Raw genomic sequence first — 53247 nt, 5'->3', positions numbered from 1 at the left:
AGTTCCTGTCATGGAATCGTTGTTGCCCTTTCTGCTGTTTTCCTTCGTTGCCTCGATCACCCCGGGGCCGACCAATATTCTGGTGATGAGCCACAGTTCGCGGCGCGGGATGGTGGCTACGCTGCCGATCATCCTTGGTGCCTGTCTGTCGGCGGCGCTGGTGGTGCTGGTGGTCGGGCTCGGTGTGGGTGAAACGCTGCTGCGCTATCCCCGCGTGCAGCAGGCAATGGCCTGGGCCGGGGTGCTGTGGTTGAGCTGGTTGGCGTGGCAGATTTTTCGCAGTACGCCGCCATCGCTGGACTCCTCAACATCGGGTGACGACAGTTTCAGCGCTTTCGGTGCCGCCGGCCTGCAATTGATCAACCCCAAGGTCTGGATGATGGCCGTGGCGGTGGTGAGCGTGTTTGGCGGGAACGGCGACGAACAGGCGCGGATGGTGTTGTTGGCCTTTGTGTTTCTGCTGGTCTGCTTGCCGTGCATGACGGCGTGGGCGTTGCTGGGGGTGGGCAGTGCGCGGTTCTTTGGTTCACCTCGGGCATTCCGGCGCATGAATGCCGGGCTGGCGTTTTTGCTGTTGTTGTCGGCTTGGTTGACGGTGTTGGTGTAGCCCCCCAGAATCGCGCCCCGATCCGGCCACAAGTGCCGGACGCTCAAGGTGAAAAGGGGTAGCGGTTGAACGAACAGACATTGTCCATGCGCCTGGAGCGTGTAGCCGCGCACGTACCCGCCGGGGCGCGCCTGGCCGATATCGGCTCGGATCATGGCTACCTGCCGGTGGCGTTGATGCGTCGCGGCGCCATCGAGGCGGCGGTGGCGGGGGAGATGGCGTTGACGCCGTTTCGCTCGGCCGAACGCACCGTGCGTGAAAATGATCTGGGCCAACAGATTACCGTGCGCCTGGCCAATGGCTTGATGGCGATCGAGCCGAAAGACGGGATCACGGCGATTACCGTGTGCGGCATGGGCGGCGAGACCATTCGCGACATTCTCGAGGCAGGCAAGGCACGTTTGAGCGGCCGCGAGCGCCTGATCCTGCAACCCAACGGCGGCGAGCAGCCTCTGCGCCAATGGCTGATGGACAACGACTACCGGATTCTTTGCGAGGAACTCTTGCGGGAAAACCGCTTCGACTACGAAATCATCGTCGCCGAACGCGATGGGCCAGTGGCCTACACCCCTGAGGAACTGTACTTCGGACCGTTGCAGATGCAGGCGCGCAGCCCGGCGTTTGTCAGCAAGTGGCAGCACCGGTTGCGACACAAGCAACAGACCCTGAGCCACTTCGGGCGTGCGCGGCATGCCGTGTGCGAAGAGAAGGTGCAGGATCTGGCCCGGCAGGTACGGTGGATCACTGAAGTGCTCGCTTGAGCCCGACTCAGGGCTGATATCATTCAACAACTTTCAAGCAGGGCAGAAAACGATGAACCGTCAGAAGAAACTGCAACAGCTCTTCAAGGAAAAATCCAGAAAGGCCAACGCCAAACTGGCGCCGAAAAGCAACAAGCCGAAGTACATCAGCAAGGCTGATCGGTTGAAACTGGCGGCTGAAGCGACTCCCGAGGAAAGCGTTTCCGTAGAGGAGTGATCGCAAGTTGCTTTGGCACAAGACCTTGCGAAAAGGGGACAGATTTATTTTCAGAAAATAAATCTGTCCCCTTTTGTCCCTTTTGTCCTTGTTCAGGGCTTGATCATGGGGCGCCATGGGTTGAAGGGGGCGGCCTATCGGCCTTTCTGCCGACAAAGCCCATTTCAATCGGCGTCCTTATGTAAAACACAGAGAAATCTTCCGTCTCCAGGCGCTTGAACAGTCTGTCGGACTCTTCTTCGGTGATCGCCATTCGGATTTCCGTCGGCTGATCCGCCAGTTCAAAAAAGTGCGAGGAATGCAGTCGCCCGGTATGGCCGAAACCTTCGATGGCAGTGGAGAGGGTCGCACCGCGCAGGCCCAGCTCCTTTGCCAGATCGACAATCCAGTCGCCGAGCATCTTTCCTTGATGACGACGGTTTTGTTGAGTGAAGAAAATCACCAGAAAACCTTTCATTTCGGTCTCCTTAACGCGTGCCAATCAATTGATAGGACAACAGTCCCGCCGCAGTCATTGCCAACGAACCGACGACGTGCAATGAAATCGAGCCGAGCGCCCAGAGCAGTCTGCCTTCCTGAATCAGGGCAACGGTTTCGGCTGAAAATGTGGAAAAGGTCGTCAGCCCGCCACAGAAGCCGGTGATGATCAGCAGCCGCCATTCGGGGCTCAGCGAAGGGGAGGCTGCAAGGAATGCGATAGCCAGGCCGATGATGTAGCCGCCGACCATATTGGCAACCACGGTGCCCGGTGGAATCGCGGGGAACAAGGCGTTTAGTTTCATGCCAAGGATCCAGCGCAACCAGGCGCCCAGTGACGCACCCACGGCAATGACCAGAAGTGATTTCAGCATACCGGGCTTACCTCTTCAGACCGTTGCGGCCAAACAGGTAGCGGAGGGGAAAAGCAAAAAACAGCGGGTTGAATAAAGGGAATCATGATCCTGTCCTGTAGTGGGGGACAGGGAAGCAGGCACGCCTACGCACCCTGTCCAGGGTTCACGTAGGCATCATCAGCACGAGGCGGTTTGAGGAGGAATGCCATCTCCTGCAAAGATCCTAAAGCAATCAGACACGGCACTTCAACGACCAAAAGGGGACAGATTGATTTTCCAGAAAATAAATCCTGAAAATAAATCTGTCCCCTTTAAAGAAGAGATTTTTCTGCAAAGTATCGACTGGGCACTTCTCCCAGCAAGTGCTTGAACGCCGTTGTGAATGCACTCGAGCTGCTATAGCCCAACATCATCGCGACCTGTGTGACCGACTGGCCTTTTCCCAACTGCACAACCGCAGAGAGCAGGCAGGCCTGCTGTCGCCATTCGATGTAACTGATGCCCGTGTGCACTCGAAACTGTCGGGTAAAGGTTCGGCGGCTCATGCCTGCACGTTGGGCCATTTCGTCGATACCCACCTCCAACGAGGGCTGGGCCAGAAATTCGCGGCATACCCGCGCAAGACGCGGTTCTGTCGGCAACGGGGCGTTGAGTGACAGCGCGGGCATCCCGGCAATTTCATGTAGCAGTAATCCCATCAGATGACCGTCGCGCCCCTGAGTGGAATAGCGCGCAGGCACATCGATTGCCTTCAGCAACAACTGGCGCAACAACGGCGATACGTCCAACACCTGACACTGATCCGCCAGCCCGAGACGCTGCGCCGCATGTTTGCGGATATAGGTGTTGTGGAGCGTGACAGGGCCGCGCATCTGCATGGAATGAGGCAGTTGCGCCGGGACCCAGATGCCGCGCTGAGGCGGGACGACCCAGTTGCCGTGATCGGTAAAGACGGTGATGACGCCACTGGCAGCATACGCAAACTGTCCACGCGGGTGGTCATGCAACGGGAACAGCGTTCCATCCGCGTAGTCACGTGCGGTCACGACGGCATCGCGGGGTGTGTTCTGGTAGGTCGGTACGGTTTTTTCACGCATGGCCCGATATTAATGAAAGTTGGCCTGTGACTGAAAGCGGGCCAGGTCGATTGCTTGCATATTTCTCCTGGCACGAGCATTTCCGCTATGCGCTGGGGAAACACTGAATATGCAAAAGAAGCACTTTTTACTCGCCGTCCTGGTAACGGCTGTCTGGGGATTGAACTTCCCCGTCACCAAGCTCGGGCTGGCCGGTATCGACCCTCTGCTGTTGACGGCGTTGCGTTTCGCACTGGCAGCGTTGCCCTGGGTGTTTTTCGTCAAGCGTCCGCAGGTTGCCTTCGGATGGATCGCGGCCTATGGGTTGATCTTCGGTGTCGCGATGTGGGCGTTGATCAATCAGGGGATCGCATGGGGCGTACCGCCGGGTAGCGCGTCGTTGCTGATCCAGTTCAGCGCGTTCTTCACGCTGGGCTGGGGCGTGCTCTTCTTTGGAGAACGCTTGGGACGGCTTCAGTTGATTGGCAGTGTGTTGGCGGCTGCAGGATTGGTGGGGATCGTCTTGTGCAGTCCCGGCGATGTACCGAGGGCTGGTTTTGCCCTGGTGATTGGCAGCGCAGTGGCCTGGAGCATGGGCAACGTGATCATCAAGGTTTCCAGAGTGCGTGAAATCTTTGCCTTCGTCGTCTGGGCGAGTTTGTTTCCACCCATCCCGCTCTTGCTGTTGACGTGGCTGCTACACGGTTCCGCTCCTTTCAATGCGCTGCCTTCGCAACTGAATGGCATGACGCTGTTTTCACTCGCGTTCCAGGTGTACGCCGCGACGCACTTCAGTTACTGGGGATGGAACCTGCTGTTGTGTGAATACCCGGTTTCGCGCGTGGCACCGTTGTCGCTGCTGATTCCGGTATTTGGCATCGTCAGTTCGATGGTCATTCTCGGCCAACACCCTGGCCCCTTTGATTGGGCGTTTATCTTGCTGGTTCTACTGGCGCTGGCCTTGGGTTCAGTGAAGTTGCCCTTCACTCAACAGCGTTCGGCTGCGCAAGTGTCCACATCCCGCTGAGGATCTGCGCTTTCAGCCGGTTTAACCGCATCAGGCACTCGGCTGCACCGGTTTGGCCAACTCAATCCCCGCCGCCCCCAGCCGCTTGAGAATCTCGAACAACAAGTCACTCTTGGTCTTGCCGACAATCCGCGGGCTGTCGACGTAACCGGTCACGGTCAGGGTAATGCCATCGGGCGAGAGCTTGCTGAAGCGCACGAACGGCGCCGGTTTGCCGAGGATGGTTTCGTGCTCTTTGTAGGTGTCGAGCAGCAGGTTTTTGACCTGCTCGGGGTCGATGTCCAGCGGGAACATCAGCTCCAGCGTCGCCACGCCCTGGGCGCTGCCGCCGAGGGTGACGTTGCGCAGGTTCTGCGAGATCAGTTGCGAGTTGGGCACGATCACGATGGAGCGGTCGCTGAGCTGGATCTCGGTGGCACGCACGTTGATCCGGCGGATGTCACCCTCGACGCCGCTGATGCTGATCAGGTCGCCGACCTTGACCGGGCGTTCGGTGAGCAGGATCAGACCGGAGACGAAGTTCTTCACGATCTCCTGCAAACCGAAACCGATCCCCACCGACAGCGCACTGACGATCCACGCCAGATTGGTCCACTTCACGCCCAGCGAAGACAGCGTCAGCAACACCACCAGCGCATAACCGATATTGGAAAACAGCGTGCTGAGGGAGGCGCACATGCCCGGGTCCATGTCGGTCTTGGGCAGGAATTCGTTGTCCAGCCAGCGGCGCAGGGCACGAATCAGGTAAATACCGATCAGCAGCGCGAGCACCGCGTTGAGCAAATGCCCGGGAACAATGTTCAGTTTGCGCAGGCCGGCGCCACCGAGAATCGCGCCGATGTTGGTGGCCAACTGGCCGAGGGTGGTGCCGATGCCGCCGACGAACAGGGTGATCACCGCCAGCAGCAACAACGCGGCGCGGCCCACGCCGGCCAGCAGGGTCGAGGCTTGTTCGAGGCGCCGGTCGCCGACCCCCAGCAGTTGCTTCAGTGCCTTGCCGCTGGAGTGGCGGGGCGAGAAGAAGTATTCGCAGCTGTCCTTGAGCAACTGCATCAGCAGGTAGAAACCGGAAAACACGATAAACGCCCACACCAGTTCGTAGGTGATGAACCGGGCCAGCGACACATATCCCGTCAGCAATGCGCCCAGGGAAATGACCATCGCCAGTGTTGCAATGGTGTAGACCACGCCGGCGAACGTGTTGCCCGTCACCTGTGCATCGCCGGCCGCCGCCAGCGCCTTGCGCACCTTGCCAACGCGCATCAGCAGCACCGTGACGATGCCCAGCACCACCAGCGCAATCACGCCCCGGCCGGCGATCACGATCTGGCTGCTCATGCCGGACGCGTTGCTGACCTGCACCGCCGTCACCAGCACCAGCAGCGTGGCGGACAGGATCCGGGCGAACGGCTTGAGTGTCTGCGCCACCGGCTCGGCAATCACCGGCAGCCGCCACGACGGGTGCTCGGTGGACAGCAACGCGCGGCTCAGGCCGGTGATCATCACGCAGGCATACACCACTTTCTGGAACTCGTCGGAGAACGTCGCCAGCATCGGTGGCAACGGCACATGCCGCGTGCAGGCGTAATACAGCAACTCCAGGGCAATCGCGGTGGTCGCCAGTGTCGCCAGCGCCGAGGCAAACGCCAGGGAACTGCGGCGCAGCCGACCTTCCGGCATGCGATGAATGCACACCCACGCTAGCCAGCGGTCGGCGAGCCGGCGGCCCAGTGTCCAGATGATGAAGGCCAGCACCACCAGCACACTGGTGTAGAACCGTTGCCCCGGCTGCCAGGCCTCGGTGCCGGTTTCCTGGATCTGATCGACGAATGAGCGCAGGCGCTGGCGATCGTCAGGGTCGGGATCGACCAATGGTGCCCAGAAACCGGGGCTCAGGATGCTGTCGGTGCCGAGGGTCAGCTCGCTTTCGAGCAACGTACGGCGAATGCTGGCAATTTGTGTGATCAGGTCGGTGGCGTTCTGCTTGAGTGTCGCCAGGTTCTTCAGGGCGGTGTCGACTTTGGTCTTCTGCTCGATCAGCGTCGCCCGTTGTGCGGCGATATCGGCCTGTTCAGCGGCTACCGTTTCCGCCGGTGTCGCCCCCAAAACGCCCAGTTGCACGGTCAGTTGTGCCTGCTGCGGCAGCAGCGACGCCGACAACCGATCGATGTCCAGAATGAACATCTGCACCCGATCCTGCGGGCCTTCGAGCTGGTTGTAGTTGTTGGCGGACGAGATCTGCTGCTTGAGGCCATCGAGGCGTTGTTGCAGCGCTTGCAGATCGTTTTGGCCGACCCCGGGAAGCGGGGCGCCGATGTCGATTGTGCTCGACAAGTCAGCGGCCGACACGGTTGTCAGGCCCGGGCCGAGCAGGGTCAGAGCGACGAATACCAATGACATCAATGCATTGCGCATGGGACTGGCTGATTCCGGTTGATCACACAATCAATGAGGTTAGGTGATCAGGCGCCTGCTGCATCATTTTCTGTTGCTAATCCTGGCTTAATGCGTGTCCGGTGATATCGCCGGGCATCGAATTGAAAGCACTCTTTTTCGCGACTAAACTCCCGGCCATGAAACGCTATCTGCGGTTTTGTCTCATCTTCCTGATCAGCCTGGCGCTTCCCCTCAGCGGGATGGCGGGCGTGCAGGCGCCGACAGAACCCTGCCCGATGCAAGCCATGGGCATGGCGATGATGGACGGCATGAACATGGATTGCTGCAAGGACATGAAAAGTCCTGCCGACCATGGCACTCCCTGCAAGCCAGGCCAGGAGTGCAAGACCGGCGGTGTGCTGCAGGTCTCGATCCTCAAGCCGCCCGTCACTGTGTTCAGCCCCGTGACGCTTTCATTCTTCAGTGATTCCCTGCCTGTAGCGACCCCGTCCGGGGTCTGGCGACCGCCCCGCGTCTGATTCCTGTCTCCCTTCGAAGCTCATTCCGCCCAGGCGGAGTGGATTGGCTGTGCGTGTGTTTTTCACCGCGCGCAGCGGACGATCACAGGAATCGTAAACATGAAATTCAAGTGCAATTGCACGGGGTGGCCGTTGGTGGCCAGTTTCGCGGCAAGCGTGCTGGCGTGGCCGGGTTTTGCGGCCGCGTTGACACTCGATGAGGCGCTGCGGCTGGCGGAAACCAACGCGCCGTCGCTGAATGCGCAAGACGCAAAAATCCAGGCCGCCAGCAGCGCCGCCATTCCGGCGGGGGAGTTGCCCGATCCGAAACTGGTGCTGGGCGTGCAGAACTATCCCGTCGGCGGCCCGGATCGCTACAGCCTCGACCAGGACTTCATGACCATGCAAATGGTCGGCTGGCGCCAGGACATGCCCAACGGCGACAAGCGCAAGGCGCGCATCGAAGTCGCCGACGCGGCCATCGAGCGTGCGGCGGCGGAACGTCGCGTCGAGCGCCTGACAGTCCGTCAGGCCACGGCACTGGCCTGGATCGGCAGTTATTCGGTCGAGCGCAAACAGGGTTTGCTTCAGGACTTCTACAAGGAAAACCGTCTGCTGACCGATACCGTCCGGGCGCAGATCGCCGGCGGCCGCGCGCAACCTGCCGACGCCGTGACGCCGAAGCAGGAAGCCGCCCGACTGGCGGAGCAGGAAGACAACCTGACACGGGAGCGCACCCAGGCCCGAGCGGCCCTCAAACGCTGGATCGGTGCGGCCGCCAACGACAAACCCGAAGGCAACTTGCCGCAGTGGCCGGTCGAGCCCGCCACCTTCAACCATCAACTGCAACACCATCCCGAACTGGCCGCGTTTGCGCCCATGACTCGCGAAGCGCAGGCAAAGGTGCAAGAGGCGGTGTCCGAGAAAAAGTCCGACTGGAGCTGGGAAGTGGATTACCAGCACCGTGGCCGCGAGTTTGGCGACATGGTCAGTGTGCAGTTTTCCTGGGATTTGCCGCTGTTCCCCGAGACGCGGCAGAACCCGAAAATCGCCGCCCGACAAGCCGAACTCAGCCAACTGGAAGCCGAGCGCGAAGCCCTGTCCCGTGAGCACACCGAGCAATTGGAAAATCAGTTGGCCGACTACGCGCGGCTCGACCGGGCGCTGCTGCGCAGTCAGCAAAGCCTCGTGCCGCTGGCCAAAGAGAAAGTCGACTTGAGTCTGGCCAGTTATCGCGCGGGCAAGGGCGATCTGAACGCGGTGGTCAGCGCCCGCCGTGAACTCATTGAGGCTCGCTTCCAACAGATCGACGTGGAAGAACAGCGCGCGCTGACCGCTGCGCGTCTGCATTTCGCTTATGGGGAGACCCGCCTGTGAACCGACCCAATTTCAATGGCTTCTGGCTGGCCGGTCTCGCCCTCGCAGTGGGCGTTGCCGCAGGTTACGGCGTGGCTTATCAGCGCATGAACGGCGAACCCGGCGCAGCTCCGGAGCAGGGCGCCACATCGAAAGCCTTGTACTGGTACGACCCGATGTATCCGCAGCAGAAGTTCGACAAACCGGGCAAGTCGCCCTTCATGGACATGCAACTGGTACCGCGATACGCCAGCGACGGCGCAGGCAATGCGACGGTCAGCATCGATTCGGGCCTGACCCAGAATCTGGGCTTGCGCACGGCAAAGGTCACACGTGGGGCCTTCGCCTCCAGCCTCGACGTGACAGGCGTACTGGCGTTCAACGAGCGGGATGTGGCGGTGATCCAGACGCGTACCAGCGGGTTTGTCGAACGGGTTTATGCCCGGGCACCGGGGGATGTGTTGGCGGCAGGCGCGCCGTTGGCAGACATTCTCGTACCGGACTGGGCGGCGGCGCAGACCGAGTTTCTCGCCCTCAAGCGCAGCGGCGACCGGGACCTGATCGCAGCGGCGCGCCAGCGTTTGCAACTGACCGGCATGCCATCGAACCTGATTGTCCAGGTGGAGCGCAGTGGCAAGGTCCAGCCGAACCTGACCGTCACCAGCCCGGTGGGCGGCGTGTTGCAGGAGCTCAACGTGCGCACCGGCATGACCGTGGCGAACGGCGAAACACTGGCGCGGATCAACGGCCTGGGCAGTGTCTGGCTCGCTGTGGCGGTACCGGAGTCGCAAACCGGCTCAATCACCGAGGGGCAGTCCATCGAAGCGCGACTGCCGGCGTTTCCCGGCACCGTGTTCAACGGCAAGGTCAGCGCGATTCTGCCGGACACCAACCCCGACAGCCGCACCCTGCGCGTACGGGTCGAATTGGCCAACGCTGATGGACGCTTGCGGCCGGGGATGACCGCACAAGTACGGCTGAACCGCTCGACCGGGCAAGACAAGCTGTGGGTGCCGACCGAAGCGGTCATCCGTACCGGCAAGCGCGCGTTGGTCATGCTCGCTGAAGAGGCGGGGCACTACCGCCCGGTAGAGGTACGTCTCGGTCAGGAAAGCGACGGCAAAACGGTGATCCTCAAAGGTCTGGAGGAGGGGCAGGAAGTGGTGACGTCCGGCCAGTTCCTGCTCGATTCCGAGGCCAGTCTCAGGGGCATCGTCGCCGAGCCGCTTGAGGTGGACGGGAACGCCTCGGGGAGCCAGCCATGATCGCCGCGCTGATTCGCTGGTCCGTGGCCAACCGCTTTCTGGTGCTGTTGGCGACGCTATTTGTCACGGCCTGGGGGGTGTGGTCGGTGCAGAGCACGCCGATCGATGCGCTGCCGGATCTGTCCGACGTGCAGGTGATCATCCGCACGCCGTATCCCGGACAGGCGCCGCAGATTGTCGAGAACCAGGTGACCTATCCGCTGACGACCACCATGCTCTCGGTGCCGGGGGCGAAAACCGTGCGCGGCTATTCGTTCTTCGGTGACAGCTTCGTTTATGTGCTGTTCGAGGACGGCACCGATCAGTACTGGGCGCGCTCGCGGGTGCTGGAATACCTGAGCCAGATCCAGAGTCGCCTGCCGGCCAGTGCCAAACCGGCGTTGGGACCGGACGCCACCGGGGTCGGCTGGATCTATCAGTACGCGTTGGTGGATCGCAGTGGCCAGCACGATCTGGCGCAGTTGCGCGCGTTGCAGGACTGGTTCCTCAAATTCGAGCTCAAGACCCTGCCCAACGTCGCCGAAGTCGCCACCCTCGGCGGCATGGTCAAGCAGTATCAGGTGCAGCCCGACCCGGTGCGGCTGGCCAGTCTCGGCATCACCCTGGCGCAGGTGCGTGAGGCCATCGGCAAAGCCAATCAGGAAACCGGCGGTGCCGTGCTGGAAATGGCCGAGACCGAGTTCATCGTGCGGGCCTCCGGCTACCTGAAGAGCCTCGACGACTTCCGGGCGATCCCCCTCAAACTCGGCGCCAGTGGAGTGCCGGTGACTTTGGGCGATGTCGCGACGATCCAGACCGGGCCGGACATGCGCCGCGGCATCACCGAGCTGGACGGCCAGGGCGAGACCGTCGGTGGCGTGGTGATCCTGCGCAGCGGCAAGAACGCCCGCGAGACCATCGCGGCGGTCAAGGCCAAGCTCGACGACATGAAAAACAGCCTGCCGCCCGGCGTGGAGATCGTCACCACTTACGATCGCAGCAAGCTGATCGACCGCGCCGTCGATAACCTCAGCCACAAACTGCTCGAAGAGTTCATCGTCGTTGCGCTGGTTTGCGGGATCTTCCTCTGGCATTTGCGCTCTTCATTGGTGGCGATCATCTCGTTGCCGGTGGGTGTGCTGATCGCTTTTATCGTGATGCGCCATCAGGGGCTGAACGCCAACATCATGTCGTTGGGCGGGATTGCCATCGCCATCGGCGCGATGGTCGATGCAGCCGTGGTGATGATCGAGAATGCCCACAAGAAAATCGAAGCGTGGCACGCGGCCAATCCGGGACAGGAACTCAAGGGCGAGCGCCATTGGCAGGTGATGACAGACGCGGCAGCGGAAGTGGGGCCGGCGCTGTTTTTTTGCCTGTTGATCATCACGCTGTCGTTCATTCCGGTGTTTACCTTGCAGGCGCAGGAAGGGCGGCTGTTCGGTCCGCTGGCGTTCACCAAGACTTACGCGATGGCGGCGGCAGCGGGCTTGTCGGTGACGCTGGTGCCGGTGCTGATGGGCTACTGGATCCGTGGACGGATCCCGGATGAGCGCCACAATCCGCTCAACCGCTGGCTGATCCGGATCTACCAGCCGGCGCTGGATGCGGTGTTGCGCCGACCGAAATTCACCTTGCTGGTGGCGCTGCTGGTGTTCATCAGCGCGGCATGGCCGATCTCCAGGCTCGGTGGCGAGTTTCTCCCGCCGCTGGACGAGGGCGATCTGCTGTACATGCCATCGGCCTTACCGGGACTGTCGGCGCAAAAAGCCTCGCAGTTGCTGCAGCAGACTGATCGGCTGATCAAGACCGTGCCCGAGGTCGAGCATGTGTTCGGTAAGGCCGGCCGTGCCGAAACCGCCACCGATCCGGCACCGCTGGAAATGTTCGAAACCACGATCCAGTTCAAGCCCCACGAGCAATGGCGCCCGGGCATGACCCCGGAAAAACTCGTGGAAGAACTGGACCGTGTGGTGAAGGTGCCGGGCCTGACCAACATCTGGATCCCGCCGATCCGCAACCGCATCGACATGCTCGCCACCGGGATCAAAAGTCCCATCGGCGTGAAAGTCGCCGGCAACGATCTGGCCCAGATCGACGCGGCCACTCAAGCCGTCGAACGCGTGGCCAAAGGCGTGCCCGGCGTCAGTTCTGCGTTGGCCGAACGCCTGACCGGTGGCCGCTACATCGACGTCGATATCGATCGCATCGCGGCCGGCCGATACGGGCTGAACATCAGCGATGTGCAGTCCATCGTCGCCGGTGCCATCGGCGGCGAGAACGTCGGGGAAACCATTGAAGGGCTGGCGCGGTTCCCGATCAACATCCGTTACCCGCGAGAGTGGCGTGACTCGCCCGGTGCTCTGGAGCAACTGCCGATCTACACGCCTTCGGGCAGTCAGGTCACCCTCGGCATGCTGGCGAAGATCAAGGTCACGGACGGCCCGCCGATGCTCAAGAGCGAAAACGCCCGGCCGTCCGGCTGGGTGTACATCGACGTGCGGGGCCGGGACATCGCTTCGGTGGTGGCTGATCTGCGCCGCGCGGTCAGCGAACAGGTCAAGTTGCAGCCGGGCATGAGCCTGAGCTACTCGGGGCAGTTCGAGTTTCTCGAACGGGCCAATGCTCGCCTGAAACTCGTGGTGCCGGCCACGCTGCTGATCATCTTTGTGCTGCTCTACCTGACCTTCGCCCGCTTCGATGAGGCGCTGCTGATCATGGCCACGTTGCCATTCGCCCTGAGCGGCGGTGCGTGGTTTCTCTACCTGCTGGGCTACAACCTGTCGGTCGCCACCGGGGTCGGGTTCATTGCGCTGGCCGGGGTCTCTGCCGAGTTCGGCGTGATCATGCTGCTCTACCTGAAAAACGCCTGGGCTGAACGCGAAGACCTCGGCGATCGCACCGAGCGCGGACTGGTCGCAGCGATTCGCGAAGGCGCCGTGCAGCGCGTACGCCCCAAAGCCATGACCGTGGCCGTGATCATCGCCGGTCTGTTGCCGATTCTGCTCGGTAGCGGCTCCGGCAGCGAGGTCATGAGCCGCATCGCCGCGCCCATGGTCGGTGGCATGGTCACGGCGCCCTTGTTGTCCCTGTTCGTCATCCCGGCAGCGTATCGACTGATGCGCCGCCGTCACTTGTCCGTTGAAACCCTCCAACCTGAAGGAAAAACCTCATGAAACTGATCCCGATCACTGTTGCCGGCACGCTGGTTGCGTTTGCATTGACTGCCCACGCCGAGGACATGCCCGGCATGAAGATGGATGACATGCAGGGCATGCAGATGCAGGCCGCCACTCAACAGGCACCCGCCGCCAACGCTGAAGGCACGATCAAGGCCATCGATGCCACGAAGCACACTGTGACCATCGCTCATGGTGCGGTTGCGGCGTTGCAGTGGCCGCCGATGACCATGGGGTTTGCGGCAACTGAGGAACAGTTGGCCGGGTTGGCGGTGGGGGACCGGGTGAAGTTTTCGTTCCGGATGGAGGGCAGCAAAGCGACGCTGGTTTCGATCAGCAAGTAAGGCTGTGACGTAAAAAAAAACCGGCGCGAATCATCGCGCCGGTTTTTTATTCAGGTTTTCAGATCGAGCGCTGATTGACCCGTTGCATCAGTTCCTCCGCCGACTCCTTGCGCTCCGAGTAGCGATCCACCAGGTCCGGGCGATCACGCAGCAACAGCGTGAATTTCACCAGTTCCTCCATCACGTCGACCACCCGGTCGTACAGCGCCGAAGGCTTCATGCGATTGCCTTCGTCAAACTCCAGATACGCCTTGGGCACCGACGACTGATTGGGGATGGTGAACATGCGCATCCAGCGGCCCAGCACGCGCAGTTGATTGACCACGTTGAACGATTGCGAACCACCGCAGACCTGCATCACTGCCAGGGTCTTGCCCTGGGTCGGGCGCACCGCACCGAGCGCCAGCGGCACCCAATCGATCTGCGCCTTGAACACCGCCGACATCGCACCGTGCCGTTCGGGCGAACACCAGACCTGGCCTTCGGACCATTGCATCAGCTCCAGCAGCTCCTGGACTTTCGGATGGTCGCCGGGCGCGTCATCCGGCAGCGGCAAGCCCGAGGGGTTGAAGATCCGCGTCTCGGCTCCGAAGTGCTCCAGCAGTCGCGCGGCTTCTTCCACCAGCAATCGGCTGAACGAGCGTGGGCGGGTCGAGCCGTACAACAGCAGAATACGCGGCTTGTGGAGGCCGTCGTCGCGGGTGGTTTTCTGAATCAGTGATGGATCGAGGTTAGGCAGGTCGGTCATGACGGCTCCGGTCACAGCGTGCTGATGCGGTCGAGCTCGCGCTTGAGGGCATCGCGGTCGAGTTGGGCGAAGGGCAGGGCGAGGAAGGCCCGGCAGCGGGTTTCGATCCGGGCTAGGGTCCCGTGGAAGGCTGCGTTGATGGCGGCTTCATCGCCGCGCACCTCCGACGGATCCTCCAGCCCCCAATGGGCCTTCAAGGCCGGGCCGAAGTAGACGGGGCAGGCTTCGCCGGCAGCCTTGTCGCACACGGTGATGACAATGTCCGGCGGGTTGTCTTCGAAGGCGTCGTTGCCCTTGCTGCTCAACCCGGCGATGGAAATGCCGGCCTCCTGCAGCGTGGTCAGGCTGCGCGGCAGCACCTGGCCCTTGGGGAAACTGCCGGCGCTGACCGCTTCGAAACCTTGCGGCGCCAGGTGATTGAACATCGCTTCGGACAGAATGCTGCGGCAGCTGTTGGCGGTGCACATGAATAGAACGCGCATGTTCGGTCCTCAGCAGCAGGCGGATGTATTGAGCGGGCGGTCACCCATGGCATCGAGCCGGGCGCTGTTTTCTTCCAGCCACGCGGTGTTGGCGGCCAGGGTGGTTTCAAGCAGTGTGCGGATCCACGCTGGCAGGTCAGGGTTGAGCCGGTAATAAACCCACTGGCCCTGACGGCGATCCAGCAGCAAGCCGCAGGTGCGCAACTGCGCGAGATGGCGGGAAATCTTTGGCTGACTGTCGTCCAGCGCGCAGACCAGTTCGCAGACACACAGCTCACCTTCACGGGTGATCAGCAGCGTGGCCCGGGCGCGGGTTTCGTCGGCGAGGCATTTGAAAACGGAGGCGGGATTGAGCATGACAATGCCTTCAATACATATGGTTGTCCGAATATACGGATTTCCATATGTATTGGGCAAGCCTCGTGTTTGATGAACTCTGCGGAAACGCTGTCAGAGAGGATCACGCAAGGTAAGGGGCCAGGATGTCGTGCAGTGGACGGGCAAGGGCGAGCGTCCGTTTGACTGTTATCAGTTCCGAACCTGCCAGACGCTTGCTGCCCAGTCTGCAGAAAACACCGCCCGGATCGATGTGCAGCGAAAACAGTCCGATGACCTCGTTCCCAATGACTTTTACGATCAACTCCATGAAGGCTTCATGCGGTGTGCTGGCGGTCAGGTAGGTGAACTCCTCAACAGTAGCACTGCCAGCCCAAGACACTTCATCCCAGGCCAGACGATCCAGGTGTATGAAGTTTTGCTGCGTCTGCAAATCCTCCACAAGCGCTCGCAATACATTCACAAACCGCTCACAGGTAAGGATTTCGAGTTCGTATCGATAAAGGCCTGAGGGGGCAGTGCCGACGACTTTGGCGGTCAGGAGGTAGCTCTGCGCAATTTCCGAAGGCTGTCCATCCCAGCCATTCAGGTCGGATACCGGCGGGCACCAAATGACCTGAATTGTTTCGCCGGTGCGGATCGGTTCGCGTTGATCAAAACGGGCCGATGTGGTTTGGCCAACACGTGGCAATAAGTCGTGGAGGTGGAGTACCGGGGCACTGTAATCGATGCCGGAGTCCTGTGACCAGAATGTGGGGAAGTGGATTTTCATGGGGTGATCGTAGTTCATCATGTGGCTCTCGGGTCTTCATCAGCCGGTAAAACGCTTACCAGGTTATCGCCAGCCCAGGCGCTGGCTGAAGGCCAGATGCTCGCCAATCCACAACCCGCGAGGGTGACTTTTTCGGGGTGAGTGATAGCATGTGGCCTTCATGGCGAAACAACGCGTGCTTTGACTTGGTCGACTGCCAGGACATCAAGTTTTCATCTTCAATCAATGCAGATTTATCAATGATCAAGATTGCGATACCGACGTTTATCCTGCTGCTGTGCCTGCAGGGTTGTGCAGAGATGCCTGCGTATTCGAACGTACAGTCCGGTGAGCCGAGCGACGAAACCCGTTACACCGTCGTCGAAACCGATACCTATGCCGGAAGGCCTCAGCGCTCCTGGGGGGACGGCGAGCCAAACCTGAACATCATTAGAATCAACGACAAGAAAGTGGGGAACATTCCATTCTCCACTTACTATTACAAGAATGACTCGCCTCAGCGTGCTGTGCTGATCCCGGGGAAGTACACGATTCAACTGGAATACAATCTGCCGTTGCAGTTCCTGTTTGCCGATCTGGAGTTCGAAGGCAAACCCGGTCAAAAGATCATCGCCCGTTCGCAATATGTGGGTCTCAACCGATTGGAAATATGGTTGGAAGACGCGGCTACCGGTGAAATCGTTGGTAAGCGTGTGCACTGACAAGGTTAAAGCGATGGCTGTGAAATAACGCGCTTTCAGCGATTGAACGAAGAGGGGGATTTTGAATACTTATTCAAAATCCCCTTCTTGTTTTTTGACCCCGTAAGTTCGGGCGACTCAGCGCTTGCTGAAGGCCAGTCGCGCCGCAAACAGCACGAAAATCATCCCGGTGGTGCGATCCATCCAGCGAATCACTTTCTCCCGTCGCAGAAAACCGGACAGCGGTTGCGTCGCGCCGATCAACACCAGCGACCAGATCAGCCCGAGCACCACATGAATGCTCACCAGCCCGAACGTCCAGGGCACAAGCGGCTGCCCTTGCGGAATGAACTGCGGCAGAAACGACACGTAGAAAATCCCGATCTTCGGATTGAGCACATTCCCCAGCATGCCCTTCAAAAACCAGTTGGCCCCCGGCTTGCCGTTGGCTTCGGCGAGAGCCAGCGAGCGGCGAGGGCGCAGCAGCATGTTCAACCCGAGCCACGCCAGATACGCCGCACCGCAGTACTTCAACAGGTTGTAGGCCAGCTCCGACACCGCAATCAACGCCCCGAGGCCGAACGCCACCGCCGCACCCCACAACAGGCAACCGGCGTTGATGCCCAACGCAGCGCGCAAGGCCTGTTGCTTGCCTTCGACGGTGGCGGTGCGCAGGATAAGCGCGGTGTCGAGACCGGGTGTCAGCGTCAGCAGTGTGGCGGCGAAAGTGAAGGCGAGGAGGTTGTCGGCGATGGACATGGCACGTGGGTTTCCTGTTCTGGATGGGGGAACGGTAGCGGTTTCAGGCGGGGGGATCCAGCAGGGAAATGAGAAGGGGATTGATGGGGTCGGGTTCTACTCGCATAGCCGATTAATGTTTTTGTTCAGGGTCTCGCCATATTGTGCATTGCAAGAAAAAATACCCTACCAACGTGCCTACTGGAAAACCAAGCATCAACAATACGCCGACAAACTCCGAAGCCTTTCTTGAGAGTTCAAGTCTGTTTTTACTTCCATATGCAAGAAGCAAGTGAGCGAAAACGGCTACTGCACAAAGTGCAGGCAGCCAGAGGGTGGTGTCCTTATCAATAAAGGTTAACCAAGCAGAAAGCGAGCAAAGCAAAAAATAGACGAATGCCAATGCGATATGAAATCTCATCAGTTTGATGTGATTATTTTGATAGGTTGGTGAGCTCTCTGCCATTTTGAATGTATCTCCAGAACACTTGAAAACAGAAAAATGATTGCGTTGGGCACCTCTTACTGCTCGCTTGTCAGATCACCTTGCAGTTCCCTGAGGCCCGCTGGGCTTGAGTAGAATTTTTCCATAGCCAGCACCTCGGTCAGTTGCTCCGGGGAAAGTGTCTTCTCTTCATTCTCAAGCTGCACGCGCATGGGGCCTGCCATGTCGTCAGGCAGCGTCTGTTTGAGCGCTACACGCAATAACCCGCAAGCCTTGCGCTTGTTCTTCTCGAAGCCTTGCCCGTTATCGAGATGAACGGCAAGGGTAACGAGCGAAACAGCATGTCCTTGAAGGGCCGCCTGCAACAACCAGCGATTCGCCAGTGGGTAGTTAACCGGCACATCAGTGCCACTGCTGTAGAGGTTGCCGAGGACGAACTGTGCCTTGGCGTCACCCTGTTCGGCTGCGCGGGTATACCAATGCAATGCGGCAGGCAGATCTTTGGGAATGCCTGTGCCAACGCCGTTGAAATAAGCCGCTCCCAACATTCCGGATGCTTGGCTATCGCCGGCAGTGGCCGCTTGGATAAGTAGTTTCACGGCTTGTTGAGGGTCTGCTGAAACGCCGTGACCAAACAAGTAGAGGTTACCCAGTAATGTCAGAGCCTCGTTATCGCCCTGAGCGGCTGCTTTGCTGGCCCAGTTGAAAGCCTGCCGAGGGTCTGTCTCGACACCACTACCTCTGTAATAAAGGGAGGCGAGTTGACGTTGAGATTTTGCATGACCTTGTTCTGCAGCCTTGCGAAACCATGTAGCGGCCTGGGTAAAGTCCCTCGGTATTTCCAGGCCCGCAATGCTCGAAACGCCCATGAAATACTGGGCGTCTGGGTTACCGTGCTCAGCCGATTCGCTTATCAACCGCATGCCTTTGGGTCGATCAACTTCAACACCTCGACCGTAATATTCAATGAGGCCGAGCTTGAACTGCGCGAGACGATCTCCTTTTTCTGCTGCGCTCAAATACCACTCGGCAGCTTTGCCAGGGTTGCGCCCAACTACCAGGCCGTCCTCGTAGGCTGAAGCGATCAAGGTGGTGAGGTTAAAAGGGCTTCGCCACAGCGTGATAAAGAAGGTAACAACGATATATGCAACGACGCTGAGGATTAGAACAACTGAAAACCGGCGCAATTTCGAATCCGTTCATAGAGTGGTAAGCGGGGAGTGTATCGATGCTTGTTGGTACTGCCCAGTCTTGCGGGTTCTAACCTGTTCTCCTCCATAGACAATATTTGGCGTTCACACTTTTCACTCATCCTGAACGTTGTGAACCGGTCTCAAGCCTGAGAGGCTAGCGTGAGGTTTACCATCAGGACATACGGACATGAGCACGCCAAAAATTTTGATCACGGGGGCTTCGGGCCAGATCGGCAGAGCTTTCTGGACCGCGCGGGACGATAAATCCGATTTGCGCCTGGCCGATATAGACGTAGCAACACTTCCGGACTCGGCACAACGTTTCGCTCTCGATATCAGGGATCAGGCCAGTTGTCTCGAAGCCTGCGAAGGCATACACACCGTGATCCATCTCGCTGCTGATCCGAACCCGGACGCCGACTTCACGTCTTCGCTGCTGCCTGTGAATATTATCGGCACCTACAACATGCTGTTCGCCGCAAAAGCTCAAGGCTGCAAGCGCTTCATATTCGCGAGCAGTGCCCAGGCGATTGAGGGTTATCCGAAAGACGTCCAGATACATGAAGGGATGGCACCGAAACCAGGCAACCTTTATGGGGTCAGCAAAGCGTTTGGCGAAGCGCTGGCTTCGATGCATGCAAACGATGGTCAAATGACGACAATCGCGGTCCGTATTGCAAACGTAGCCAGATTTCACGCTGGCGAAACCCACAGCCCCCGGGACGTGGCCGCGTTTATCAGCTTCAGGGATGTCGTTGCGTTACTGGAGCGATGCGTCGAGGCCGAGCTGAGCGGATTCCATGTTGTCCATGGTGTCTCGGATAACCGCTACAAACGGCTTTCAATTGATCAGACCAGAAAAACCGTTGGGTACGCGCCGCTTGATAACTCATTCGAGATTCTGGAAGGGCGCGCCTGATCGAATTGGGTGCAGTGCTTGCGAGTTCGCCTGAGTGAATCAGGAACACATCTGACTGATGCGAAAGGAGTAAAAGGGTGGGGGGATTATTTGAAAAATATATCAACCCCCTTTTTCTTGTTGCCCGGCCGAGAGGTTATGTTATCTGACGAAACCCGCTGGCAAATACGTTGTGCTTACTGAAGGCCTTCTATGCAGACTGACCAAACCCGATTGCTCGCACTCACATTGCTTGAGATCAAGACGTTGCTGGGTGATTACCTGGGAAGTGATGTGGACGCACCAATGAGCGTTCGTATCGCGGCCCACCTTGCCTATGCCGTTCACAATGAAGCTGAGGCGGTGTACGGGCATGAGGATTTTCGGCTCGACAGCGTGGTCCGGAAAATCGCTGCGGTCGATGGAATTCTTGGGGTTTCGGAGGGGGCTGCATTGCTTGGCAGGTTTGGCGCCGAGGCCAAAAATACGATGGGTTAAATTCAGTTTGAATGATCGCTTGCGGCCAGAAACGGGATTTGATTTTGCTATTCACCCAACTCCCGAGCGTGCGAAATTATCAGACCTTCAATTGCTCACAAAGGCAGTTTCATGACCTCCACCCTGGCAGTCTCGGATATCGCTGGTCCATGGAGTGGGGATGCCCCCACAGGACTCATTCAGCGTTGCAAGGAGGCCTGGGATACGCCTTTGGAGAGATTGAATGATCTTATGGTTGCTACTTTTTTGAATCAGAACATTGCCACCGAACAGATGCTCATCGAGGCGAAACGCCGCCTGAAAGACCAGGAACGAGATGAAACCGAGTACTTCGACGGCCAGCTCCTCGAAGCAATCGAACGTTTGAAACCCGGGAAGTAATTCTTCCCGACGGTTTGTTGAAGTCGGGAATTGAAGAGACCTGCATGGGGCGGCAGCTTGTATTGCGCCACACAAAAACAAGATTCCGATCCCATGCAGGCCATCCGATTCTGACACAACGCGCTCACCCAAGCGCTTTCGCCAGAACCAGGTTAAACGCCGCTGGCGTACCCCAGAGTACATCGGCCCAGGCACCGCTGCCGGGCGTCAGCAACTGGCGCAGGTGCTGCTCATGGAACGCCTTGCCCAGCGAATCGACGCGAAACGCCGCCACCCACTGCTCGCGCCCCAGCTGGTAGGCCTTGCCGAAATCTTCCCAACTGTCGAAACAGTCCTGCGCCCGCTGTGCATTGAGCAGCAGCACACGCCAGGCGAGGTCGGGCTCGAGCCAACGCATCAGCAGCGCACAACGGACCAGAAACGCCACCCGCACACAGGCAAAGGCCATGGCCGCACGCGGCTCATCGCCAACCTTCAGTGCCTGCAGATCGAGGCCGTACCATCGCTGTTCGAGGGTCGCATTGAAATGCGACCGCACCGCTTCGTCATTGCAATCTCTGCGTATCCCGGCCTGGTGCAGCAGCGCTGCCCGCACGATTGTCTGCGCTTGCTCGGTGAAGTGATCGCACGCCGGCGAGTAGAAGCCCTCGACGTCCATCGCATCGGCCATGGGCCTGGCCAGCAGCAGCGACCAGTGCCTGCGTTGGCTGAACAACTGGGCGCCACGCGGTCTGAATGCTCGCCACAACATCCAGGCTGAAACAACAACTGCGATAAGCAAAAACATGCCGCTCTCCTTACCTTGCCCGGGCCTGCCAGGCCTGGATTTCCTCGGCCATTGGCGAGGTCATTTCCGGCCACGGCACACCTTCGGTGAGGTACAACGGGTCTTTGGGCTGACGCTCGATGTGTGTGCTGAAAATATGCCGGATGGCGTACTTGACCGACACCGTCTTCGGGGCAGCCTGCAGGAATTGCTGCGGCTGACGCCCGGCGACCAGCCATTCGACCATGGCGGACGGTGCATCGAGGCGCTCGTAAAGTTGCGGATATCGGGCAACCAGGCGAGTCTGGGCGGTCGGGTCGTTGACCTCCTCGATACGCAGCCAGCCTGCTTCGGTACGCACGATGCCGATGGCGATACAGTCGGCGGGTGTCTGCTGGTCGGTGCCCAGGGCATTCAGGCACTGCAGCAGGTCCTGGTAATAGCGCTCGACCGGAGGCCGGTTTTGCTTACCCTTGACCTGCTCGACCGTCAAGGTGCCGTCGGCCTGGACGATCAGGCTGATGGTGATGTGTGGCTGGCCCTGGCTGTCACGCAAACTGAACACGCGCATGCGCTGCTGTTCCACCGCTTCGGCATAGCGTTCGCCGTAGCCGCCAGTCAAGGCGCGGCGATCGGCGAACTGGCCCAGACAGTGGCGCATCACGTAGCTTTCAAAGGCCATTTCCGCGCGCAGCAAGGAACTTTCGGGACGCAGTTCCTGCAATAGGTGCTCAGCGGTGGTCACCCGCGCAAGCAAGGCCTCGGGCTGGCTCTGGCGCCAGCCTTGTTCGACCCGCGCCGCCATCTGCGCGTGTTCCTTTTGCCACAGCAACAACGCCTGGGGGCAGTTGATGCGTTCGAGCTTGCCCGCGAGCGCTGTGCCCTGGCGCGAGGTCAGGAACTCCACCAGCAAGGCCTCCTGGGCCAGCAGTGGCGCCTGCTGCGGATCGATCCACACCAGCGGTGCAAGTGAATCTCTGCCGGCCTCGCTCAAATGCCTGACTACCCAGGATGGCGGCTCGGCTCCCAATGCCTCGATAGCCTGCCCCATGCTCAGGATTCGTCGCGCAGGCTCGAAATTGCCGACCAGATGACGGTAGAAATGGTTGAGCAACCATTTGCCCACCTCTGGCGCATCACCTCGGGCCTTGCTGCGCTCGGCAATGCCACGCTTGAGTTGATCGGCATTGAGTGCATTGCGCGGGGCGTAACCGGACGTTCGCAGCTCCAGTGTCACTTCCATATCTGCCACCAGGCCTTGCCGGCCGGTTTTGCCTGCGCCTGCAGTTCGGCGATGCACTGGCGGATCAGTTCATTGTTTCCCTGATCAACTTCGTTGTTCGGATCACTGCGTTGAATGGAGCGCTGGTAATAGGCCATGGCCTCTTCCTTGCGCCCCAGTGCCTTGAATACATCGCCGGCACACCCCAACAGAGAGGGTTCGGCGAGTTCATCAATGACCGGCGCGTAACGTAGCAACAGGCTAGTGGCCGCCTCCGGCAGGCTGTATGACAGGTACAGGGCAATTTTCATTCGTGCGAACAGTGGCGAATATTCCAGGTCCTTGTCGCTGATTTCGCGATCTTCCTGCCATTTGAGAACGCGCTCCAGCCAGATCAGAATCTCGCGCTCGCGGTCCAGTTGAAACAGGGCGCGGGTGACGTCCTGTACGTAATCTTCCGGGTCGTGGCGGCCGTAGCCATAGTCGGCTGCGTAGTGCCAGAGTTGTTCGGCGGCTTCGGCGATGCCCGGGTTATCGTTCAGCAGAATGCGGTTGTCGAGGATGCCCTGATAGTGCTCGGCGAACGGGCTGGCGGCGATGCCACGGCTATGCAACTCAAGGGCCAGACCCATCAGTTTGTCGTTGTAGCATTGGTAATTGAGCGCAAGGTTGTTGCACAGCATCGAGTACAGGTGCGCGCAGGCATCGTAGCGGTGCCCGTGGCCGTTGGCGAAGCATTGCTCCATACGGGCCTGGCCCTGTTCGTAAGCAGCCTTTTGTACTTCTCGCAGCCGCCACCAGGCCGAATCTGTCTCCTCGCTTGAAAGGTTCTCGACATGCGCTTCGACCACGCTTTCAAGGGAAGTCGCAAAATTGTAGCAGTACATGCCACTGGCCAATGGCGGCAAGGGTTGGCGCAAGGCATCGGATATGCCGAACACATTGGCGTGGGCGCTGAACAGGCTGTAGACGCTGCGGTAGTCCTGCAGATCGCCGGCCGAAACCGCCTCGCGCAGCATCGTCAGTTCGGTGTTGGCGTCGATGCGCCCGGCCTGACGTTCACGCACCGCCACCAGGCGAGTGATCCACGGGTGATTCGGCGCGCGTCGCCGGGCTTCTGCAAGGGCCAGAGTGAAGACGTTGTCGATTTGCTCAAGGTCATCGCGCGCGTCATGCAGTGCATCGAGCAGCGGGCCCATGGACGGAGTCGACTCGTCCCGCCACGGCAGGCCGGACGTGAATCGCTCCAGCACCCTCTGATCATCACAGGCACGCATCACGCACAACGGCCACCACGCTGACTGATCCTCGGCATCGAGCAGGCGATCTTGTACCCAGTAGGCCGTGCCCGGCCACATTTTGCCGCGCATTTCATAGGTTTCCATGAATGCACGTTGCCCGGCGTCGTCGATCTGGCCGTTTTCAAGCAGCCAAGGCAAATGGAAGTCAACGAAGTTGTCACCGCCGCCGGAATCCAGACTCAGGGTCGCCACTTCACAGATTTTCAAAGCACCGGCCAGGTCGCCCTGGGCCTGCAATGAGCGGGCGGCCAGACGTGCCAGGCGCACTTCCCATTCTCGACGCTGGGGCAGCGACAATTCGGCGATCAATCGCACAACCGGCTGTTCGAACATCGCCAGGCGCAACGGAACGATTTCGATGAGCGCATCGCCCAGCCACAGCCAGTCGTTACCGTCGACATCCTGATCTTCGCCAGCGGTGCGTAATGCGGCAATTGCCGCCAGCGCGGCTTCGCGAGCTTCTTCGTCGCGTTCATGGGCGGCCAGCGCCTGGGCCCGTCGCTGGTGTTGATCGGCATCGTCCCAGGCCCGCAGTGCATGACGGTCGGGGTTGATCAGGGCGAGGGTGTGACGCACTTCGATGGTCTTCAGGGCGACGTCGAGTGTGGCGTGTTGGAGATCTTCGAAAATGCGGTAGCGCCGGTACTGCTCGATATCGAACGGCAGCGGCTCGTTGGTCAATTGCTGAAGGGTGTCGAGCGCCTGAAGCAGGCCCTGCTCATCTTTGAGGTAGTTGTCCAGCCGCAGTTGGTAGATCAGCAGGTTGACCTTGAGTTCGTTGCGCTCATCATCAGGCGTAGCTTCGATCAGTGCCTGGCCGTCGTCGGCCAGTACCGCCCTGGCCGCGTCTGCATCACCCGCGTTGACCCACAGCACGTGTAGCCGTCCGATCGATTCCAGCGAGGTTGTCTTGAGCGGTTGGCCGCGCAGCTGGCCCAACAGGTAGTCGACACCATGTTCCTGATGCTCGACCTCAAGACGATCCATGAATTGATCCAGCTGGATGCCGGACAGCACGGTGCTGTTTTGCGTCATTGTGAACTCCATTTGCGAATGACTGTGCATCGCCCGATGCGTCCTGCATCGGTGCCCTCGAGTGAGGCAACGGTACTCGTGCACGTCTGCCTTTTACAGGTCACGAATGACGAAAGGGATCGGGCAATACAGCGAGGTGCCGCACGCTACCAGTTGGCGTTTGAAAAACCAAGAGTGCGCCGGGAGGCAACGCCAAATGATTGACTTGCACACAGCGAATCAGAGGAAGTGGAGCATCACAACTCAATCGCCCAGGTCTGACTTACAAGCTCTTTTCCAAAGCTCTGAATTGACTCTTCTTCCATTAATTGAAACCCCGCTCGCTGATACAGACGGCGAGCCTCTACCAGATTGCTGGTGGTCCACAAAATCATCTTTTCGTACCCGACATCCCGGGCAAAGCGCAGACACTCTTCAACCAGTCGGTTGCCGATCCCCAACCCCCGAGCACTGGCGTCGACAAACAGCATGCGCAGTTTTGCCGTGCTTTCGTCGTGCCGGATGACAAACACGGAGCCCACCACCTTGCCGTCCTTTTCCGCTATCCAGCAGCGTTCGCTGGCAGGGTCGAACTCACGCAGGTACTTGGCGACGATCTCGGCGACCAGCGCTTCGAACTCCCAGTTCCAGCCATATTCGCGGGTGTAGATCACGGTTTGTTGCTGCACCACCAGCCCCATGTCGCCGGGTTGCGGGTCGCGCAACAGGTAGGTCGGCTGTTGGCGGCCCTCGAGCAAGGTCTGGATCTGCCTCATGGACTCGATCAATTGCAGTTGCTGCGGCTCGGCCAGGCGTTCGAGCAGGGTGATGACTTCCTGCCGCGACGCTTGTTCCAGCGGGGCGAGTATTTCGCGGCCGAGGTCGGTGATGTGCAACTGGCTGGCGCGGGCGTCGGTGGCAGAGGGGACTTTCTGGATCAGGCCTTTTTTGTCGAAGCCGCTGATGATACGGCTCATGTAGCCCGCGTCGAGGCTCAGCATCTGGCGCAGGTCGGCGCTGGTCAGATCGCCGCCAGAGGCCAGTTCGTAGAGGATGCGCAGCTCGGTCAACGAGTAGTCGCTTTGCAGCAGGTGTTCCTGCAGAACGCCGATCTGGTGGGTGTAGAAGCGGTTGAATTGCCGGACGATGTCGGCTCGTTCGATGAGAGGGGGCGTGGACATGGTGGGTGCTCAAATGGTTGCCTTGAGCAACTATATAGTTGCTCAAGGCAACCAAGTCAAATGAATTGCTGACCAACGGCAGCCTCCCTTATCCTGCGTGTTCATGGAGCCACACTCACAAGGAAAGAACGTGAAATTACTGATTGCTGCGTCTGTATTGGCCCTTCTGGCCGGTTGTGCATCCCACGGCAAGAGCGACGATGCCATTTACCGGGAAGCCGCCGACGCCCATGTCATGACCCTTCCTGCCGGGCAGAACAAGGTCAGCTTGCCTGCGACCAAAATCCTGAGTCACGGCCTGATCGGTGACAATCTGGCGATCGCGGTGGGAGGCGGGGCCAACGCTACGCTGCTCAAGCAACAACTGCTGATCGCCAAGTCTGCCGGCGAAAGCGGCTTCTTGATCATCGGTGCGGGGACGTCACTCGATGTGGCCATCATCAAGAATGCGTTTGAGTCGCTCGATCTGAATGGCATGCGCATCTATTACGCGGGCGGTGAAGGTCAGAAGGATGCGGCGCGCAGTGCCGTAGAAAAAGCCCAGGCGAAATTCCAGTACATCAGCGTGCAATGAGCGAGGCTGCGTCACGACGTGCGCATTGAGAATGCACACGTCGTGGCACGGACGGCGTTGATCACGCCGGGGACAAACGCATGCCCATATCGACGGTGCGGCTCTCAAACCCGAACTCTGCATACATCCGTGCCGCGCGTTCATTGAACGGCCAGACCGATAATCTCAACTCCTGGGCGTTGTGTTCGATGGCCCAGCCTTTGACCCGCTCCATCAATTGACGGCCGATGCCTTTGCCCCAGAAGGCCTCGGCGACGCACACCGATCCGATGCGCACGATGTTCATGGGTTGCATCAGTGGGCTGTTGCTGGCTGAGAAGCTGGCAGCGATGAAGCCTGCGGGCTGCTGACCGACGTGTGCAATGAAGACAACCTGACCCGGTTTGTCGAAGTAGTTCATCCAGTGCGGCAGGTCACGGGCGAAGTCCTCGGTGGTGGCGGTGTAGATGTCGGGTCGGGCTGCGTGGTGGACGGCGTTGAGAATCTGGCCCAGTTCGCAAACGATCAATGCATCTTCAGCGGTGGCAATTCTGTACTGCGTGGTGTCGTCCATGGGGCGTCACGTTCCTTCAGTGGCGGGTGGCTGCTTCAGTTCAGGGGATCGAGGACGAAGTCCGCCGGATCAAACCGCTCGGTCGTGTCCATTTGTATGTTTCTGAGGCTCACCGTTTCCAGGTGTGTGGCGTAGAGAGATTCAGAAAACCAGGTGATCAACAGAGTGCGGCGGCGTGCGCCGGTGGGGTTCAAGCTGCCGGCGTGGATCAGGTCGGCATCGAATATCAGGATGTCGCCAGCACTGCCGCAAAGCTGCACCGAGCGGGATTCGTCAGTGAAATCGAACGGGGGCTCGCCGAGTGCAGGGCGATGGCTGCCGGGGACGAGGCGGGTTGCGCCGTTCTCCGGGCCGTAATCGTCGAGGTACACCAGCGCGTTGACGGTATCGCCGGGGCGTTGCGTCGACAAGTCTCGGTGCAACTGTTGATGGCCGCCACCGGCAAGCGGCTCGCGGCCCTCCACCTGGGAGAGGAAGAAGCGTTCGCCGATCAACTCGCCCACCACCGCCAGCACTTGTGGCAATCGGCACACGGCCTGAACGGTCGGATCCGTGTCCAGCAGCGAATGGCGCCAGTCGATGCCACGGGGCACGGGCCATTCGCTTGAGGGCCTTACGCCGGTGTCGAACGTGTTCCGAAGTCCGGTCAGCCATGCAGCCGGGATTGCCTGGCGGAGCAGGGCGTAGCCGTATTGGTGAAGTTGTCTAGCGCAGGGCGTAGACATAGGCATCCGTTGCCGTATCGTCATCCAGAGTCACCTTGGTCAAAACCCGCTGTTATTCAGCCCTTTCAAACTCATCAAGCGCCGCCCGGTGCTACGCGGGCAACACCGTCATCAGTTCGGGAGTGACCGGGTCAGAAACCCGTCGATCAAGGCCACCACCTGTTGCTGGATCACCTCACGCGAACGGCCGCCGCCATCCCCGCAAATGATGCCGTCGCCTGGTGAGTCTTCTTCAAGCAACTCCACTGCGCCGGGCTTGCACGATGCCATGAAGCTGAAATGGCTGGCGTCGCTGATCTCGACATACTGCGACGATGCCGAAGGCAGCCGCTTGGCAAGATTGGCCGACTCCAATTGGGCGGGCAGGTCTTCTGACGGTACGCCAGCGCCAATCACCAGTGTCGGAATCGGCAGCGCGGCGAGGCTTGTATCGGTCATGCCGCGTGACAGGCCCAGGTCCAGTGAAACGATCGCGCTGACGCGTTTGTCGCTCAAGTCCGCGCTCATCCGGCTCTTCGATTCTGGCGTGTCGGCGACGTTGATCGTCTTGTAGACCGAGCAACTGGCCAGTTTTTGATGGGCTGTGCAGTCCTTCGCAAAGCGCTCGGGATCGAACCGTGAACCGGCGATTTCGAGGGCGGTCCAGCCGCCGAGTGAATGGCCGGCTACTGCAATTCGACGCATCGAAACGGCCCCCGTTTGCTCGGGCCGAGCGGTGACCGCATCGATGACGCGGCTGATGTCGGCAGGTCGCTGCCACAACTGTGCAGCGGCTTGAGGGCTGCGGTCATGCGTCGTGGTGCCGGGATGGTTGACCGCCGCCACGATGTAACCCTGACGGGCCAAGGCGGTAGCCAGCCAAGCCTGGTTGCTCCAGTTCCCTCGGTAACCATGCGAGAGCACCAGTAACGGATGCTCACCGGTAGTCGGTGGTGCATCGCGCACTGCCGCCGTCCCGACGAACACAATATCGTCGGCAATCAACTGCGGGGTGGCGGTGGTCTTGGCGGGATACCAGACGACCATCTCCAGCGGACGGTCGTTGTGCGCATCCGGCAGTGTGGCGGTCCGGAAACCGATGGGGTTTTCGTCAGCGTGTGCGCTGGCCGAAAGGCAGATCAGAAGCAGGATGCGTAAAGCGTTTTTCATTGTTTTTATCTTCCTTGATCAAATCGGGCAAACAGGACGTTCGCCCAGACGTTCTACCAGTCTTACGAGATAACCGTCGGGATCCTGAACGAGAAATTCACGCTGGCCGACTTCGACATCGTCAGCGCGATACCAGGTGTCTTTGCAGGTTTTATAGAGTGAGACCTTGGCGGTGCCCAGTCTTTCGATGATGGGGGCAACCGCCTCAACGTCAATCTGCAGATTGACGCCTCTTCCGAAAGGCTTGCTCAGATCCGCCGTCAGCCACTGGCCTGCATTCGGTTCAACCTGCTCGAGCATGACTTGAGCGCCATTCAGGTCGAGGTAGGCGAAGCCATCTTCAGGGCGTTGATAAGCGATGTTGAACCCCAGGCAGGAGACCCAGAACGCGAGGCTGGCCTGCAGATCCGTGACCATCAATTCTGGAACCAGTTTGTTCCGTTCAAACATGGGGTGAATTCCTTTTCGTTGAAGTCGGGACAACGGCGCCAGACTTCTTCCCCGCAGTAATACGAGTCGGGCGCATGGTAAGCGCGAATCGGGGAGCACCGGAAGCTGCACGCATCAAAAATCGTCACAAACCGCGATGACCGGGCCGTCTCTCCATACCTGTAAAAAAACTGACTAGAATCCACAGACACCCATTCATTCAAGGAACGACCGATGTCCGGTTTACGCACATTGATTGCGACCACGACCTGTATTGCGCTGCTGAGCAGTTCGGTGACAGCGCTGGCCGATCCTGGCAACGGAAAGGGGCAGGGCAAAGGCAATCCGCATAACAGCCAGGGCCATGGCAATCAGGGGAAAAAAGGCGGGGACGGGTATCAGGGGCATGGTCCGAGTATCGACTACGCCGGGGTGATCGGGATTGTGGACGGGTATCGCGGCTACTGGACCCCGGGCCCGGCGTTGCCGCCCGGGATCCAGAAGAACCTGGCCCGGGGCAAGCCGCTCCCACCCGGGATTGCGAAGAAGCTCGATGGTCGACTGGTCGGCAGACTGCCGCACTACGACGGCTACGAATGGCAGCAGGTCGGCACCGATCTGATCCTGGTCGCGCTGGCCACCGGGTTGATTTATGAAGTGCTAAACGGCGCCTTCGATTGAAAAATAGATCTGTCCCCATATGATGCAGACATGAGGGGAATTCCGTTTTATTTGTTTCATTGCCTGGCGACGGAGAAGTCAGTCAGGGAGGTAGGGTTTTACCGATTTCTCAAGAAGTTCTACCAGCTCCGGATCCATGTAGTGATAGTCATCCGGAATGTCCAGCGAGTGAATTCGCTTGTGCTCCAGCAGCCGGGCGTACTCGGCCCGCAGGCGATTCAGGTGTTTGGTTTCCATCACAAAAATGAAATCGGCCCAGCGAATATCCGCTGGGCCGATGGTCTTGCGTGCATTGGGGCTGGTGCCCGCTGAACGAACATTGAAGCCGGGCCGGCGGCGCCAGACTGCTTCCGCTGTTGGGCTGCGCCATTGGTTACGACTGCAAATGAACAGTAGGTTCGTCACTCTTGATCCAGCAATTGGCGGGTGGAACGAATGGGGTAGCTCATGCCGAGTTGGCGAGCCCTGACCAGTTTGGTGGATCGGATGTACATCAACTTCCAGTTCTTTTCCGGTTTGAAAGTTGGCGGACGAACCGCTTTGTCATTGCCGTGTTTACGGGCCTGGGTGCGTCTCCAGGCGCGGGTTCTGTTCATGGTCTGTCCTCGTGAATACCGGGTTCAGCAGCCGCGGTAATACGAGTTGGGCGTATGGTAAACGCGAATCGGGAGTACCGAAAGCTGGACGCATTGAAAATCGTCATTTGCCGCCATGAATGGCGGCGGTGCGGGATTCTCACCAAGAACTCGCGAAACGCCTTTCAGCCGGAGGCAGGAAAAATAAATCTGTCCCCTTTAAGGACTGTCCCCTTTAAGGACTCAATGCCTTGAGCTGTCGCGCCAACTCCAGCGCCACCCGACCACTACCCACCGTCGGCAACAGATGCGTGAAGGGAATATCGATGATCCGGTTCTCGCGCACCGCCCGCAGGGTCGACAGCACCGGATCCTGCCTCAGCAACTGACGCTTGCGACTGGCCGGCGACCATTGCGCGTCGGCCAGCAGGATCACGTCGGGGTCACTGGCGAGCAGGGTTTCGCGGCTGGCGGTCACCCGGTATTGATTGATGTCGGCGAACAGGTTTCGAGCCCCGGCTGCGGCCAGCAGGGTGGTGACAAATCCACGCCGGCCTTCACTGTCGAGACCGTTGACCTCGCTGTCGAGATAGAACACTGACAGCGGCCTGCCCGGGCGGGTTAAAGCCTTGGCCTTTTCCAGATCGGCATCCATCGCATCGCTCAGTTCTCGAGCGCGCTGCTGTCGGTGCAGCAAGGCTCCGAGGGTCGAGAGGTCGTTGCGGATGTGTTCGAAGTAATCCAGCGAATGTCCGTTGCAGGCCGACTCCAGCAAATACGAAGCCACGCCGTTGCGCCCCAGTCCGCTGCGTGACGTGACGCCGTTGCCAAACGCCGTGGCGAAGCCGCCGACCACCAGATCCGGTTTCTGCGCGTACAGCACTTCGCTCGATGGATAGCGGGGCGAAATCACCGGCACGCCGAAGTACTCGGATTGCGGCGCACCGGTGTCATCCAGATAGGCGACGCCGGCCAGCGCCGGGCCGGCGCCCAACGCCAACACGAGATCGGCCGCATGCTGATTGAGGGCGACAATCCGCGACGGTGGTGATGCCGGCAGGTGCCAGGTCTCGCCACAATTGCGGTAGTCATCTGCCAGAACCGGAGAAGCGCAGAGCAGGGCACCCGCCAGAAGGCACAGCGTTCTCACGAGCGCTCCTTGATCAACAGATCCTCGACCACTTCGCCGCCCACCAGGTGCACTTCGACCAGCCGTTGCGCATCCGCGTGGCTGCGTACGCCATACCAGCAGGTCTCCGGATACACCGTCATGACCGGCCCCAGGTTGCACGGGAACTGACAGTGCGTGCGGGTCAGCAAAACCCCGCCCGGTGTCTCGATGCGGTCATGCGCCAGCAAGTGCCGACGCAGGGTTTTCCATATCTGCAAGGCGCCGCGCTGGGTGCAGCGCGGGCCGGTGCAGAGGAACACGTGGCGGGCATGGGCGGGAACATGCGACCAGTCCGGGTGCGTGTCGACGCCGTCGATGGTTTTGATTTCAGCCATCAGAAACGGTACGTGTAGCGCACTTCGGAGGTGAACGGCCGTCCGAGGTTGTCGACGTTGTTCGAGCGGCTGGTGACGTAATCGCGGTCGAACAGGTTTTCCACCAGCAGGCTCAACCGGTGCTGGTGCGCGCCGTCCAGGTAGCGATAAGCGTCGGCGTCCACCACGGAGTAATGGCCGTACTCGACCTGTTTCGAGCTGATCACATCGCGAATGTAGCGGATCGCACCGCCGGCCCCCCACATCCGGTCAACCGACTCGTAACCGATGCGCGAGCGGGCGAAGAAGCTCGGCACATCGTTCAGCGTCACCCCGGCGCGCGATTCGGTGAGGTTGCGAGTCATGTCCGCTTGCAGGCTCCATTGCTCGTTGAGCGCCAGTTTCGCGTCCGCCTCGAAACCGCGCATCTGGATCCGCCCCTGGCCGTTGACCCATTGGATGTCGTCGAGGGTGATCAGGTCGTCGATCTTGCGTTTGAACAGGGTGGCGCTGGCGCTGAATTCGCGATCGAGCAGCAGGCCTTTGTAGTCGAGACCCAGTTCGGCGTTACGGCTTTTCTCCGGTTTCAGGTTGCGGTTGCCCAACTCGTCGCCCGGTTCGTTGACGAACAACTGCTCGGCGTTCGGCAGTTTGTAGGCAGTGCCGTACTGGCCGCGCAGTGCCCAGTGTTCATTGAGGTCGTACAGCGAAGTGAGCATGCCGACCGTGGCGCTGTCGCCGCCGCTCATGGCTTCGTGACGAATGCCGATGCTCGGATGCCAGTCGGGCAGGGCGTCGATCTGCGGGCGCAACTGGGTGTACAGCGCGTGGGCTTCGGCCTTGTCATTGTCGATGATCAGCACATCGTCCTGGCCTTTGAACCACTGGTTGTCCGTCCCGAACACCAGCACATGGCCGCCGGGCAATTCGGCTTTGCCTTCGGCCTGCACGCCCCAGTCGGTGAAGCCCCAGTAGTCGTTGTGATTGATGGTTCTGGTGCCGCCATTGGCGGTGTTGTTGATGCGCGTGTAGCGGGTGTCCCAGTCGTTGATGTGGCCTTTGACGAAATAGCTCAGGCGCTCGTTGATGTTCTGTTCGAAGGTCGCCGTGGCGATCTGCTGGACGCGGTCGTTGGTGGTCTTGTGGTTGTCGACCGGGCGGGCGAAGTCGAGGTTGGCGTCGGCGTATTGGTAGAACAATTCCATCCGCGCATCGTCGCCAAAGGACTGAATCGCCTTGCCGCCGAAGGTGGTGACTTCGTAGGCGCGCTTCTTGTTGCTGTCGTTCTTGATGTCGCGATTGCGAAACGGCTGATAGCCATCCGAAACGTTATGACTGACGTAGGCCAGCAAGCCCAGATCGCCGAAACCGTTGGTGAAGATGTTCTCGACTCGCGCATCCTCGGTGGTGCCACCGAAGGTATCCACGCCCATGTTCACTTCGCCGGAGGCTTTGCGGCTTTGCGGGCTGCGGGTGACGATGTTGATCACGCCGGACACGGCCTGAGTGCCGAACAGCAGGCTCTGCCCGCCCTTGAGCACTTCGATGCGTTCGATGGCGTTGGCCGGCAGGGTGTCCAGGTACAGGCCGCCGTACAGGCGATTGTTCAGACGCACGCCGTCGAGCAGGATCAGCGTGTCATCGTTGCGCCCGCCCAGCAGGGAATAGGTGCCGTAGTCGAACGGGCCGTTTTTCGGCGCGACGTACAGGCCGGGAATGAACATCTGCATCACGCGGGTGACATCGGCGCTGGGGCCGGCACGTTCGATCTGCTCGCGGGTGACGATCTCGACCTTGCTGCCGAACTGCGCCATGTCGGCCACGGTCGTGGACTCCACGGACGGCGCGGAAACGATTTGCTGAGTGAGTTCGAGCGGCGCGTCGTCCGCCAGCAACAGGGGGCTGAACAGACAGCCAAGCAACAGGGATGGAGCCGGAGTGTTGAAAGGTCGAATCATTGTCTTCTCGAAAGGATCTTCGCAGAAGAGCATGCAGGAGAAGGCATCGCGCACACGCCGACACCGGCCCATGCCCGCCCACCGCAGGAGTTTGCCAAACAGAATTTCAGGCCGGTCTCCGGGCTCGCGCGTATGGACGCTTTCACCTTCCCATGGCCGTCTGGCCACAGTGGTGTGTCGAAAGCATCACGCGCCTACCGTTGCGGGGGCAGCACCGGACTTGTTCGAAAAGAACGTACCGGTTTCCCGTTTCACCCCATGCACGGCGGCATGGGACACCTGAAACAGGGCGGCATCTGAACATTCGGATGACCGCTCGTCAACTTTCCGGGTCAAGCCTCGTGCGTGTTCTGCTGAACGAAGCGCTCGATCAACCACCGCGCCGCCGGGCCCGGTGGCACATCGGTACGGTAGATCGCGTCGAAGGTGTATTGCCCGCTGGCGTACTCCGACAAATCCAGCTGTACCAGTCGGCCGCTGTCCAGATCCTCCTGAATCATCGGCTTCGGCATATTCCCCCAGCCGATGCCCTCGCGCAGCAACATGTGTTTGGCACCCAGGTCCGCCAGGCGCCAGGTGCGGTTGCTCAGCACGGCGAACTCCCTGTCCTTGGTCAGGCGTGAGCGATCGGACAGCACCAGTTGCGTATGCTCACGTCCGGCACCGGGAACGTTGGCTTCGCCCGAAGCCAGCGGATGATTCGGTGCCGCCACCGGAATCAGCTCGACGCTGCCGATGCCGATTCTTTCGATACCGTTGATGCCGTCGTTCATGGGCCCGCTGACGCCGACCACCGCGCCGCGATTGATCACCCGTTCAGTCACGGCGCCGAGTGCTTCCATGTGCAGGTGCAGGGCCACGGTGGGGAATTCTTCCCGAAAGGATTTCAGCGCATCCACCACGCGCTCGGCGGGCAACATCACGTCGAGCACCACGTGCACTTCGGCCTCCAGCCCCTGCAGCAGGCCTTTGACCTTGGCTCGCAAACCGTGCACGCCGTTGGCGATGGTCCGGGCTTCGGCCAGCACGGTGCGGCCGGCGTCGGTCAGTTGCGGTTTGCGGGTGGTTTCGCGATCAAACAGGGTGACGCCCAATTGCATCTCAAGGTTGGCGATCGAGTAGCTGATCACCGACGTCGCCCGGTGAAGCTTGCGCGCAGCGGCTGCAAAACTGCCGACTTCGACGACAGTCAGGAATACACGCAGTTGATCGAGTGTCGGTGTGCCTGGATCGGAGATCATGCCTGTGTCCTTGAGTCGCCATGGGCGCGTTACCGTGGAATATGCAGCTTACCTATTTTATCGAACGTAATGATCTAAATTAGTCGGCTATTCAGATGAGCTGCCGAGGCGCAACATTTCTTCATCCGGACGGTTCAAGTCGAACCGGACCCCATTGAAGGAAATACTCCCATGGCTACTTCTGCAAACATCGCTCAAACACAGGCTTCTGAACAGAACGCTTCCGACACCAAACAAGCTTCGGCTGCCTTGATTGGCCGCGTATTGCTCAGCGTGATTTTCATTCTCTCCGGTTTTTCCAAACTGGCCGCTCCGGCCATGATGATCGGTTACATCGGCTCGGTGGGCCTGCCGCTTCCACAAGTGGCACTGGCAGTGGCGATCATCGTTGAAGTCGGTGGTGGCCTGGCGCTGATCGCCGGATACCGCACCCGCACCGTCGCCGCTGTGCTGGCTGCGTTCAGCGTGTTCACCGCACTGGCCTTCCACAGTGCACTGGCTGACCAGAACCAGTTCATCCACTTCTTCAAGAACATCGCCATGGCCGGTGGCCTGTTGCAGGTCGTGGCCTTCGGCGCCGGCCGCTTCAGCCTCGACGCTCGTCGCGGTTGATACCCGAGCGCGGTGAAGGACAGGTTCCTTCACCGCGTTTCAGCATTTTTTGTTGGCCGTACCCCGCGACAGAACCGAGTAATCATCATGACCGTTCAGCAGCAACTTTCTGGCTATACCCGTGAGACCCATACCCTCCGAGCAATCCGTTATCGCACCAGCGGCAGTGGGCATGGCGCGATCGTGCGACTGATGAGCCCTTCGGATCTGGGGCATCTGATCAAGCCGTTTGTGTTTCTCGATCTGTTTGAAGGCGAGGCCTCGTTCATTCACGGCATGCCGATGCATCCGCATTCGGGGATCGCCACCGTCACGGTGATTACCGAAGGCAACTTGCGTTTCGAGGACGCCGAGTCGGGCAAGGGCATGATTGATTACGGCGGTGTCGAGTGGATGCGGGCGGGCGGCGGTGTCTGGCACGGCAAGGAAATGTCGGTGGGTACTTCGGAGCGGGTTCAGGGCTTTCAACTGTGGGTGGCGCTGCCTCCAGAGCTGGAAAACGCCAGTGTCGACAGCCAATACCTTGAGTCCGGCGCGATGCCTGAAGTGGGGCCGGCGCGGGTGATTCTCGGCTTGCACCAAGGTGTCCAGAGCCCGGTTAGAGCGCCTGCGGGAATGAATTACTTGTTGGTCACGCTGGGTGCCGGGGAATCCTGGACGTACACCCCACCCGAAGGTCACGAGTCGTTATGGCTGAGTGTCAGCCGTGGATTACTGGCGGCGCCGGATCTGGTCAGCGCGGGTGAAATGGCGGTCTTCGAACCTGGCAACGGCGCCGTGACGCTAAAGGCCATGCGCGAAGGCACGGTGTTCGTGATCGGCTCGGCGCAACCACATCCCTATGACCTGGCGCTGGGAAACTACTCCGTGCACACCAACCCGCAAGCCTTGCGAGAGGGTGAGGCGAAGATTGCGGAAATCGGTGGGCGGTTGCGTGAGTATCTCAAACAGTCGGACGGGTCGGCTGCCGTGCCGGTGTTCAAGTAAGCCGGGTCTGGCCTGGGAATTCACTCAGGCCATGTATCCCTCGACACCATCCCACAACAGTTTCAGCGCCGTGACTACCAGCAGGCCATAACAGGCGCGGTACATCTGGCGCTGATCCAGTCTGGCGTGCAGCCGCCAGCCCAGCCAGACCCCGCTGGGTACTGCGAGCAGGCTGACGAACATCAGCGTCAGGACGTTGCCGCTGGGTTTGGCCAGCAGCAGCCAGGGTACGGCTTTAAGCAGATTGCCGACCGTGAAAAACAGGCTGGTGGTTCCGGCATACATCTGTTTGCTCAGGCCCAGCGGCAACAGATAGATTGCCAGCGGCGGCCCGCCGGAGTGCGCGACCATGGTCGTGATGCCCGATGTAAGGCCGGCGGCCAGCGCTTTGGGCGATGAGCGCGGCTTCACGCGGACTTCTCCACCCGCCTTGAACCACAAACCGACAAACAGCAGGGTGACCACCGCCATTACGATGGCGATCGCTCGGTGATCCAGCACCCGAAAAAGCAGATAACCCAGGCCTATGCCGACGACCAGTCCTGGTACCAGCAGGCGCAGATCCGGTTTTGACCAGGTTGAAGGCTTCCAGTAGCGCAGACTGAACAAGTCCATGGCGACAAACAGCGGCGCCAACAGCCCGCCAGCCGTGATCGGGTCCATCACCAACGACAGCAACGGAATCCCGACAATCGCGAAACCACCGCCGAACGCGCCCTTCATGAAGCAGATCAGGAACACGCCGGCGAAGGTGACGAGGAGGGTGGTGAGGGTCAGTTCCAAGGTTTTCGCTCACTTCATGAGGGCGGGAAATGGCCTTAATTTCGCTCATGATCTGCGCGGTTAACAGTTACAGTTTTGAGGTTATTCCGTGGGCCAGTTGCCGGGCGGATCATGGGTTTGAACCCAGATCGATACTGTTGTCATTGGATGCGGGTCGAAGCTTCGGCTTCGGGCATGTGGAGCGTAATCCATCGATGTGCTCCATCAACCCATCAGGAATGTTCTGCCACATCGGATCAAGTATGAAATCAACGCCTTCGCGGCGAGCCATCTTCGCCGCCGGTACAAAGTCTGCATCACCCGCAATGAGGACGATCTGATCGACTTGTTGCTTGAACGAAAGTGATGCGACATCGACGCCGATTCTCATATCAACCCCCTTTTGTCGGGTGTCTATGCTGACGTCGGTTTCTGTCAGGTCGGATATCTGAATTTTGCCTTTGAGCAGCTCGGCGATTCTTGAGGGTTTGATTGTCCATTTCACATCTTTCGATAGATGTCCCAGCCGCAGGGCCAGTTTGCGTTTGCTTCGCAACCGAATATGTAGCTCTCTACGAAAAACCGCTTCTTTGGATTTGGAGAAGTCCACGAATTTTTTCGTTATGGGGTTGTGCTGCTTTGTGTCCAATGGAGGGCAGTCGTAGAAAAATATTCTATAAAGCTCTTTTCTGGGACGTTGCTGCGGCCCTGAAGGCAGGCCACTTTGACCAGAGAAGGCTCTGGACATCAGGTGAGCTGTTGCCCATCGGTGTACCAGATCGGCAGCGCGTTCGGCATTGAATGCGTTGTGAGGTTCTATCCTTCGAAATCGCTTGATGAAGTAGGCACCGTCAACCAGAACCGCTGTGGGCATACGTTCTTCCTGAAAACAAAAACGCCCAAGGGTTTGGCACGTCCTGGATGGTTAGGACGGCTTACTGCCTTGGGCGGGATGTGGGTAGGTTAGGGAGCGATGACGGTGCCGTCAATCGCGCCTTCTTTGTTTTGATCAAGGCCTGCCCATCAGTCTTGAATGTGCTTTTCATTCTGTCGATGAGCAGGGACCGGGGGAAAGATAAAGCCTAAGGAATTGGCCCACAAGCCAGCACTTTCTGACGTATTTGTAGGTTTTTGCGCAAGGGCTTGTAGCTTGAAGGAATGGGGTATGACTGTTTTGAACGGTCAATATCAAAACACGCAGTCGTACAGATTGGAGTATCTGAAATAAAGGGGAAAAGTTGATGCTTGAAGACATCCTGACCGAAGGCCTGTCCGTAGTGTTCTGCGGGATCAACCCTGGCCTGTTAGCGGCGGAGCAGGGGCATCACTTCGCCGGACGAAGCAATCGCTTCTGGCGCACGTTGCACCTGGCTGGGTTCACACCGCACGAGGTGAGCCCTGAAAGCGATCGTACGATCCTGCAATTTCATTGCGGGTTGACCGCCGTGGTCGAGCGTCCGACGGTCCGGGCGGATCAGTTATCGGCGGACGAATTCACCGCCGCCGCTGCGAATTTCGAACGCAAGATCGCCCGGTATTCGCCGCGCTTCGTGGCGTTTCTCGGCAAGGCTGCCTATGCCGGGTTGTCCGGGAAAAAGTCGATTGAATGGGGGCTGCAAAACACCCCGTTTGGCGGTGCGGCAGTGTGGGTTCTGCCGAATCCCAGCGGCCGCAATCTGGCGTTCAACCAGGAACAACTGGTGATGGCGTATCGACAGCTTTACCTGTCATCGAGCGAAACCACATAAGCACGAAACATGTCGGCCATCGCCTCCGCACGCGCGGTGATTTCGTCGTCAGTACGCGGGCTGAGTGAGAAATCCTTCCCCACCGAACTGAGTGTGGCCAGGATCAGATCGCAGGCCAGTGTGCGAGTGGATTCGCTCGCCTCGGGCAGCAATTCAACCATGAACGCCTCAAAGGTTCGCTTGCCCGCCGCCCGTACTTCATGGGCTTCCGGCGCATCGCGATAAAGCGGTGCCGCATCGCTCAACGCACCACGCATCTGCGCCTCTTCACACTCCGAACGGATAAACGCATGCACCAGCGTGCGCAGACGATCCAGTGGCGATGCTTCCCGATTTTGCAGAATCCGCTGCAGCATCTCCGTGGTTTGCAACCACTCATCACTCTGCAACCGAAACAGAATCGCCGCCTTGTTCGGGAAGTACTGATACAGCGAGCCCACGCTCACGCCAGCCTTCTCCGCAACCCGCGCCGTGGTGAATCGGGCCGCACCTTCTTTGGCCAAAACCTGAATAGCCGCCTGCAGAATCGCGGAAACCAACTCGGCGGAGCGGGCCTGTTGCGGCTGTTTGCGTGAGGAAATACGGGCAGTCTGACGGTCGGTCATGGTCGGCTCAGGCGTGTAGAGGGAATGCGAATAGCGAATCGGGCCATTCGCTCGCATCATTTAAACGCGACGAATCATTCGCATTTTAGCCCTCAACTGACGGAAAACCACCATGACAACCTTGACCACTGAACCCCTGGCAACTCTGATCGAACGCCTCTACACCCAGGCCAGCGCCGCCACCAGTCCGCTCCTGAACACCGTGTCCAATGAAGAACGTGAACGCCTGATGCACAGCAAAACCGAGTACCGCGAACTCTACGGCATGCTCAAAGACCTGTGGCTGCCTGTCTCCCGCGACACCGGCAAACTGCTGTACATGCTGGCCCGTAGCACCCAGGCCAAAGCCATCGTTGAGTTCGGAACCTCGTTCGGCCTGTCGACCCTGCACCTGGCAGCGGCGCTGCGGGACAATGGCGGCGGTGCGCTGATCGGCAGCGAATTCGAACCGTCGAAAATCGAACTGGCGCGGTATCACTTCGTTGAGGGTGGCGTCAGTGATCTGATTGAAATCCGCGAAGGTGATGCACTGGTGACCTTGGCGAGCGACCTGCCGGAAACGGTCGATCTGTTGCTGCTCGATGGCGCCAAGGCGTTGTATGGCGATGTGTTGCATCTGGTTGAAAAACACCTGCGACCTGGCGCGCTGGTGGTGGCCGACAACACCAATTACTGCCCGGAATACCTGGCCCATGTGCGCTCGCCGGAGAACGGTTACCTCAGCGTGCCGTTTGCCGATGACATTGAAGTGTCGATGCGGTTGGGCTGAGCGGTGGCATCCGAAATGCCGCGAGGGTGCGTGTTGCTTTAGAAGCGGACCTTCGAGGCATTTTTCGGTTTGATCTTTCATGCATGCGACAGGATTCGTCTATCGTCATGAAGACCAACACATGGCCAGGATCAGGGAGCTGATCATGAATCGTCAGGACGACCTCAACATCATCTGGAAGCGGATATTCTGGATTTTCATAGCCCTGTTGTTGCTGGCGATTGCCGTCACTTACAGTCTGCCCGACTACAAAGTGCCCTTTATCGTTTGTATCGCCGGGAATATCGGGGGCTACGTAGGGTTTCACAGACGACTGTCGATACTGACCGATCCGGAAATCGAAAACCTCGCCAAGTCATGGTTCGCTTTGATACTGCCTTCATTCATCGGCGGGATACTGGCGGGGCTGTTGTATCTCTTGTTCCTTTCCGGCGTTATCAGGGGCGATCTGTTTCCGGTGATCGTTCCGGACGACGATCCGAAATGTTTGAAGCAAATCTTCAACGATATTTTTTGCCAACATGCGGAAGGGTACGCGGCCTACGCCAAGTTGCTGTTCTGGTCATTCGTGGCGGGCTTCAATCAGGACTATGTCGTTGACCTGATTGAAAACATAAAAGGCACCGACAAAAAGACTGACCAAGGCTGAAGGGTACTGTTGCCCGGCTTAGTGCTGCTTTTTTGAAATGACATCGTTCATGTACTGATTCAAATCGCGAAAATCGCTGACGCTCCAGGCGTGCGGCGGGATCTTTACACCATTCTCGCGCAAGGTTTTTGGAATCAGGTCGCCGTTCGGGCGAAGGATGATCGAGGACACGATCACGCCCGGGTAATCATTGAGCCGCTTCTTGAAGGCAGGTGTTGTCAGATCAGGTGTCGGAGGATTGCTTTTATGGGCCAATGGCCCGGTTCCCTTGATATCGGGTCCGTGGCACACGGCGCATCTCTGTGAGTAGAGATTCTTTCCGTTGAGGTTGTCCGCAAAGGAAGGGCCTGTTTGAGTGAGTAGCAAAATGGCCAGTAAAGAGAAGACTGATGTTTTCATTTTTATAGGTCGATATTGATGGGTTTTGACGATGAAACGCTTCACTCGCTTCAGAAGTTGACGCGAATGACGGATAGCTACCCGCCGCTGTAATGAATGAGCAGGGCGATAAAAACCACAAAAGGTGTGTACAGCACCAAACCGCCGACGACGAGTGCCCAGCCCCAAGCAAAACCGCTTTCGCCCTTGAAACGACCGCCACTCAGCAGGCGCAGCACGAAAACGCCAACCTTGTAAGCCAATACGTTGAACAGGAAGTCCACGATGAAATCCATTTTTGGTCCAGTGCCTCCCTGGGTGCTCATATTTTTACAATCTCTCTCACAGACCAATTCGTCATTGCTGTCATAGCAGATAACTCCCGCTTTTGGTCCACTTCGGGCGGTGCCGACCGGCTGTGTTGGGTCGTTTTCTTCTGTCTCGCGGCGGGTAGAAGATGGCCGATAGCTGTCCACACTCATTAGCCCTTTGCAGGCATTTAGTCACCCGACTTGCCAGCGCAATGCCACGGAACTTCTTGGAACGCTTCGCTAGTGGTCAGTATTGAACCGAGCTCATAAATGAGTTGCCTATTGAGAGTGGCATTATCGGAACACTGGTCGGCTTCTCCGAACGTGCTCCAAGAGTCGCTATCAATTCGAACAGTTCCAAACTTGCTTTCTAGATGGGAGTGGGATGCCCAAATGCCATGCTCAGTGGTGCTGACTGAGAATCCCAATGGCGCCAGTACCAGGCGGAGCGCCTCCTGGAACCCAATATCCGATGGCTGTGGATAGAACTCAATTAGCAGTTTGTTGCTGCCATAGCCTTGTCTAATCGCGAAAGCGTACATGACCGTCCTCTTGAAGTATTTCGAGCACGTTGCACCGTCTGGAGTGAAAAAAGGGGCATGATTTGTTATTTGAAAAAAAACAGTTCCCTTTTAAGTGCTTATTCCGACTCACTCAGCACGCTGTGCCCCAAACAGAACGGGAACCGCATCCAGAAAATGAAACAACTCGGGCACCTTGGTGTTCAAGCTTCGCGAACCATCATCTTCCTCACTGATTGCGAAGTTGCCACTTTCGAGCTGGTCAACCAGCCATTCCATAAACGTAGCGACGGAGGTAGCCACAACGTATTTATCCTCTTCGTCACTGCCAAAGTTGATGACCTGACCCACGGTTCCGCGCGCTCCTGGGTCCAGATCAACGCCGAGATGGTTGCCACAGTAGTCGTAGGCGAAGGGAATCCAGTATCGGTTGGCGTACAACGCCTGGACAGCGTCGGGCGTTCCAGACGTGCAGAAGGCGCTCCCCTCGGTCATTTCCTCGGGCGACCACTCATCGATAATGTCTTTCCAGGATTCCCAATTCTCCCTGGCCTTTGCCAGCGACAGAAACTCAAGACCATAGAAAAGGCCTGAATTCGTAGCACCGCGTTGCCCGTCATGCCACCTGTAGAGATTCTTCAGGCTTTCTGGAAAAGGCCTGCCAACCAGGTTTTCGAACTCGGCGATTGCAGCGTCCGAACATCCCGGCGCCAAATCTTCACGTATTTCAGGAATATTGGTTTCCAACCATTTTTCAAGTCGTTCCATCACTGCTTTCATTGAAGCTTCCCGGCATAAAAACGTGCACGCTAACGTAGCTTGAGGCTTTGTGAAAGGCCGGAACATCCATCGGATGCCCGGGCAATTCCTCGTGCTCCGTCAAATGCTCAACAACGCTTTGGCGAATTGACTGACCTGCTCAGGCGTTACCAAAAAAGAGCCATTCATCTGCCAATCGCAGGCGTCATCGGACGTGGAGCCCAGGTACACACGCAAGTAAATGAACCCGGGAAAGAATGGATCCAAAGTGGCGGACAAAGAAAAGTCCTGGCTTTCAGAAAGCCAATCTTGATCGACCCCCACCTTAATCTGCGCAACCGACGCAAAAAACGCGTCAAGCGGCTGCTGGATATCCGCAGAAAACTTCTCCGACGTTATTTCTGCCTGCATCGCAGTGCCAGTGAGGCGAACCTGAATACAGCCCGACCGACCGCGTGGGCATGGCAGGATGGTCATCGTCAGCCCATCGTGTTGACTTAATTCTGCTGGCATTGCTTCTCCGTTATTGCCGTTCAATCCAGGATTTTACTGAGCATACTTTCCTTGGAACTCGTGAACTCGCTTGCTGAAAAGTAAATAGTGAGCGCTGCGCGCCAGAAACACTGCGGCAGCAATCAAGAAAGCGCTCATATAGATGCTGCTATCGATGATTTCTATGGCTGTGCCGAGAGCGCCCTGAGCAGCAATGGCGCATACGATTGCCAGAACATTGCACGCAATTACACTTCCGTAGAAAGCAAAAAGCGAAACAGTCAATGAAAACGCTACATAGCCCAGGTTGTTTGATGCAGGCCCAAACAGGATTGGCCATACAGAATAGGCGACATACAAAGTGATAATGAGCGCAAGAAAGGCGGGTGGTCTTTTCATGTCTGGATTAGCTTTCGTCCGAGTTGAAGGCTGGCAAAAAACGCCGGAATACTAGCCATATTTTCAGCCGCTGTCGTTACGCGTTCCAACCGATCTCGTTCCAGAACGCCTCGGCCGATACCTGTCAATTGAAGGGCGCTCACGCTATCGTGGCGCCGAACAATCAACAAAAAGGCTACAACAGGATGAAGCCCCTGGACCTGACGCGTTTCGACCTCAACCTGTTGGTGGTGCTCGAGGCGCTTTGGGCCGAAAGACATGTCGGTCGCGCCGCCGAACGATTGCACCTGTCCCAGTCCGCCACCAGCCACGCCTTGTCGAGGTTGCGTACCGCTTTCGACGATCAGTTGTTCATCCGTCACCCCCGAGGCATTGCCCCGACGCCGCTGGCCACGGAGCTAATGCCGAGAGTCGCGGCGGTGCTTGAGTCGGTCAGGCTTGTCGCCAGTCCACGGGGCTCGTTCGATCCCAGCCGTTTACAAGCCGAACTCAACGTGGCGGCCACCGATCACGCGGTGTTGACCGTCATCGCCCCGGCACTGGCCCGAATTCAGGCCGCCGCGCCCGACGTGGTGCTGAAGCTCAGACCAGCCGATGGCGAATCCGCTCTGCGCCAACTGGACGCCGGCGAGCTGGACATCGTGCTGGGCTCGGGTTCTTTCGCCCAGATTCCGCAACGTTTTGATTGTCAGCTCGTCCATCAGGAGCGTTTCGTCGGCATCGCGCGCAAGGGCCACCCGGCGCTGCTCAAGCGCGGCAAGAAAATGCACATGGAACTGGATGACTTCGTGCGCCTGCCGCACATCTTGGTTTCGCCACGCGGGGATGCTCGGGGCTCCGTCGACGAGGCGCTGGAGAGCCTCGGTCGGACTCGCAAGGTGAGCGTCACTTGCCCGAGTTTTCTGGCCGTTCCGTTCATGATCGGCGCGTCGCAATCCATCGCCGTGGTGGCCGAGCGCGTCGCCTTGCAGCTGCAAGAAACCGCACAACTGAGCCTGTTCGAACTGCCCTTGGCGTTCCCCACCTGGGAGGTGCTCGTTGTTCGAGCACGAGGGCGCGCCAACGAGCCCGCCATCGAGTGGATCACGAACATGATGATCGCCGACTGAGGCGTCATGAATCTGGTGCATCAACAGACTGTGTAAAAGCCATTGGATCGCCTGCGTCGGTCTTCCTAGAGTTCGGTTGTCGTTCATTCAACCCCTCAGGAATACCCCATGCGCACAGAGCCCACTTTGGTCATGATCCCATGCTTCGCCGGGGCCCCGTGGCAGCTGAACCAGATGACCCACTTGCAGCATCGCCCCCTGCGCACCCTGCGTTTGCCGGACGACGTGTGCGAGCTGGAAGCGTTGGCCAACGTCATCACCGACCAGGTGAAAGACCTTGAAAGCTACGTGCTGGTGGGCGATTCCTACGGCGCAGTGTCCTCGATCGCGGTGGCGGCTCGACAGCCAAAAGGCCTCAGAGGGTTGGTGCTCTCCGGCGGTTTTGCCAGGAGCCCGATCACTTCTCCCTGGCTAAAGACTCTGGCAGCCCTTGCACCATTCTTCCCCGGCCCGTTCTACCGACAGATGACCCTTCGGATTCACGCCGCGCAGTTGGCGTCGGCGTTCGACAGGGAAGGGGAGATCCCTTGGTCAACCGGCAAGAGCCGCGCCTTCTTCATCAAGGAAACGTCCCACAAGGCTTACATCAACCGCATGCGCTCGATCGAGAACGCGGACTACACGGCGCTGCTGAGAAAGATCGACGTGCCCACACTGATTCTGACGCCCGAGGAAGACAAACTGATCGGCAAAGACGCCGCAGGCGTTCTCCTCAACGGCATCAAGGGTTCGCAGGAAGTCATCCTGCTGCGCACCGGGCACATGTTCAGGTTCTCGCATCCAGGGGCGTATTCGCTGGAGATCAAAAGGTTTCTGGAGCGGGTGTCACTTTAGGTTCATGCAGCAAGACATGATCCGAGTGCCAGAGCAAAGGATGCCCCGAGTTTACTGACCGTGAGGTGTGGCCCGCCGCAACCTGCCGCTCAAACGCAAGCCATCGCGCACATTCAGCCCCATCAGCGTGAGATTGACGGCCCCTGCGATGAGTTCGATGAACTGTACGATGTAAAACCACGTGTCGAATCTTCCAGTGGCCGCCCATAGGTTGAGCGCAATTGCGCACGGTACAAGCACCAACAGGCCATTGGCGGAAATGAACGGCATACGTTTCTTCTTTGAGCCCACCAGGCGTCCTTGCCGTGATCGGCTCAGCAGCATTCCGCTCGCCCCGGCCAGCACCATCGTCGGGATCAGCACCCAAAGTCCAGGGCTGACGATCAGGTGCTTGAGTTGGGCGATCGACTGCCGGGCTCCCATGGTTTCGACAAGAATCGTCGCTAGAAAGAAAGTGGCGATGCAAAACAGTGCCAGCATGCTGGCGGTCAAGTGGAGTCGTTTCAGCATTTATCGAATACCGTCAGTCAATTGGGCGTTACTCAAGCGGTACAGATGTTCGGCACCGCGACCTTGGTAAACAGATGCGGCATGGCCATGGCGCTGGAGGGGTAACGGTTCAGCTAGAAAGCATGATGACCTCCAGTTTGTAAACATGATGACAATGTGGTGCGAGGTGTCGAAACTCTAGTTAATTGACACCATGGTGTCAATATGGAAAGGTTCGCACCATGAAGAAGCCAAACCACACCCCCGCTGGGCGCGCGATGACTGATCTGGTCCTTGAACTCTTTCGAGCAAGTGCACGAATGATCACGGCAGGCGATCGCCTCGTAGCAGAAATAGGTCTCACAAGTGCCCGCTGGCAGCTCCTGGGAACGATCGTCAATGCCGATCGGGCGCAACCCGTTTCATGGATTGCTCGCGACATGGGTGCGAATCGCCAGAACGTTCAGCGGATCGTCAACGATCTCGTGAAGGATGGGCTGCTGGAATTTCAGCCGAATCCTCACCATCGCCGAGCGCAGCTGGTTGTGCTGACGGATGTTGGAAGAGAAGCATTCGAACGTGCGATGAAACTTCAAGCGCCCTGGATCAACACACTTTCGGAGGGACTGGACGTCGATGACATCCAGACGACCCACAATGTGCTGAACCAGCTCCGCAACAGGCTTGAGGAAGACCAAAGGGACTAACCCGCCGATATCCGGAACCCAATGCGGATCGACATAGCGCTGAGAGGGGACGTATTTATTTTTCCGGAAATAGATACGTCCCCTTTTTACTATGCGGCACTTGCCGACAACGACTGTGCGCCTTTGCCAGCTCAAGCAGTCAGCGAACATCCAGAAAACGATGACGAGATTGGCCAGCAGAGAAGCAAATCAAAGCCTTGGTCAGTCCGCATCACACCGCGTTTATTTCGCGTCAACTGATCGCACGTTGACACCATAAAGCCATCTCCTATTGTTCTCCGCAGACCGCATCCAGGGACCGGATGAGCCGGACAGCCTTTGCGGGCGCGGTCGTTTATGCCATTCCTCCAAGGAGCAGCAAAATGTCCAGTGCGACCCAAACCTTTGACGTGCTCGTGAACGTCGATGCCGATTACCTATTGGACCATCCCGGCAATGTGGCCGGCGCAATTTCCATGCTGGTAACGCGCTCTGCCATCGACAGCCATGCCAGCGGTGACACCGGCGAAGGCGGCAGCGAGTTGTGGTTCGATGTCAACTCCGGCGACAACATCCGCTGGCGTGCCACGACGCTTTCCCGCAATTTCGACCGTATCGCCGTCATCAAAAGTATCCAGAGCGGCGGCAGCAATGGCGGCGAGTACCCGGGCACCATGTCGCAACCGCAGTCCTACAACCTCCCCGGAGTGGTGGCCTATCTGAACAATGGCGTCGCCGGCGGTCTTTCCAAAACCGATGTGGTCTACACCTTGTGGCAATCCATTGCGCAGAAACCGGGAAAACTCTGGTACACCATTACCTTCGCCTTGTACGACCGTGATCTGAACCAGATTGGCTCGAACTTCAACTGGGACCCCTACATCACCGTCAATAACAGTAACTGAACTGTGTACACAGCCCGGCCCGATACTCTTCGTCAGTGACGAAGGTGTCTGGCCGGGCTTTTTATTGACTTTCGTTAGTCTCGCTCAGGAAGTGTTGGGGAGCGTGCTGCTTGAATAGTCCATGTCGTGGGCTAGGCTCAAAATCAACTTTCCAGAGAGCAGGACTTTATTTTCAGCGTTAGCGCGCTTTCCGGACTGGAGCCAAAAAGAACAACTTCACTAAAGGGTTACCGATGGATCGATATGATGCCCCGCTTGTTGTAGAGCGCACTTGGCGGGCAGGCATGTTGAAGGGATTGATTACAAGAAATCCATGCCTGAGCATTTTCTTCATGACACTGGCCGTGTTCATGGTGTTGCAGTACAAACCTGCCGTCCTCAACTACACAACACGCTTTGTCGACTTCGCCGATTACATGCTGGCGAACGGCGTCACGCTGTTTCCCATTGCCGACGACCTCAAACCGTATCCCGACTATACGGTCCTTAATACCTTACTGGTCTATCTGGCTTCCTTGCCGTTTGGCCGTGTCTCCATACTCTCAATGGGCCTGCCTTCCTGCATTGCCGCTTCTCTGATGCTGGTATTCATTTATCGGCTCGGGGCGTTGCACAGCAAGAAGTGGGGCGCGTATGGCGTACTTTTCAGCCTGTTGACCTGGGCCTTTCTGGACGGCGTGAACTCACTGGCACTTGATATCTATCCGGCACTGTTCACGTTGATCTGCTTCTACGTTGCCTATTCGGCCGAATTGAAAAAAGACCCGCGTCGCCTGGTGTTCCTGTTCGTGGGGCTGGCGCTGGGCTTTGCGTTTCGTGGGCCTATCGGCTTGATCGGGCCCGCCTGTGTCATCGGGGCTTATTACTTCCTGAGCCGTCAATGGCGCATGTTGCTGCTGTTTTCATTCCTCTCGGGCCTGATTCTGGCTGCCGGGGTTGTGCTGCTGGCATGGGCCGCGTACCTGCAAGGGGGCCAAGCGTTCCTCGAAGACGTGCTGAACATGCAGGGCATCGGGCGCTTCGGCTCCGACCACGCGCCGCGCTATTACTTCTACTTCTCCGCAGGCCTGTTTACCTACGGCTTCACGGTGTTTTACGCCATCAGCGTGATTCTGAAGAAGTACAAATTATTCTTCAGCTCGACCCGCGATAAAGACATCGACCTGCTGCTTTATCTAACTGGGTGGTTGTTGGTACTGCTCGTACTGTTCACGATCCCAAGCTCCAAAAAAGCGCGCTACATACTGGCAATCACCCCAGCCATTTCCCTGCTGGCCGCCTACCTCTTTGTCAGCCATGAAGCGGCATTCGTACGCGCCAAAAACGGCTTGATGCAGTTCTGTCTCAAGTTGCCGGCGTTGGGTTTGGGCCTGCTGTTGTCGGTGCTGGTGTACAACAACTTCGCGGAAGTCCCATTGCAGCCCAACTACCTGGGCGCAGGCCTTGGACTGTTTGCGCTGTTGAGCTTCTACCACGCCAAACGCGAGTACTTCGCCGAGCATCGCTACCGTGAGTTCATGACGCTGTCGTTTGGGGTAGGGGCCTTTCTGATACTGGATATGTTCTTCTTCAACCCCATCACCTACCACCTGGAACTCATGATCGAGCCCACGCCGAAGTTTTTGCCGTATTGGTTTTGGTGAGGCGACAGGAGGATTGAGGTGTTTTAGAGAGCCTCAATCCTTCTCAGGGCATTTGAAGCCCCAGGAATAAATCTTCATGTCCTCGACCTCTTCCCCGACAGTCGCCACGCCCAGACAGACGCCGTTCCTGACGTAGTTGAAACTGCAGAATTGAAGACCAACCGTGCACGACTCGACTTCAGTGAAGCCTTTTCTCTGGAGGATGTTTTCGACCCCGTATTCACCTGTGTAGGTCGGGTTCGGCTTCCAGCCATTTTTGATCAAGGCCTTTCGGGCGTTTACGAATGGCATGTGTTCTTTGATCGGAACGTCGGTTGCGTGGGACAGGGGGCTGATGCAGCAGAGAAGGCTGATGAGGAGTGGTTTTAGTTTCATTTGATGGTTCTGACAGAGCCTCTGTGATTTTTCCCGACTGCATTCAAAGTCTGGAGGAGATTTCCTTCCAGATGTAGTCGTAGTTGTATTTCAGCCAACGAACCAATGCCTTATCGAACTGCCTGCGAAACCAGTTACGTTTTCTTGCTGCCAGCCTTTCCTCTATCGAGACTCTGAGTAAATCGGGATCGAACCCCGTCCATACCGGGGGGACGGCTGCCACAAGGTTGGTGAAACAAACCGGTGCGACCTCTTCATAAAGGATTTCGTAAACTACGTCAGGATCGATGTCTCTAACCTTATCCGCGATATAGTCATATTCGACCGGAAAGTCGTTGAATGGCCAGGAGAGTGCAGCTCTGACTTCGGACAGCTGCGGCTCACTCAGAAAATGTCCCAATGCGAAAACTCCTCCGACGAGCAACCGCTTTTTTGGATTGGTCCGAATCGGGCGACGTTGTGTTTAGGTGTCTTCAGTGAAGAGGGACACGTTGATGTAGAAATACTTTATGTCTGACCACGAATCCCGTTTGTCTATTGGCGTCTCTTCGGATCCCATACCCAGCATGTACCCCACATGTGTTTTTTTATCGCGATAGAAGAACGGTGCTGAATCCCATCCGCAACACATGTGCTGAAGCTTTGGCAGACCGAAGCTCTGATTCATGTATCGCTCAGCTTCAAGTGCATCAAGGCCTTTTACTCGGTAGCGAGCAACGAAAGGTTTTCCTTGTATGTGGTTGTGCTGGGTGCACTCCAGAAGCTCAACAAACTCAGGTTTGTCGCTGAGTTTTGCAAGAAAATCTTCACAGTGCGGTTCGGCCTTTGCGCAACCGGACAAGACAAATAGCACTCCGAATAGGGGCCCAAGGAACAACCGTTTCATCTATTTCTCCACGACCCCATTTCTACTAAGACCCTGCGCAGCACCAGAGCTATTCATCGAGACTTCACCGATTGAGTGACGCGAATGGTACCCGAGCCTGACGCAAGTCATGGACGCTCATGATGCAACATTCTGAAAACTGAATGGGCGTTAGACGTCCCACACAAATCGCACTGTAGAAGCAGTCACCGACTGCTCCTACAGGAGTCGACCGGTTACGCGACTTCGACGTGATCCAGCGCCTGATTTACCGCCAGCTCGGCAATCATCACCACTTGTGCGATACCCAGCGCCGTCTTGCGGTTCGAGGGATCGAGCAGGGCGGCGAAGTTACTGAGCATCTCGCTCGCAGAACTCAGGGTTTCGCTCGCATTGGCCAGCAGGCATTCGGTGTTGTACTTCGGATTGGCCAGGTACATCCGCTCGGGCTCGTTGCAGGACGACATGACCCCGGCGGCGGGGAAGAGGTAGTGATCCAGCGCACGCTCGGCGGCGTCGTGGAGTTTTTTGGAGTTGGGGGATTCGTAGGGGGAGGTTGGGTCGGTTTCGGGTGGGTTGGGTGTTGGTTTGATCATGGTGAAACTCCTACATCGTCAAATGGGAGCCGACACTCTCGCTACCAAACGATGGGTGGCGGCCATGCTCAGGTTGGTAGACCGGGACGTAGGAACCGGCGCGCCCGAAGACGCCCTGTGCATGACCACCATGACGCCGAGCCTTTCAGGCACTGCACATCATGATGCATATGCAACCTACGATAATCCGGGGCTACCAAACCCCGTCACTGATTTTTCAGTGACCGGGAAACGATAAGACCCGCGCCGTAGACGCACAAGCCGGCGGATTCTGGCGTAGTCGTAGGCAATGACGCAAGGCGTTGTAGCCTTGGGGAAGTTACGGCTGGTGACTTTAAACGTGGCTGTGTAAATCGCGGATAATTGACATGAGGGACTTGAGTCAGCTTACCTATCAAGGTGCGATTCATGACCGCGTTGCTCGTTGCGAGCGTCCGCTATCGGCCAGAAGCGGACATTGACACAACACGACTGTCGGCCGGAAGGCCATGGTCGCTATTGGCTGCTAACTATCCAATACAAATACGCGTTGCATTCCTTCATACACAGTGTAAAAAAGCGGGTAATCAATTATTTGGCTCAAAAAAATGACAGGTGGCGATGTCTTGCGAATACAGCGTCCCGAAGGTGAATTGCTGAATGTCCTCGAGGATCTGGGGGCTCTGGCATGGAGGCGATACGGTTCGCGGATAGCCCAGACCTGGAATGGTCGCGAATTTGTAGATGTTCCTGGCGGTCTACCTTGGGTGGCCTTTCGTTTCGCACAGGAAGACGATGCCAAGATGAAACGCCTGGACGCGGCTGTTTCAAGTTATGAAGGCCATGAGCGTTGGCTGCTGATTGCCCATATCAGAGACTCCCTGCCAGGCACCAACTGGGAAATTTGCCTCGAACGCACCGGCCTGCTCAAGCGTCAGGCCGCGAATGTGAACCTTCCCGTCTGGCAGTACCTCGAACGAGTCGATCCTGGCTATTTAGATTTGGCATATGAAGATTTCAATGGACTGACAGCACACGTAAAGGCGTGCCTGGATCTCCATAAAACCTGATGGGTTTGACACGTGTCTAAGTAGTGACGCCGTGGATCCGCTTCTGGCCGACTCGCGCCCATCATAACTGGAAGTGGTCGGCCAGAAGCCGTCCTCCCTGTTCAAGCCTCAATCCACGATGAACAATCTAGCACCAATGGC

The 53247-nt window shown here is 58.4% G+C and carries 65 protein-coding genes and 2 riboswitches; of the genes, 27 read left to right on the top strand and 38 right to left on the bottom strand.

Going from position 1 to position 53247, the window contains the following annotated elements:
• The first annotated feature begins 10 nt into the window (after window positions 1–10).
• The 3 genes from AC1RMX_RS27230 to AC1RMX_RS27220 all read left to right on the top strand — a co-directional run bounded on the left by AC1RMX_RS27230 (window position 11) and on the right by AC1RMX_RS27220 (window position 1585).
• Window positions 11–607, top strand: a complete 597-nt coding sequence (locus tag AC1RMX_RS27230; RefSeq protein ID WP_493073585.1) for a LysE family translocator — start codon at window positions 11–13, stop codon at window positions 605–607.
• Between the two features lie 65 nt (window positions 608–672).
• On the top strand, window positions 673–1368 hold the full coding sequence (locus AC1RMX_RS27225; RefSeq protein ID WP_493073583.1) for a tRNA (adenine(22)-N(1))-methyltransferase: 696 nt from the start codon (window positions 673–675) through the stop codon (window positions 1366–1368).
• 52 nt (window positions 1369–1420) lie between these two features.
• Window positions 1421–1585, top strand: a complete 165-nt coding sequence (locus AC1RMX_RS27220) for a DUF2986 domain-containing protein (protein WP_102621636.1) — start codon at window positions 1421–1423, stop codon at window positions 1583–1585.
• 103 nt (window positions 1586–1688) lie between these two features.
• Here the strand turns inward: AC1RMX_RS27220 and AC1RMX_RS27215 are convergent, their stop codons facing one another.
• The 3 genes from AC1RMX_RS27215 to AC1RMX_RS27205 all read right to left on the bottom strand — a co-directional run bounded on the left by AC1RMX_RS27215 (window position 1689) and on the right by AC1RMX_RS27205 (window position 3515).
• Entirely contained in the window at window positions 1689–2042 is a 354-nt protein-coding gene (locus AC1RMX_RS27215) for a DUF190 domain-containing protein (protein ID WP_096821700.1), read from the bottom strand.
• Between the two features lie 10 nt (window positions 2043–2052).
• Window positions 2053–2436 (bottom strand): fluoride efflux transporter CrcB, encoded by a 384-nt coding sequence (gene crcB, locus AC1RMX_RS27210; RefSeq protein WP_096821701.1) that lies wholly within the window; start codon window positions 2434–2436, stop codon window positions 2053–2055.
• 143 nt (window positions 2437–2579) lie between these two features.
• Window positions 2580–2640, bottom strand: a riboswitch (Fluoride riboswitch).
• Window positions 2641–2729: 89 nt separating this feature from the next.
• Window positions 2730–3515, bottom strand: a complete 786-nt coding sequence (locus tag AC1RMX_RS27205) for an AraC family transcriptional regulator (protein ID WP_096821702.1) — start codon at window positions 3513–3515, stop codon at window positions 2730–2732.
• Between the two features lie 109 nt (window positions 3516–3624).
• Here AC1RMX_RS27205 and AC1RMX_RS27200 point away from each other — a divergent pair, with 109 nt between their 5' ends.
• Window positions 3625–4521: an EamA family transporter gene (locus tag AC1RMX_RS27200; protein WP_493073582.1), complete on the top strand. Its 897-nt coding sequence runs from the start codon at window positions 3625–3627 to the stop codon at window positions 4519–4521.
• Between the two features lie 30 nt (window positions 4522–4551).
• Here the strand turns inward: AC1RMX_RS27200 and AC1RMX_RS27195 are convergent, their stop codons facing one another.
• The gene (locus tag AC1RMX_RS27195; RefSeq protein WP_493073580.1) at window positions 4552–6936 is read right to left on the bottom strand and encodes a DUF3772 domain-containing protein; all 2385 of its coding nucleotides are present in this window, start codon (window positions 6934–6936) and stop codon (window positions 4552–4554) included.
• 158 nt (window positions 6937–7094) lie between these two features.
• Between AC1RMX_RS27195 and AC1RMX_RS27190 the strand changes: the two genes are divergently transcribed.
• The 5 genes from AC1RMX_RS27190 (at window position 7095) to AC1RMX_RS27170 (ending at window position 13538) form a co-directional block, all read left to right on the top strand.
• Entirely contained in the window at window positions 7095–7436 is a 342-nt protein-coding gene (locus tag AC1RMX_RS27190) for a hypothetical protein (RefSeq protein ID WP_096821826.1), read from the top strand.
• 99 nt (window positions 7437–7535) lie between these two features.
• Window positions 7536–8792 (top strand): TolC family protein, encoded by a 1257-nt coding sequence (locus AC1RMX_RS27185; RefSeq protein ID WP_493073579.1) that lies wholly within the window; start codon window positions 7536–7538, stop codon window positions 8790–8792.
• Window positions 8789–10036: an efflux RND transporter periplasmic adaptor subunit gene (locus AC1RMX_RS27180; protein ID WP_493073578.1), complete on the top strand. Its 1248-nt coding sequence runs from the start codon at window positions 8789–8791 to the stop codon at window positions 10034–10036. The genes AC1RMX_RS27185 and AC1RMX_RS27180 overlap by 4 nt, the downstream gene beginning before the upstream one ends.
• Window positions 10033–13191, top strand: a complete 3159-nt coding sequence (locus AC1RMX_RS27175) for an efflux RND transporter permease subunit (RefSeq protein WP_493073577.1) — start codon at window positions 10033–10035, stop codon at window positions 13189–13191. The genes AC1RMX_RS27180 and AC1RMX_RS27175 overlap by 4 nt, the downstream gene beginning before the upstream one ends.
• Entirely contained in the window at window positions 13188–13538 is a 351-nt protein-coding gene (locus tag AC1RMX_RS27170) for a copper-binding protein (protein WP_192560688.1), read from the top strand. The genes AC1RMX_RS27175 and AC1RMX_RS27170 overlap by 4 nt, the downstream gene beginning before the upstream one ends.
• Window positions 13539–13596: 58 nt before the next feature.
• Here AC1RMX_RS27170 and arsH read toward each other — a convergent pair whose 3' ends face one another.
• The 4 genes from arsH to AC1RMX_RS27150 form a co-directional block, all read right to left on the bottom strand.
• Window positions 13597–14286 (bottom strand): arsenical resistance protein ArsH, encoded by a 690-nt coding sequence (gene arsH, locus AC1RMX_RS27165; protein ID WP_102621627.1) that lies wholly within the window; start codon window positions 14284–14286, stop codon window positions 13597–13599.
• A gap of 11 nt (window positions 14287–14297) precedes the next feature.
• The gene (locus AC1RMX_RS27160; RefSeq protein WP_102621626.1) at window positions 14298–14768 is read right to left on the bottom strand and encodes an arsenate reductase ArsC; all 471 of its coding nucleotides are present in this window, start codon (window positions 14766–14768) and stop codon (window positions 14298–14300) included.
• 9 nt (window positions 14769–14777) lie between these two features.
• Window positions 14778–15125, bottom strand: coding sequence for a metalloregulator ArsR/SmtB family transcription factor (locus tag AC1RMX_RS27155; protein WP_096821711.1), 348 nt, complete (start codon window positions 15123–15125; stop codon window positions 14778–14780).
• Between the two features lie 103 nt (window positions 15126–15228).
• Window positions 15229–15897, bottom strand: a complete 669-nt coding sequence (locus tag AC1RMX_RS27150; RefSeq protein WP_493073575.1) for a hypothetical protein — start codon at window positions 15895–15897, stop codon at window positions 15229–15231.
• Between the two features lie 218 nt (window positions 15898–16115).
• On the opposite strand from AC1RMX_RS27150, the gene AC1RMX_RS27145 reads away from it, so the two are divergent.
• Entirely contained in the window at window positions 16116–16577 is a 462-nt protein-coding gene (locus AC1RMX_RS27145) for a hypothetical protein (protein WP_096821712.1), read from the top strand.
• 117 nt (window positions 16578–16694) lie between these two features.
• On the opposite strand, the gene AC1RMX_RS27140 is transcribed toward AC1RMX_RS27145, so the two are convergent.
• The 3 genes from AC1RMX_RS27140 to AC1RMX_RS27130 all read right to left on the bottom strand — a co-directional run bounded on the left by AC1RMX_RS27140 (window position 16695) and on the right by AC1RMX_RS27130 (window position 18926).
• The gene (locus AC1RMX_RS27140) at window positions 16695–17315 is read right to left on the bottom strand and encodes a LysE family translocator (protein ID WP_493073574.1); all 621 of its coding nucleotides are present in this window, start codon (window positions 17313–17315) and stop codon (window positions 16695–16697) included.
• Between the two features lie 112 nt (window positions 17316–17427).
• On the bottom strand, window positions 17428–17760 hold the full coding sequence (locus AC1RMX_RS27135) for a hypothetical protein (RefSeq protein ID WP_493073573.1): 333 nt from the start codon (window positions 17758–17760) through the stop codon (window positions 17428–17430).
• Between the two features lie 56 nt (window positions 17761–17816).
• Window positions 17817–18926 (bottom strand): tetratricopeptide repeat protein, encoded by a 1110-nt coding sequence (locus AC1RMX_RS27130; RefSeq protein WP_493073571.1) that lies wholly within the window; start codon window positions 18924–18926, stop codon window positions 17817–17819.
• A 193-nt stretch (window positions 18927–19119) separates the two neighbouring features.
• On the opposite strand from AC1RMX_RS27130, the gene AC1RMX_RS27125 reads away from it, so the two are divergent.
• The 3 genes from AC1RMX_RS27125 to AC1RMX_RS27115 all read left to right on the top strand — a co-directional run bounded on the left by AC1RMX_RS27125 (window position 19120) and on the right by AC1RMX_RS27115 (window position 20709).
• Complete coding sequence (locus AC1RMX_RS27125; RefSeq protein WP_493073570.1) at window positions 19120–19851, top strand: NAD-dependent epimerase/dehydratase family protein; 732 nt, start codon at window positions 19120–19122, stop codon at window positions 19849–19851.
• A 192-nt stretch (window positions 19852–20043) separates the two neighbouring features.
• On the top strand, window positions 20044–20328 hold the full coding sequence (locus AC1RMX_RS27120) for a hypothetical protein (protein ID WP_493073568.1): 285 nt from the start codon (window positions 20044–20046) through the stop codon (window positions 20326–20328).
• A gap of 111 nt (window positions 20329–20439) precedes the next feature.
• Window positions 20440–20709, top strand: a complete 270-nt coding sequence (locus AC1RMX_RS27115; RefSeq protein ID WP_493073567.1) for a hypothetical protein — start codon at window positions 20440–20442, stop codon at window positions 20707–20709.
• A gap of 124 nt (window positions 20710–20833) precedes the next feature.
• On the opposite strand, the gene AC1RMX_RS27110 is transcribed toward AC1RMX_RS27115, so the two are convergent.
• From AC1RMX_RS27110 to AC1RMX_RS27095, 4 genes are all read right to left on the bottom strand, one after another.
• On the bottom strand, window positions 20834–21496 hold the full coding sequence (locus AC1RMX_RS27110) for a DUF1266 domain-containing protein (protein WP_493073566.1): 663 nt from the start codon (window positions 21494–21496) through the stop codon (window positions 20834–20836).
• A 10-nt stretch (window positions 21497–21506) separates the two neighbouring features.
• On the bottom strand, window positions 21507–22718 hold the full coding sequence (locus AC1RMX_RS27105; RefSeq protein ID WP_096821718.1) for a hypothetical protein: 1212 nt from the start codon (window positions 22716–22718) through the stop codon (window positions 21507–21509).
• Entirely contained in the window at window positions 22709–25033 is a 2325-nt protein-coding gene (locus AC1RMX_RS27100) for a hypothetical protein (protein WP_493073565.1), read from the bottom strand. Before AC1RMX_RS27100 ends, AC1RMX_RS27105 begins: the two co-directional genes overlap by 10 nt.
• Window positions 25034–25269: 236 nt before the next feature.
• Window positions 25270–26193 carry a bifunctional helix-turn-helix transcriptional regulator/GNAT family N-acetyltransferase gene (locus tag AC1RMX_RS27095; protein ID WP_493073563.1) on the bottom strand — a complete coding sequence of 308 codons (924 nt, stop codon included), beginning with the start codon at window positions 26191–26193 and terminating at the stop codon, window positions 25270–25272.
• Window positions 26194–26323: 130 nt separating this feature from the next.
• On the opposite strand from AC1RMX_RS27095, the gene AC1RMX_RS27090 reads away from it, so the two are divergent.
• Entirely contained in the window at window positions 26324–26767 is a 444-nt protein-coding gene (locus tag AC1RMX_RS27090; protein ID WP_493073562.1) for a putative periplasmic lipoprotein, read from the top strand.
• A 61-nt stretch (window positions 26768–26828) separates the two neighbouring features.
• Here the strand turns inward: AC1RMX_RS27090 and AC1RMX_RS27085 are convergent, their stop codons facing one another.
• The 4 genes from AC1RMX_RS27085 to AC1RMX_RS27070 all read right to left on the bottom strand — a co-directional run bounded on the left by AC1RMX_RS27085 (window position 26829) and on the right by AC1RMX_RS27070 (window position 29644).
• Window positions 26829–27320 carry a GNAT family N-acetyltransferase gene (locus AC1RMX_RS27085; RefSeq protein WP_493073561.1) on the bottom strand — a complete coding sequence of 164 codons (492 nt, stop codon included), beginning with the start codon at window positions 27318–27320 and terminating at the stop codon, window positions 26829–26831.
• A 35-nt stretch (window positions 27321–27355) separates the two neighbouring features.
• Window positions 27356–28045, bottom strand: a complete 690-nt coding sequence (locus AC1RMX_RS27080) for a phytanoyl-CoA dioxygenase family protein (RefSeq protein WP_493073560.1) — start codon at window positions 28043–28045, stop codon at window positions 27356–27358.
• A 111-nt stretch (window positions 28046–28156) separates the two neighbouring features.
• The gene (locus AC1RMX_RS27075) at window positions 28157–29194 is read right to left on the bottom strand and encodes an alpha/beta hydrolase family protein (protein WP_493073558.1); all 1038 of its coding nucleotides are present in this window, start codon (window positions 29192–29194) and stop codon (window positions 28157–28159) included.
• An 18-nt stretch (window positions 29195–29212) separates the two neighbouring features.
• Window positions 29213–29644, bottom strand: a complete 432-nt coding sequence (locus AC1RMX_RS27070) for a bleomycin resistance protein (protein WP_493073557.1) — start codon at window positions 29642–29644, stop codon at window positions 29213–29215.
• 213 nt (window positions 29645–29857) lie between these two features.
• On the opposite strand from AC1RMX_RS27070, the gene AC1RMX_RS27065 reads away from it, so the two are divergent.
• Complete coding sequence (locus tag AC1RMX_RS27065) at window positions 29858–30304, top strand: anti-virulence regulator CigR family protein (protein ID WP_493073556.1); 447 nt, start codon at window positions 29858–29860, stop codon at window positions 30302–30304.
• A gap of 78 nt (window positions 30305–30382) precedes the next feature.
• On the opposite strand, the gene AC1RMX_RS27060 is transcribed toward AC1RMX_RS27065, so the two are convergent.
• From AC1RMX_RS27060 to AC1RMX_RS27035, 6 genes are all read right to left on the bottom strand, one after another.
• Window positions 30383–30709, bottom strand: a complete 327-nt coding sequence (locus tag AC1RMX_RS27060; RefSeq protein WP_192560704.1) for a low molecular weight protein tyrosine phosphatase family protein — start codon at window positions 30707–30709, stop codon at window positions 30383–30385.
• A complete protein-coding gene (locus AC1RMX_RS27055; RefSeq protein WP_273541376.1) occupies window positions 30706–30900 on the bottom strand; it encodes a hypothetical protein in 195 nt (64 codons plus the stop codon). The genes AC1RMX_RS27060 and AC1RMX_RS27055 overlap by 4 nt, the downstream gene beginning before the upstream one ends.
• Before the next feature lie 214 nt (window positions 30901–31114).
• On the bottom strand, window positions 31115–32029 hold the full coding sequence (locus tag AC1RMX_RS27050; RefSeq protein ID WP_493073555.1) for an ABC transporter substrate-binding protein: 915 nt from the start codon (window positions 32027–32029) through the stop codon (window positions 31115–31117).
• Window positions 32026–32385, bottom strand: coding sequence for a (2Fe-2S) ferredoxin domain-containing protein (locus AC1RMX_RS27045; protein ID WP_096821730.1), 360 nt, complete (start codon window positions 32383–32385; stop codon window positions 32026–32028). The genes AC1RMX_RS27050 and AC1RMX_RS27045 overlap by 4 nt, the downstream gene beginning before the upstream one ends.
• The gene (locus tag AC1RMX_RS27040) at window positions 32385–34322 is read right to left on the bottom strand and encodes a TonB-dependent receptor plug domain-containing protein (protein ID WP_493073553.1); all 1938 of its coding nucleotides are present in this window, start codon (window positions 34320–34322) and stop codon (window positions 32385–32387) included. The genes AC1RMX_RS27045 and AC1RMX_RS27040 overlap by 1 nt, the downstream gene beginning before the upstream one ends.
• 92 nt (window positions 34323–34414) lie before the next feature.
• Window positions 34415–34620: riboswitch (cobalamin riboswitch) on the bottom strand.
• Window positions 34621–34654: 34 nt separating this feature from the next.
• Window positions 34655–35563 carry a LysR family transcriptional regulator gene (locus AC1RMX_RS27035; RefSeq protein ID WP_096821732.1) on the bottom strand — a complete coding sequence of 303 codons (909 nt, stop codon included), beginning with the start codon at window positions 35561–35563 and terminating at the stop codon, window positions 34655–34657.
• A gap of 171 nt (window positions 35564–35734) precedes the next feature.
• Between AC1RMX_RS27035 and AC1RMX_RS27030 the strand changes: the two genes are divergently transcribed.
• Window positions 35735–36175, top strand: a complete 441-nt coding sequence (locus tag AC1RMX_RS27030) for a DoxX family protein (RefSeq protein WP_096821733.1) — start codon at window positions 35735–35737, stop codon at window positions 36173–36175.
• 87 nt (window positions 36176–36262) lie between these two features.
• A complete protein-coding gene (locus AC1RMX_RS27025) occupies window positions 36263–37162 on the top strand; it encodes a pirin family protein (RefSeq protein ID WP_096821734.1) in 900 nt (299 codons plus the stop codon).
• Between the two features lie 24 nt (window positions 37163–37186).
• On the opposite strand, the gene AC1RMX_RS27020 is transcribed toward AC1RMX_RS27025, so the two are convergent.
• Window positions 37187–37945 carry a sulfite exporter TauE/SafE family protein gene (locus AC1RMX_RS27020; RefSeq protein ID WP_192560709.1) on the bottom strand — a complete coding sequence of 253 codons (759 nt, stop codon included), beginning with the start codon at window positions 37943–37945 and terminating at the stop codon, window positions 37187–37189.
• A 109-nt stretch (window positions 37946–38054) separates the two neighbouring features.
• Window positions 38055–38798 (bottom strand): NYN domain-containing protein, encoded by a 744-nt coding sequence (locus AC1RMX_RS27015; RefSeq protein WP_096821736.1) that lies wholly within the window; start codon window positions 38796–38798, stop codon window positions 38055–38057.
• Window positions 38799–39165: 367 nt separating this feature from the next.
• On the opposite strand from AC1RMX_RS27015, the gene mug reads away from it, so the two are divergent.
• Complete coding sequence (mug, locus tag AC1RMX_RS27010) at window positions 39166–39672, top strand: G/U mismatch-specific DNA glycosylase (protein ID WP_493073551.1); 507 nt, start codon at window positions 39166–39168, stop codon at window positions 39670–39672.
• Here the strand turns inward: mug and AC1RMX_RS27005 are convergent.
• On the bottom strand, window positions 39645–40277 hold the full coding sequence (locus tag AC1RMX_RS27005) for a TetR/AcrR family transcriptional regulator (protein ID WP_493064694.1): 633 nt from the start codon (window positions 40275–40277) through the stop codon (window positions 39645–39647). The genes mug and AC1RMX_RS27005 overlap by 28 nt on opposite strands.
• A 112-nt stretch (window positions 40278–40389) precedes the next feature.
• Here AC1RMX_RS27005 and AC1RMX_RS27000 point away from each other — a divergent pair, with 112 nt between their 5' ends.
• Together AC1RMX_RS27000 and AC1RMX_RS26995 are read left to right on the top strand one after the other, a co-directional pair.
• Complete coding sequence (locus AC1RMX_RS27000; protein WP_493073550.1) at window positions 40390–41046, top strand: O-methyltransferase; 657 nt, start codon at window positions 40390–40392, stop codon at window positions 41044–41046.
• 145 nt (window positions 41047–41191) lie between these two features.
• The gene (locus AC1RMX_RS26995) at window positions 41192–41695 is read left to right on the top strand and encodes a hypothetical protein (protein ID WP_096821828.1); all 504 of its coding nucleotides are present in this window, start codon (window positions 41192–41194) and stop codon (window positions 41693–41695) included.
• A gap of 18 nt (window positions 41696–41713) precedes the next feature.
• On the opposite strand, the gene AC1RMX_RS26990 is transcribed toward AC1RMX_RS26995, so the two are convergent.
• The 5 genes from AC1RMX_RS26990 to AC1RMX_RS26970 form a co-directional block, all read right to left on the bottom strand.
• Window positions 41714–42094 (bottom strand): c-type cytochrome, encoded by a 381-nt coding sequence (locus AC1RMX_RS26990; protein WP_096821740.1) that lies wholly within the window; start codon window positions 42092–42094, stop codon window positions 41714–41716.
• Window positions 42095–42171: 77 nt separating this feature from the next.
• Complete coding sequence (locus tag AC1RMX_RS26985; RefSeq protein WP_096821741.1) at window positions 42172–42369, bottom strand: hypothetical protein; 198 nt, start codon at window positions 42367–42369, stop codon at window positions 42172–42174.
• Window positions 42370–43034: 665 nt separating this feature from the next.
• On the bottom strand, window positions 43035–43685 hold the full coding sequence (locus tag AC1RMX_RS26980; RefSeq protein ID WP_096821743.1) for an SMI1/KNR4 family protein: 651 nt from the start codon (window positions 43683–43685) through the stop codon (window positions 43035–43037).
• Between the two features lie 99 nt (window positions 43686–43784).
• Complete coding sequence (locus tag AC1RMX_RS26975) at window positions 43785–44177, bottom strand: hypothetical protein (RefSeq protein WP_096821744.1); 393 nt, start codon at window positions 44175–44177, stop codon at window positions 43785–43787.
• 33 nt (window positions 44178–44210) lie between these two features.
• Window positions 44211–44555, bottom strand: a complete 345-nt coding sequence (locus tag AC1RMX_RS26970; protein ID WP_096821745.1) for a hypothetical protein — start codon at window positions 44553–44555, stop codon at window positions 44211–44213.
• 185 nt (window positions 44556–44740) lie between these two features.
• Here AC1RMX_RS26970 and AC1RMX_RS26965 point away from each other — a divergent pair, with 185 nt between their 5' ends.
• Both AC1RMX_RS26965 and AC1RMX_RS26960 read left to right on the top strand, forming a co-directional pair.
• The gene (locus AC1RMX_RS26965; RefSeq protein WP_493073548.1) at window positions 44741–45664 is read left to right on the top strand and encodes a LysR family transcriptional regulator; all 924 of its coding nucleotides are present in this window, start codon (window positions 44741–44743) and stop codon (window positions 45662–45664) included.
• A gap of 108 nt (window positions 45665–45772) precedes the next feature.
• Window positions 45773–46498 carry an alpha/beta fold hydrolase gene (locus AC1RMX_RS26960; RefSeq protein ID WP_493073547.1) on the top strand — a complete coding sequence of 242 codons (726 nt, stop codon included), beginning with the start codon at window positions 45773–45775 and terminating at the stop codon, window positions 46496–46498.
• Between the two features lie 51 nt (window positions 46499–46549).
• On the opposite strand, the gene AC1RMX_RS26955 is transcribed toward AC1RMX_RS26960, so the two are convergent.
• A complete protein-coding gene (locus tag AC1RMX_RS26955; protein ID WP_493073546.1) occupies window positions 46550–47008 on the bottom strand; it encodes a hypothetical protein in 459 nt (152 codons plus the stop codon).
• A gap of 221 nt (window positions 47009–47229) precedes the next feature.
• On the opposite strand from AC1RMX_RS26955, the gene AC1RMX_RS26950 reads away from it, so the two are divergent.
• The 4 genes from AC1RMX_RS26950 (at window position 47230) to AC1RMX_RS26935 (ending at window position 50221) form a co-directional block, all read left to right on the top strand.
• The gene (locus AC1RMX_RS26950) at window positions 47230–47694 is read left to right on the top strand and encodes a MarR family winged helix-turn-helix transcriptional regulator (RefSeq protein ID WP_493073545.1); all 465 of its coding nucleotides are present in this window, start codon (window positions 47230–47232) and stop codon (window positions 47692–47694) included.
• Between the two features lie 21 nt (window positions 47695–47715).
• A complete protein-coding gene (locus tag AC1RMX_RS26945) occupies window positions 47716–47934 on the top strand; it encodes a hypothetical protein (protein ID WP_146013094.1) in 219 nt (72 codons plus the stop codon).
• A 122-nt stretch (window positions 47935–48056) separates the two neighbouring features.
• Window positions 48057–48578, top strand: a complete 522-nt coding sequence (locus AC1RMX_RS26940) for an AidA/PixA family protein (RefSeq protein ID WP_096821748.1) — start codon at window positions 48057–48059, stop codon at window positions 48576–48578.
• Between the two features lie 332 nt (window positions 48579–48910).
• Window positions 48911–50221: an ArnT family glycosyltransferase gene (locus tag AC1RMX_RS26935; RefSeq protein WP_096821749.1), complete on the top strand. Its 1311-nt coding sequence runs from the start codon at window positions 48911–48913 to the stop codon at window positions 50219–50221.
• A 33-nt stretch (window positions 50222–50254) separates the two neighbouring features.
• Here AC1RMX_RS26935 and AC1RMX_RS26930 read toward each other — a convergent pair whose 3' ends face one another.
• From AC1RMX_RS26930 to AC1RMX_RS26915, 4 genes are all read right to left on the bottom strand, one after another.
• Entirely contained in the window at window positions 50255–50596 is a 342-nt protein-coding gene (locus AC1RMX_RS26930) for a hypothetical protein (protein WP_255261947.1), read from the bottom strand.
• Between the two features lie 43 nt (window positions 50597–50639).
• Window positions 50640–50996: a DUF7079 family protein gene (locus AC1RMX_RS26925; RefSeq protein WP_096821750.1), complete on the bottom strand. Its 357-nt coding sequence runs from the start codon at window positions 50994–50996 to the stop codon at window positions 50640–50642.
• A 63-nt stretch (window positions 50997–51059) separates the two neighbouring features.
• A complete protein-coding gene (locus tag AC1RMX_RS26920; protein ID WP_096821751.1) occupies window positions 51060–51482 on the bottom strand; it encodes a DUF4952 domain-containing protein in 423 nt (140 codons plus the stop codon).
• 215 nt (window positions 51483–51697) lie between these two features.
• Window positions 51698–52057, bottom strand: coding sequence for a DUF6124 family protein (locus AC1RMX_RS26915; protein WP_096821752.1), 360 nt, complete (start codon window positions 52055–52057; stop codon window positions 51698–51700).
• A 587-nt stretch (window positions 52058–52644) separates the two neighbouring features.
• Between AC1RMX_RS26915 and AC1RMX_RS26910 the strand changes: the two genes are divergently transcribed.
• The gene (locus tag AC1RMX_RS26910; RefSeq protein ID WP_493073542.1) at window positions 52645–53106 is read left to right on the top strand and encodes a hypothetical protein; all 462 of its coding nucleotides are present in this window, start codon (window positions 52645–52647) and stop codon (window positions 53104–53106) included.
• Window positions 53107–53247: the final 141 nt, after the last annotated feature.

The sequence above is a fragment of the Pseudomonas sp. GW822-FHT03F04 genome (assembly GCF_058801405.1).
Note: the sequence above shows the minus strand (reverse complement) of the source record. Positions and strands in the feature narration are given on the sequence as shown.

Bases quoted from the DNA above. Each gene is read 5' to 3' on its own strand.
- AC1RMX_RS26940 (WP_096821748.1), top strand. From the start codon at position 48,057: ATGTCCAGTGCGACCCAAACCTTTGACGTGCTCGTGAACGTCGATGCC.
- AC1RMX_RS27230 (WP_493073585.1), top strand. From the start codon at position 11: ATGGAATCGTTGTTGCCCTTTCTGCTGTTTTCCTTCGTTGCCTCGATC.
- AC1RMX_RS27035 (WP_096821732.1), bottom strand. From the start codon at position 35,563: ATGATCTCCGATCCAGGCACACCGACACTCGATCAACTGCGTGTATTC.
- AC1RMX_RS26950 (WP_493073545.1), top strand. From the start codon at position 47,230: ATGAAGAAGCCAAACCACACCCCCGCTGGGCGCGCGATGACTGATCTG.
- AC1RMX_RS27125 (WP_493073570.1), top strand. From the start codon at position 19,120: ATGAGCACGCCAAAAATTTTGATCACGGGGGCTTCGGGCCAGATCGGC.
- AC1RMX_RS27055 (WP_273541376.1), bottom strand. From the start codon at position 30,900: ATGAACAGAACCCGCGCCTGGAGACGCACCCAGGCCCGTAAACACGGC.
- AC1RMX_RS26985 (WP_096821741.1), bottom strand. From the start codon at position 42,369: ATGGATTTCATCGTGGACTTCCTGTTCAACGTATTGGCTTACAAGGTT.
- AC1RMX_RS26930 (WP_255261947.1), bottom strand. From the start codon at position 50,596: ATGAAACTAAAACCACTCCTCATCAGCCTTCTCTGCTGCATCAGCCCC.
- AC1RMX_RS27215 (WP_096821700.1), bottom strand. From the start codon at position 2,042: ATGAAAGGTTTTCTGGTGATTTTCTTCACTCAACAAAACCGTCGTCAT.
- AC1RMX_RS27025 (WP_096821734.1), top strand. From the start codon at position 36,263: ATGACCGTTCAGCAGCAACTTTCTGGCTATACCCGTGAGACCCATACC.
- AC1RMX_RS26920 (WP_096821751.1), bottom strand. From the start codon at position 51,482: ATGAAACGGTTGTTCCTTGGGCCCCTATTCGGAGTGCTATTTGTCTTG.
- AC1RMX_RS27220 (WP_102621636.1), top strand. From the start codon at position 1,421: ATGAACCGTCAGAAGAAACTGCAACAGCTCTTCAAGGAAAAATCCAGA.
- AC1RMX_RS26980 (WP_096821743.1), bottom strand. From the start codon at position 43,685: ATGAAAGCAGTGATGGAACGACTTGAAAAATGGTTGGAAACCAATATT.
- AC1RMX_RS26910 (WP_493073542.1), top strand. From the start codon at position 52,645: ATGACAGGTGGCGATGTCTTGCGAATACAGCGTCCCGAAGGTGAATTG.
- AC1RMX_RS27070 (WP_493073557.1), bottom strand. From the start codon at position 29,644: ATGTTTGAACGGAACAAACTGGTTCCAGAATTGATGGTCACGGATCTG.
- AC1RMX_RS27005 (WP_493064694.1), bottom strand. From the start codon at position 40,277: ATGACCGACCGTCAGACTGCCCGTATTTCCTCACGCAAACAGCCGCAA.
- AC1RMX_RS26965 (WP_493073548.1), top strand. From the start codon at position 44,741: ATGAAGCCCCTGGACCTGACGCGTTTCGACCTCAACCTGTTGGTGGTG.
- AC1RMX_RS27030 (WP_096821733.1), top strand. From the start codon at position 35,735: ATGGCTACTTCTGCAAACATCGCTCAAACACAGGCTTCTGAACAGAAC.
- AC1RMX_RS27105 (WP_096821718.1), bottom strand. From the start codon at position 22,718: ATGGAAGTGACACTGGAGCTGCGAACGTCCGGTTACGCCCCGCGCAAT.
- AC1RMX_RS27095 (WP_493073563.1), bottom strand. From the start codon at position 26,193: ATGTCCACGCCCCCTCTCATCGAACGAGCCGACATCGTCCGGCAATTC.
- AC1RMX_RS26970 (WP_096821745.1), bottom strand. From the start codon at position 44,555: ATGAAAAGACCACCCGCCTTTCTTGCGCTCATTATCACTTTGTATGTC.
- AC1RMX_RS27155 (WP_096821711.1), bottom strand. From the start codon at position 15,125: ATGCTCAATCCCGCCTCCGTTTTCAAATGCCTCGCCGACGAAACCCGC.
- AC1RMX_RS26955 (WP_493073546.1), bottom strand. From the start codon at position 47,008: ATGCTGAAACGACTCCACTTGACCGCCAGCATGCTGGCACTGTTTTGC.
- AC1RMX_RS27065 (WP_493073556.1), top strand. From the start codon at position 29,858: ATGTCCGGTTTACGCACATTGATTGCGACCACGACCTGTATTGCGCTG.
- AC1RMX_RS27195 (WP_493073580.1), bottom strand. From the start codon at position 6,936: ATGCGCAATGCATTGATGTCATTGGTATTCGTCGCTCTGACCCTGCTC.
- AC1RMX_RS27200 (WP_493073582.1), top strand. From the start codon at position 3,625: ATGCAAAAGAAGCACTTTTTACTCGCCGTCCTGGTAACGGCTGTCTGG.
- AC1RMX_RS27100 (WP_493073565.1), bottom strand. From the start codon at position 25,033: ATGACGCAAAACAGCACCGTGCTGTCCGGCATCCAGCTGGATCAATTC.
- AC1RMX_RS26935 (WP_096821749.1), top strand. From the start codon at position 48,911: ATGACACTGGCCGTGTTCATGGTGTTGCAGTACAAACCTGCCGTCCTC.
- AC1RMX_RS27115 (WP_493073567.1), top strand. From the start codon at position 20,440: ATGACCTCCACCCTGGCAGTCTCGGATATCGCTGGTCCATGGAGTGGG.
- AC1RMX_RS27040 (WP_493073553.1), bottom strand. From the start codon at position 34,322: ATGATTCGACCTTTCAACACTCCGGCTCCATCCCTGTTGCTTGGCTGT.
- AC1RMX_RS27160 (WP_102621626.1), bottom strand. From the start codon at position 14,768: ATGCGCGTTCTATTCATGTGCACCGCCAACAGCTGCCGCAGCATTCTG.
- AC1RMX_RS27145 (WP_096821712.1), top strand. From the start codon at position 16,116: ATGATCAAGATTGCGATACCGACGTTTATCCTGCTGCTGTGCCTGCAG.
- AC1RMX_RS26975 (WP_096821744.1), bottom strand. From the start codon at position 44,177: ATGCCAGCAGAATTAAGTCAACACGATGGGCTGACGATGACCATCCTG.
- AC1RMX_RS27205 (WP_096821702.1), bottom strand. From the start codon at position 3,515: ATGCGTGAAAAAACCGTACCGACCTACCAGAACACACCCCGCGATGCC.
- AC1RMX_RS27085 (WP_493073561.1), bottom strand. From the start codon at position 27,320: ATGGACGACACCACGCAGTACAGAATTGCCACCGCTGAAGATGCATTG.
- AC1RMX_RS27015 (WP_096821736.1), bottom strand. From the start codon at position 38,798: ATGCCCACAGCGGTTCTGGTTGACGGTGCCTACTTCATCAAGCGATTT.
- AC1RMX_RS27075 (WP_493073558.1), bottom strand. From the start codon at position 29,194: ATGAAAAACGCTTTACGCATCCTGCTTCTGATCTGCCTTTCGGCCAGC.
- AC1RMX_RS27080 (WP_493073560.1), bottom strand. From the start codon at position 28,045: ATGTCTACGCCCTGCGCTAGACAACTTCACCAATACGGCTACGCCCTG.
- AC1RMX_RS27045 (WP_096821730.1), bottom strand. From the start codon at position 32,385: ATGGCTGAAATCAAAACCATCGACGGCGTCGACACGCACCCGGACTGG.
- AC1RMX_RS27135 (WP_493073573.1), bottom strand. From the start codon at position 17,760: ATGGCAGAGAGCTCACCAACCTATCAAAATAATCACATCAAACTGATG.
- arsH (WP_102621627.1), bottom strand. From the start codon at position 14,286: ATGACCGACCTGCCTAACCTCGATCCATCACTGATTCAGAAAACCACC.
- AC1RMX_RS27140 (WP_493073574.1), bottom strand. From the start codon at position 17,315: ATGTCCATCGCCGACAACCTCCTCGCCTTCACTTTCGCCGCCACACTG.
- crcB (WP_096821701.1), bottom strand. From the start codon at position 2,436: ATGCTGAAATCACTTCTGGTCATTGCCGTGGGTGCGTCACTGGGCGCC.
- AC1RMX_RS26995 (WP_096821828.1), top strand. From the start codon at position 41,192: ATGAATCGTCAGGACGACCTCAACATCATCTGGAAGCGGATATTCTGG.
- AC1RMX_RS26915 (WP_096821752.1), bottom strand. From the start codon at position 52,057: ATGATCAAACCAACACCCAACCCACCCGAAACCGACCCAACCTCCCCC.
- AC1RMX_RS26960 (WP_493073547.1), top strand. From the start codon at position 45,773: ATGCGCACAGAGCCCACTTTGGTCATGATCCCATGCTTCGCCGGGGCC.
- mug (WP_493073551.1), top strand. From the start codon at position 39,166: ATGCTTGAAGACATCCTGACCGAAGGCCTGTCCGTAGTGTTCTGCGGG.
- AC1RMX_RS27185 (WP_493073579.1), top strand. From the start codon at position 7,536: ATGAAATTCAAGTGCAATTGCACGGGGTGGCCGTTGGTGGCCAGTTTC.
- AC1RMX_RS27190 (WP_096821826.1), top strand. From the start codon at position 7,095: ATGAAACGCTATCTGCGGTTTTGTCTCATCTTCCTGATCAGCCTGGCG.
- AC1RMX_RS26990 (WP_096821740.1), bottom strand. From the start codon at position 42,094: ATGAAAACATCAGTCTTCTCTTTACTGGCCATTTTGCTACTCACTCAA.
- AC1RMX_RS27110 (WP_493073566.1), bottom strand. From the start codon at position 21,496: ATGTTTTTGCTTATCGCAGTTGTTGTTTCAGCCTGGATGTTGTGGCGA.
- AC1RMX_RS27175 (WP_493073577.1), top strand. From the start codon at position 10,033: ATGATCGCCGCGCTGATTCGCTGGTCCGTGGCCAACCGCTTTCTGGTG.
- AC1RMX_RS27170 (WP_192560688.1), top strand. From the start codon at position 13,188: ATGAAACTGATCCCGATCACTGTTGCCGGCACGCTGGTTGCGTTTGCA.
- AC1RMX_RS27150 (WP_493073575.1), bottom strand. From the start codon at position 15,897: ATGATGAACTACGATCACCCCATGAAAATCCACTTCCCCACATTCTGG.
- AC1RMX_RS27120 (WP_493073568.1), top strand. From the start codon at position 20,044: ATGCAGACTGACCAAACCCGATTGCTCGCACTCACATTGCTTGAGATC.
- AC1RMX_RS26945 (WP_146013094.1), top strand. From the start codon at position 47,716: ATGCGGATCGACATAGCGCTGAGAGGGGACGTATTTATTTTTCCGGAA.
- AC1RMX_RS27000 (WP_493073550.1), top strand. From the start codon at position 40,390: ATGACAACCTTGACCACTGAACCCCTGGCAACTCTGATCGAACGCCTC.